The sequence below is a fragment of the Alitiscatomonas aceti genome (assembly GCF_025567195.1).
GTDB classification, from domain to species: Bacteria; Bacillota; Clostridia; order Lachnospirales; family Lachnospiraceae; genus Alitiscatomonas; species Alitiscatomonas aceti.
This window is the reverse complement of record NZ_JAOQJF010000024.1, coordinates 1-50,447: the sequence shown is the minus strand read 5'-3', so window position 1 is coordinate 50,447 and position 50,447 is coordinate 1. Positions and strand designations below refer to the sequence as shown.

Annotated in this window: 45 protein-coding genes and 1 pseudogene; 6 read left to right on the top strand and 40 right to left on the bottom strand. The window is 52.3% G+C overall.

Features of this window, described 5'->3' with window-relative positions; translation table 11 throughout:
• The first annotated feature begins 210 nt into the window (after positions 1-210).
• Positions 211-840, top strand: coding sequence for a hypothetical protein (locus tag OCV69_RS11685; RefSeq protein WP_158359255.1), 630 nt, complete (start codon positions 211-213; stop codon positions 838-840).
• A gap of 10 nt (positions 841-850) precedes the next feature.
• Here the strand turns inward: OCV69_RS11685 and OCV69_RS11680 are convergent, their stop codons facing one another.
• The 23 genes and pseudogenes from OCV69_RS11680 to recQ all read right to left on the bottom strand — a co-directional run bounded on the left by OCV69_RS11680 (position 851) and on the right by recQ (position 29,085).
• Complete coding sequence (locus tag OCV69_RS11680) at positions 851-1,561, bottom strand: ComF family protein (RefSeq protein WP_158359253.1); 711 nt, start codon at positions 1,559-1,561, stop codon at positions 851-853.
• Positions 1,562-1,577: 16 nt separating this feature from the next.
• Complete coding sequence (gene recD2 / locus OCV69_RS11675) at positions 1,578-3,848, bottom strand: SF1B family DNA helicase RecD2 (protein WP_158359251.1); 2,271 nt, start codon at positions 3,846-3,848, stop codon at positions 1,578-1,580.
• Positions 3,849-4,856, bottom strand: a complete 1,008-nt coding sequence (mreB, locus tag OCV69_RS11670; RefSeq protein ID WP_158359249.1) for a rod shape-determining protein — start codon at positions 4,854-4,856, stop codon at positions 3,849-3,851.
• Positions 4,857-5,062: 206 nt separating this feature from the next.
• Positions 5,063-6,079: a hypothetical protein gene (locus OCV69_RS11665; protein WP_022274704.1), complete on the bottom strand. Its 1,017-nt coding sequence runs from the start codon at positions 6,077-6,079 to the stop codon at positions 5,063-5,065.
• 179 nt (positions 6,080-6,258) lie between these two features.
• The gene (gene udk / locus OCV69_RS11660; RefSeq protein ID WP_158359247.1) at positions 6,259-6,882 is read right to left on the bottom strand and encodes a uridine kinase; all 624 of its coding nucleotides are present in this window, start codon (positions 6,880-6,882) and stop codon (positions 6,259-6,261) included.
• 361 nt (positions 6,883-7,243) lie between these two features.
• Positions 7,244-8,806, bottom strand: coding sequence for an aldehyde ferredoxin oxidoreductase N-terminal domain-containing protein (locus OCV69_RS11655; RefSeq protein ID WP_262563111.1), 1,563 nt, complete (start codon positions 8,804-8,806; stop codon positions 7,244-7,246).
• A gap of 18 nt (positions 8,807-8,824) precedes the next feature.
• Positions 8,825-9,574 carry an ABC transporter ATP-binding protein gene (locus tag OCV69_RS11650; RefSeq protein ID WP_158359244.1) on the bottom strand — a complete coding sequence of 250 codons (750 nt, stop codon included), beginning with the start codon at positions 9,572-9,574 and terminating at the stop codon, positions 8,825-8,827.
• The gene (locus tag OCV69_RS11645; RefSeq protein WP_158359242.1) at positions 9,553-10,206 is read right to left on the bottom strand and encodes an ATP-binding cassette domain-containing protein; all 654 of its coding nucleotides are present in this window, start codon (positions 10,204-10,206) and stop codon (positions 9,553-9,555) included. The genes OCV69_RS11650 and OCV69_RS11645 overlap by 22 nt, the downstream gene beginning before the upstream one ends.
• Positions 10,203-11,009 (bottom strand): ABC transporter permease, encoded by an 807-nt coding sequence (locus tag OCV69_RS11640; RefSeq protein ID WP_022274709.1) that lies wholly within the window; start codon positions 11,007-11,009, stop codon positions 10,203-10,205. Before OCV69_RS11640 ends, OCV69_RS11645 begins: the two co-directional genes overlap by 4 nt.
• A gap of 6 nt (positions 11,010-11,015) precedes the next feature.
• Positions 11,016-11,966, bottom strand: a complete 951-nt coding sequence (locus OCV69_RS11635; protein WP_158359241.1) for an ABC transporter permease — start codon at positions 11,964-11,966, stop codon at positions 11,016-11,018.
• A gap of 29 nt (positions 11,967-11,995) precedes the next feature.
• Entirely contained in the window at positions 11,996-13,720 is a 1,725-nt protein-coding gene (locus OCV69_RS11630; protein ID WP_262563110.1) for an ABC transporter substrate-binding protein, read from the bottom strand.
• Between the two features lie 214 nt (positions 13,721-13,934).
• Complete coding sequence (gene argH, locus OCV69_RS11625; protein ID WP_158359237.1) at positions 13,935-15,317, bottom strand: argininosuccinate lyase; 1,383 nt, start codon at positions 15,315-15,317, stop codon at positions 13,935-13,937.
• Positions 15,318-15,327: 10 nt separating this feature from the next.
• Positions 15,328-16,581 (bottom strand): annotated as a pseudogene (locus OCV69_RS11620) (argininosuccinate synthase).
• Positions 16,582-16,901: 320 nt separating this feature from the next.
• Entirely contained in the window at positions 16,902-18,206 is a 1,305-nt protein-coding gene (locus tag OCV69_RS11615) for a CapA family protein (protein WP_158359235.1), read from the bottom strand.
• 20 nt (positions 18,207-18,226) lie between these two features.
• Positions 18,227-19,171 carry an ABC transporter ATP-binding protein gene (locus OCV69_RS11610; protein ID WP_022274715.1) on the bottom strand — a complete coding sequence of 315 codons (945 nt, stop codon included), beginning with the start codon at positions 19,169-19,171 and terminating at the stop codon, positions 18,227-18,229.
• A 1-nt stretch (position 19,172) separates the two neighbouring features.
• Positions 19,173-20,210 (bottom strand): ABC transporter ATP-binding protein, encoded by a 1,038-nt coding sequence (locus OCV69_RS11605; RefSeq protein ID WP_022274716.1) that lies wholly within the window; start codon positions 20,208-20,210, stop codon positions 19,173-19,175.
• Between the two features lie 10 nt (positions 20,211-20,220).
• Positions 20,221-21,378, bottom strand: coding sequence for an ABC transporter permease (locus tag OCV69_RS11600; RefSeq protein ID WP_022274717.1), 1,158 nt, complete (start codon positions 21,376-21,378; stop codon positions 20,221-20,223).
• Positions 21,378-22,229 carry an ABC transporter permease gene (locus tag OCV69_RS11595; RefSeq protein WP_262563109.1) on the bottom strand — a complete coding sequence of 284 codons (852 nt, stop codon included), beginning with the start codon at positions 22,227-22,229 and terminating at the stop codon, positions 21,378-21,380. Before OCV69_RS11595 ends, OCV69_RS11600 begins: the two co-directional genes overlap by 1 nt.
• 291 nt (positions 22,230-22,520) lie before the next feature.
• Positions 22,521-24,365: a peptide ABC transporter substrate-binding protein gene (locus OCV69_RS11590; RefSeq protein ID WP_158359233.1), complete on the bottom strand. Its 1,845-nt coding sequence runs from the start codon at positions 24,363-24,365 to the stop codon at positions 22,521-22,523.
• Between the two features lie 18 nt (positions 24,366-24,383).
• Positions 24,384-24,752, bottom strand: coding sequence for a hypothetical protein (locus tag OCV69_RS11585; protein WP_022274720.1), 369 nt, complete (start codon positions 24,750-24,752; stop codon positions 24,384-24,386).
• Between the two features lie 4 nt (positions 24,753-24,756).
• Positions 24,757-26,193 (bottom strand): serine hydrolase domain-containing protein, encoded by a 1,437-nt coding sequence (locus OCV69_RS11580; protein WP_158359231.1) that lies wholly within the window; start codon positions 26,191-26,193, stop codon positions 24,757-24,759.
• A 193-nt stretch (positions 26,194-26,386) separates the two neighbouring features.
• On the bottom strand, positions 26,387-27,247 hold the full coding sequence (locus tag OCV69_RS11575) for a LysR family transcriptional regulator (protein WP_158359229.1): 861 nt from the start codon (positions 27,245-27,247) through the stop codon (positions 26,387-26,389).
• Positions 27,229-29,085, bottom strand: coding sequence for a DNA helicase RecQ (recQ, locus tag OCV69_RS11570; RefSeq protein WP_158359227.1), 1,857 nt, complete (start codon positions 29,083-29,085; stop codon positions 27,229-27,231). The genes OCV69_RS11575 and recQ overlap by 19 nt, the downstream gene beginning before the upstream one ends.
• 174 nt (positions 29,086-29,259) lie before the next feature.
• Here recQ and OCV69_RS11565 point away from each other — a divergent pair, with 174 nt between their 5' ends.
• A complete protein-coding gene (locus tag OCV69_RS11565; protein WP_158359225.1) occupies positions 29,260-30,177 on the top strand; it encodes a putative ABC transporter permease in 918 nt (305 codons plus the stop codon).
• Between the two features lie 57 nt (positions 30,178-30,234).
• On the opposite strand, the gene OCV69_RS11560 is transcribed toward OCV69_RS11565, so the two are convergent.
• The 3 genes from OCV69_RS11560 to OCV69_RS11550 form a co-directional block, all read right to left on the bottom strand.
• Positions 30,235-31,308 carry a PDDEXK nuclease domain-containing protein gene (locus OCV69_RS11560; protein WP_262426802.1) on the bottom strand — a complete coding sequence of 358 codons (1,074 nt, stop codon included), beginning with the start codon at positions 31,306-31,308 and terminating at the stop codon, positions 30,235-30,237.
• 88 nt (positions 31,309-31,396) lie between these two features.
• Complete coding sequence (locus OCV69_RS11555; protein ID WP_158359223.1) at positions 31,397-31,852, bottom strand: GyrI-like domain-containing protein; 456 nt, start codon at positions 31,850-31,852, stop codon at positions 31,397-31,399.
• A 62-nt stretch (positions 31,853-31,914) separates the two neighbouring features.
• Positions 31,915-32,463, bottom strand: coding sequence for a GrpB family protein (locus tag OCV69_RS11550; RefSeq protein WP_330599862.1), 549 nt, complete (start codon positions 32,461-32,463; stop codon positions 31,915-31,917).
• A gap of 235 nt (positions 32,464-32,698) precedes the next feature.
• Here OCV69_RS11550 and OCV69_RS11545 point away from each other — a divergent pair, with 235 nt between their 5' ends.
• Positions 32,699-33,814: a DUF5722 domain-containing protein gene (locus OCV69_RS11545; protein ID WP_262563108.1), complete on the top strand. Its 1,116-nt coding sequence runs from the start codon at positions 32,699-32,701 to the stop codon at positions 33,812-33,814.
• Positions 33,815-33,835: 21 nt separating this feature from the next.
• On the opposite strand, the gene OCV69_RS11540 is transcribed toward OCV69_RS11545, so the two are convergent.
• The 8 genes from OCV69_RS11540 to OCV69_RS11505 form a co-directional block, all read right to left on the bottom strand.
• Entirely contained in the window at positions 33,836-34,435 is a 600-nt protein-coding gene (locus OCV69_RS11540; RefSeq protein ID WP_158359219.1) for a GNAT family N-acetyltransferase, read from the bottom strand.
• The gene (locus OCV69_RS11535) at positions 34,410-35,789 is read right to left on the bottom strand and encodes an MATE family efflux transporter (protein ID WP_262563107.1); all 1,380 of its coding nucleotides are present in this window, start codon (positions 35,787-35,789) and stop codon (positions 34,410-34,412) included. The genes OCV69_RS11540 and OCV69_RS11535 overlap by 26 nt, the downstream gene beginning before the upstream one ends.
• A complete protein-coding gene (locus tag OCV69_RS11530) occupies positions 35,774-36,745 on the bottom strand; it encodes a glycerophosphodiester phosphodiesterase (RefSeq protein WP_262563106.1) in 972 nt (323 codons plus the stop codon). The genes OCV69_RS11535 and OCV69_RS11530 overlap by 16 nt, the downstream gene beginning before the upstream one ends.
• Positions 36,738-37,586: an ABC transporter permease gene (locus tag OCV69_RS11525; protein ID WP_158359213.1), complete on the bottom strand. Its 849-nt coding sequence runs from the start codon at positions 37,584-37,586 to the stop codon at positions 36,738-36,740. Before OCV69_RS11525 ends, OCV69_RS11530 begins: the two co-directional genes overlap by 8 nt.
• 19 nt (positions 37,587-37,605) lie before the next feature.
• A complete protein-coding gene (locus tag OCV69_RS11520) occupies positions 37,606-38,793 on the bottom strand; it encodes an extracellular solute-binding protein (protein WP_158359211.1) in 1,188 nt (395 codons plus the stop codon).
• Between the two features lie 68 nt (positions 38,794-38,861).
• Positions 38,862-39,839: an ABC transporter ATP-binding protein gene (locus OCV69_RS11515; RefSeq protein WP_158359209.1), complete on the bottom strand. Its 978-nt coding sequence runs from the start codon at positions 39,837-39,839 to the stop codon at positions 38,862-38,864.
• Between the two features lie 11 nt (positions 39,840-39,850).
• A complete protein-coding gene (locus tag OCV69_RS11510) occupies positions 39,851-40,690 on the bottom strand; it encodes an ABC transporter permease (RefSeq protein ID WP_022274734.1) in 840 nt (279 codons plus the stop codon).
• Positions 40,687-41,349, bottom strand: coding sequence for a glycerophosphodiester phosphodiesterase (locus OCV69_RS11505; RefSeq protein ID WP_158359207.1), 663 nt, complete (start codon positions 41,347-41,349; stop codon positions 40,687-40,689). Before OCV69_RS11505 ends, OCV69_RS11510 begins: the two co-directional genes overlap by 4 nt.
• A gap of 222 nt (positions 41,350-41,571) precedes the next feature.
• On the opposite strand from OCV69_RS11505, the gene OCV69_RS11500 reads away from it, so the two are divergent.
• A complete protein-coding gene (locus tag OCV69_RS11500; RefSeq protein WP_022274736.1) occupies positions 41,572-42,060 on the top strand; it encodes a DUF6669 family protein in 489 nt (162 codons plus the stop codon).
• A complete protein-coding gene (locus OCV69_RS11495; protein ID WP_158359205.1) occupies positions 42,035-42,994 on the top strand; it encodes a CehA/McbA family metallohydrolase in 960 nt (319 codons plus the stop codon). Before OCV69_RS11500 ends, OCV69_RS11495 begins: the two co-directional genes overlap by 26 nt.
• 53 nt (positions 42,995-43,047) lie before the next feature.
• On the opposite strand, the gene OCV69_RS11490 is transcribed toward OCV69_RS11495, so the two are convergent.
• From OCV69_RS11490 to scfA, 6 genes are all read right to left on the bottom strand, one after another.
• A complete protein-coding gene (locus tag OCV69_RS11490; RefSeq protein WP_158359203.1) occupies positions 43,048-44,058 on the bottom strand; it encodes a type II toxin-antitoxin system antitoxin SocA domain-containing protein in 1,011 nt (336 codons plus the stop codon).
• Positions 44,059-44,686: 628 nt separating this feature from the next.
• The gene (yajC, locus tag OCV69_RS11485) at positions 44,687-44,962 is read right to left on the bottom strand and encodes a preprotein translocase subunit YajC (RefSeq protein WP_022274740.1); all 276 of its coding nucleotides are present in this window, start codon (positions 44,960-44,962) and stop codon (positions 44,687-44,689) included.
• A 20-nt stretch (positions 44,963-44,982) separates the two neighbouring features.
• A complete protein-coding gene (tgt, locus tag OCV69_RS11480) occupies positions 44,983-46,131 on the bottom strand; it encodes a tRNA guanosine(34) transglycosylase Tgt (RefSeq protein WP_158359201.1) in 1,149 nt (382 codons plus the stop codon).
• Between the two features lie 14 nt (positions 46,132-46,145).
• Positions 46,146-48,335 carry a protein translocase subunit SecD gene (gene secD, locus OCV69_RS11475; protein WP_158359199.1) on the bottom strand — a complete coding sequence of 730 codons (2,190 nt, stop codon included), beginning with the start codon at positions 48,333-48,335 and terminating at the stop codon, positions 46,146-46,148.
• A 58-nt stretch (positions 48,336-48,393) separates the two neighbouring features.
• Positions 48,394-49,788, bottom strand: a complete 1,395-nt coding sequence (gene scfB, locus OCV69_RS11470) for a thioether cross-link-forming SCIFF peptide maturase (protein WP_158359197.1) — start codon at positions 49,786-49,788, stop codon at positions 48,394-48,396.
• Positions 49,789-49,907: 119 nt separating this feature from the next.
• Positions 49,908-50,054, bottom strand: coding sequence for a six-cysteine ranthipeptide SCIFF (gene scfA / locus OCV69_RS11465; RefSeq protein WP_015553081.1), 147 nt, complete (start codon positions 50,052-50,054; stop codon positions 49,908-49,910).
• A gap of 200 nt (positions 50,055-50,254) precedes the next feature.
• Here scfA and OCV69_RS11460 point away from each other — a divergent pair.
• Positions 50,255-50,447, top strand: a 193-nt coding sequence (locus OCV69_RS11460) for a hypothetical protein (RefSeq protein WP_262563105.1), incomplete at its 3' end; no start/stop codon positions are given.

The following is a 50,447-nucleotide window of genomic DNA, read 5'->3' as shown; positions in this document are numbered from 1 at the left end:
CATAGCAAAACCCCCTTTTTCTTTTTATCATACCAGAAAAAGGGGATTTGTTCACAATTTATTTACTCATGCGTTTGTCCTGTAAAAAAACGACCGCTCCGGCTCCAGGCAGCTTTTTATAAAAATTTAAGGACTGCAATGCCGGAAATATGATAAAATCAAGGGGTCAGACCAGCGCACACGCTGGAAACAGAAAGGAAAACCAGTACAATGATGAAAAATATGGAAACCATGAAAAACAGGAAACTCCGCCTCCGGGCTGCCTGCGGGCTCCTGGCGGTCCTTGCCGCCGCCGTGCTCACCGCCTGCGGCTCTTCCGGCACCGGCGGCCAGAACGGGACAGAGACTGCTTCTGAGTCCCTGGAGACCAGCGCGCCGGAAAGCGCAGCAGAAACGGAAAACGACGCTCCCGGCCCCAGGGAGACCCCCAGCCCTGAAGAGATCGCTTCCATGAAGTCCGAGGAGGCCGGGGACTTCTTTACGATCATGCAGAAATTTTCTGCCGGAGAGATCGAGGCCGTCCCCTTTGAAAAGTTCTCCGAAAATGACGGCCAGTACGGCGTGGTCTCCCTGGCTGAGGACCCGGAAAGCGGACTGAAGCTCTTTGGCTATATGGCTCCCGGGAACCGGTATGAAGGGATCTATCTCATGGATAAGGACAGCCGGGTCAATGCCTTCCCCACCGCCGTCTATGCCACAGACGCTTTGATATGCCCCACCATAAGCTGGGATAAGGAGACTTCCACCCTGACCGTCACCGTCTGGTCCTCCGAAGCTGAGTCCCAGGACTTTTCCTTCCAGCAGAAGGAAAGCGGGCTTTTCGTCTCCCTGGACGAGTAGGGTACAGCCCCTATCGTCCCCCGGTCATGCAGATCACCACAAAATACACACGGCTTACCCCCGCGCTCCGCAGCGCCCGGGCGCAGGCCTCCACGGTGCTCCCGGTAGTATAGATATCATCCACCAGGAGCACCGTTTTTATTCCCTCGGGGATCGTTCCGGCCCGGAACGCCCCGGACAGATTTTTCAGACGGTCCGCTGCAGAAAGCTCCTTCTGCGGCTTTGTTTTTTTATCCCGGATGAGCATTCCGGATCCCACCGGGATCCCCAGGCGCTTTCCCAGACAGACGGCCAGCACCTCCGCCTGGTTAAAGCCCCTGGCCCGCTTTCTGGACGGATGGACCGGCACCGGAACAAGGACATCCACCTGCATGCGCCGGATCTGATTTTCATACCTGGCCGCCAGGGCCGCTCCATAAAAGTCCAGATATTCCCTCTTATTTTTATATTTGATCCAGGCCATGGATCTCCTGGCCGTCTCATCATAATTCATAAGGGCCAGACCGGACTCGAAGGCATGGCGGCGCTTTGTGCAGTCCCCGCAGAATTCCTCCGCCGCATCCTGGATCTCTTTTCCACATTTTTTACATACAGGCTGTTTTACAAAAGAAAGCTTATGAAAGCAGGCCGGGCAGATCAGACCGCCCGGCGGCTCTACGATCTCCCCGCACACTGGACAGCGCCGGGGAAAAAGAATATTCAGAATTGTTTCTTTATTCATGGATTTATATATTTTTCTATTTGTCCAGGCCCGGCCCGATCTCCAGGATCCGGTCCTTCAGTCCGGAATACCGCTTCTGCTCCATTTCATTCTCCACCATAAACTGGAACATCTCCGGCAGTCCCACCAGGCACACACATTTTTTCGCCCTGGTCACGGCTGTATAGATCAGATTCCTGGTCATCAGCATCCGAGGCCCAGAATAAATGGGGATCACCACCGCCGGGTATTCGCTTCCCTGGGATTTATGTATGGTAATGGCATACGCCAGCTCCAGCTCCTCCAACTGCTTAAAGCTGTACTCCACCATCCGCCCCTCGTCAAATTCCACCTCCAGGGTCTCGGAAAAGGCGTTTACCTGGCGTATGACGCCCATATCGCCGTTGAAGACGCCCTCGCCCTTGTCCACCGGGATCCCATAGCGGTTCCGCACCTCCCAGGCCAGCTGGTAATTGTTTTTGATCTGCATTACCTTATCCCCGGTCCGGAATATGGTTCCTCCCGCCTCCTTTTCCGGCTTGTCTGCCGCCGGAGGATTGAAATTTTCCTGGAGGATCCGGTTCAGCTGCTCCACGCCCAGAGCGCCCTTGCGCATGGGCGTCATGATCTGGATCTCCTGGATCTCCGCGCCCACGTAGCCCGGCAGCTTATCCCTTAAAAGGACCATCATATCTTTAATAATAGCCGCAGGATTGTCCCGGCGGATAAAAAGGAAATCCCGGCTGCGCTTTCCCAGGGGCACCCGCTCTCCGGCGTTGATCTTATGGGCGTTTACGATAATGTCGCTCTGGGCCGCCTGGCGGAAGATCTTTGTGAGCATCACCACCGGAAATTTTCCCGACTGGATCATATCCCGCAGGACATTTCCCGGCCCCACGCTGGGAAGCTGGTTCACATCCCCCACCAGGATCAGCCTGGTCCCCACGTTGACAGCCTTTAAAAGGGAATGCATCAAGCTGATATCCACCATAGAGACCTCGTCGATGATGACCACGTCCGCATCCAGCGGATTGGCCTCGTTGCGCTCAAAATGCATCCCCTCCAGCCGGGTCTCCCCTCCGGTGCTGCCGTTCCCATTGCGTCCGCTGTCCATGGACGGGGCTCCCGTAAGCTCCAGGAGCCGGTGGATGGTCCGGGCCTCATAGCCTGTGGCCTCGGCCATCCGCTTGGCCGCCCGGCCTGTGGGGGCTGCCAGAAGGATCTCCATATCCTCCTGTTCAAAATACCGGATGATCGTGTTGATGGTGGTGGTCTTTCCGGTTCCCGGCCCTCCGGTGATGATAAGGAGCCCGTTGTTCACCGCTTCGATGACCGCCTCCTCCTGATGGACGTCCAGCTCGATCTGCTCTCCGGCCACGATGGACTCCAGCCGTTTCCTTATTTTCTCCGGCGGCACCGTATCCCGTATGTTCAGATCGTGCAGCATTCTGGCGGTATTGAGCTCCATATAGTAAAACTGGGCCGGATAGACGATCATCCCGCCGTCCTTTTCCTTCACCACCAGCTTTTTTTCCATCTGCAGGTCCATGAGATGCTTTTCCATATAGTCTGCATCCACCTTAAGGAGCTCCGCCGCGCTGGCAAACAGCTCCTCCCTGGGAAGGTAGGTGTGGCCGTTCCCAACAGCCTGTAAAAGAGCATAAAACATCCCGCTCCGGATCCTGTAATCGGAGTCCGTAAAGATCCCCACCTTTGCCGCGATCTCATCGGCGATCTTAAAGCCGACGCCATGGATGTCGTCCGCCAGCTGGTAGGGATTCTCCTGTATCACCGAATACATCCGCTGGCCATACTGCTGGTAGATCTTCACCGCCAGGTTCATATGGATCCCATACTGCTGGAGAAACAGCATGGCCTGGCGCAGCTCCCGTTTTTCCTCCACCTGGCTGCTGATCTCCATGGCCATCCGCTCGCTGATCCCCTTGACCTCAGAAAGCCGTTCCGGCTCCTCCTCGATGATACGGAAGGTATCGGCCTTGAATTTTTTTACGATCCTTTTAGCCAAAGCAGCTCCGATGCCTTTGATCGCACCGGAGCCGAGATACCGTTCTATTGCCAGCGTGTCCTCGGGAGGCTTGATCTCATAGCTCTCCACCGACAGCTGCTCGCCATAAATCGAATGCTCTACCATGCGCCCCGTTGCCTCGATGCGCTCCCCCTCTGCGATGTACGCAAAGGTGCCCACCAGGACATACTCCTCCTTGCCATCGGCAACGCTCAGCACCGAATAGCCATTCTCATCATTGCGGTATTTTATCTTTTCTACATAACCTGTTACAGTCGCCATTTATCTGTCTGAATGCTTTCCTCCATGGAAAAACTCAATGAATTTACCAGTTCCGATGGCCACCGCCGTCAGCGGCTCCTCCGCGATCATCGTCGTGATGCCCGTCTTTTCCTCGATCAGGGCGTCCAGACCGGAAAGCAGGGCTCCGCCTCCCGTAAGTACGATGCCCCGGTCAAAAATATCTGCGGCCAGCTCCGGAGGCGTCCGCTCTAAGACGTTGTGTACTGCGTCCACGATCTGCATCGCCGGCTCCTTAAGGGCCTCCAGGGTCTCGTCAGAGGTAACTACGATGGTCTTCGGGAGTCCCGTTACCAGGTTCCTTCCGCGCACCTCCATGGTCACCAGCTCCGGCCGGCGGTACGCCGCGCCGATATTGATCTTGATCTCCTCGGCGGTCCTCTCACCGATCAGAAGATTGTGCTTCTTTCTCATATAACGCACCAGAGACTCATCGAAATCGTCTCCGGCAGTCTTGATGGAGGTGCTTACTACGGTGCCTCCCAGGGAGATCACTGCAATATCCGCAGTACCGCCTCCGATATCGACGATCATGTTTCCGCAGGCCTTGGAAATATCGATGCCCGCTCCAATGGCTGCCGCCACCGGCTCCTCGATGATGCAGACCTCTCTGGCGCCGGCCTGGTAGGTGGCGTCCTCAACGGCCTTTCTCTCAACCTCTGTGGCTCCGCTGGGGATGCAGACCGCGATCCTGGGCTTTCTTAAGGTCCTTTTTCCCACAGCCTTGTCGATGAAGTATTTTAACATCTTCTCGGTCACGGTATAGTCGGAGATCACGCCCTTTCTGAGGGGACGGACCGCCACGATATTGCCGGGAGTACGCCCGATCATCAGACGGGCCTCCTCACCAAAGGTGATCACCTTATTGGTCTCCCTGTCCAGGGCAACCACCGACGGTTCCTTTAATACAACGCCTTTTCCTTTAATATATACAAGGATACTGGCCGTACCTAAATCAATTCCAATGTCGTTGGACATCATCATTGCCATTTTCCTCCTGTCTTTTCTGTCTTTTCACCCGGATACTCTCTATTTCTCGGAATACAGGAGCAGCCCAGTACCGGCTGCCGCTGTATTCCGTCTGATCTCTGTTTTTCAGAGCGCGAAATATCAATCTTATTATATACAAAAGAATCCGGTTTTTAAAGAGGTTTTTTCATTTTTCCCAAAAAACAGGAGACGGCCGCCGACGTGTGCTACTGCACCCACTCTCCATTGATATTGACGTAATACTGGCCGTTGATCATCTGGCTTGTGACCATGGCCCCGCTTTCGCCGCAGTAATACCATTTACCTCCGGTAGTTACCCAGTCGTTCATCACGCAGTAGCCCTGCTCATTGAAGTAATACCACTTTCCATCGATCATCGCCCATACGGAGTAGGGATAGCTGCGGTTGGGATTGCACCACCACCAGCCGGCTTCCGGCTGCCAGAGCCAGGTCCCCGCCGGATCCACGGCGGCATATCCATGGGAGGTGCTGGCCGCCTGGCTGCGGATCCTGGCCGCCTCCTCGTCAGATACTGTCCGCTCATCTGATTCCGCCCAGCTTCCCTCATCGTACTCGCCGCGGACCGCCCGCACCCGGAACTGGTACGTTCCCGCCCCGGAGAAGTGGCCGGAGAAATTGTAGGTCAGCTTTTCCGTTGTAACTGTCTGGCCCACCTCTTCGCCGTCCTTATAAAGACGGACCTCATATTTCCTTGCATAGTCGTTTCCTGCCCAGCCGGCCAGACCGCCCACAGCCGAATCCCACAGAGCCTCCTCCACATCCAGGGTATAGTCCTCGTCATATTCGTAATAATCGTCCTCGTCCAGCTCCGCCAGGGTCACAAGGATCGTAAGGCGGGAGGAGCTCCGGGATACGGAGGTCACGATCCCTGTCTCTTCGTCCAGAGCCACCTCGTCCTCTCCCAGGCCAGAGGCAAAAATATAGCCCTCGTCCGTCCGTAAAACGATCTTTAACCGGGGCTCATCCCCAGTCTCCCAGATATCCCCCGGCACGTTGGTCACCGTTACCGTATCCAGATAGCAGCCCTCATGATCCACGATCACATCCACATAATCGCCGTCTCCGTATTCTCCCGCATGGATCCCGGATTCGATCTCCAGGGTAATATCCTCGATCCGCTCCGAAGCCAGAGCCGGGAATCCCAGGGCAGCCGTCATAAGCGCCGTAGTCAGGGTCAGCCGTAATTTATTCTTCCGTATCATGGTATTCCTCCTTATGCCGCTGCCGCGGACCTTAATTTCTGTATAAAAAGAGTATACCACATTCTTCCTTTTTAATCTTAAGATTTCTCCCGCAAAACTCGGGCAAAATTGTGGCAAAATGCAGCCATTCTGAAGACTGGAGCCGCGCAGGCTTCCGATCCGGCCTTCCCCGGCCTCGGTCAGTCCTCCCCCCGCAGGTGGCTCCGCACCTGGCTTAAGAGCATCTGCATGGCCACCCGGTTGCAGCCGCCCTCGGGAACGATGATGCTGGCGTTCCTCTTACTGGGCTCCACAAACTGCTCGTGCATGGGCTTCACCGTGTTTATATACTGGCCGATCACAGATTCCAAGCTCCTGCCGCGCTCCACCACATCCCTCTGGATCCTGCGGATGATGCGGATATCTGCATCTGTATCCACGAATACGCGGATATCCATGAGATCACAGAGGCTGCGGTTTTCAAAGATCAGGATCCCCTCCACGATCACCACCCGCCGCGGCTGTATGGTCCGGGTCCTTCCGCTTCTATTATATACCGCATAATCATAAACGGGACATTCCACCGGCCGTCCCTGCTTCAGCTCCATCAGATGGCGGATCAGAAGCTCCGTATCAAAGGCATTGGGATGGTCGTAGTTTAAAAGCTTTCTTTCTTCCAGGGTCAGCTCCTCGTAGTGCTTATAATAATCGTCATGCCGGATCACCGTCACCTCTTCCGGGAACTGTTCCGCAAGCCGGGTGGTCAGCGTCGTCTTTCCGCTGCCGGAGCCACCTGCGATCCCGATCACCAGTATGTTTTCCATGGTATCTCTCCCTTCCTATATGCCATACATTGCAGCTCATTCCAGACGCGTATCCGGACGAACCTCCAGGCAATTCTTACGGATATTTTACCATATCTACCATATTCTGTTATATATATTTATAATTTTTTTATGTTCCAATCACACTTTGTACACATTTACCCCATATAATACAATTACGTTATCCGAAAGGATAACCTGCCTTTGTTTCAAGTGCTACACTTGAACACACAAAGCTTTTTCATACTCATACCTGCCAGAGTTGCGTCTGGCAGGTCCCCCTTAAAACGTTTCCCGCCCTGTGTGCCAGACAGGGCGGGATTTTTTCTGTTGACCAGTCTTTTGAAGAATGATCTGTTATTTATTCACTGAAATACCGGTACAAAACCTTGATAAACTCTGGAATGTTTTTCTGAACGCTCCCGGCCAGCCGCTCTCTCTGGTAGGCGGTCTCCTGTTCAATACAATCCCCGGCATAAGAGAGTAATTCCTGGGCTGTGACCCTGGCCCCGAACTTGTCAGAGGCCATCTGTGCCAGAAGCTCCAGGACCTCTCTGTTGTTCAGAAGCGCAAAGGAAGAGAAGATACAGAAGCCCAGGTTTTCCAGAACGAAGACCTGGCGGTACAGAAGCTCCATATCGTCCATATCCTGAAGCTCCGGATAAAGCTTGTCCAGATGCACCTTAAACTGCTCTTCCTGGACCACCGACGGTTTTGTAACAAGAGCTGCCACATCCGGCCTGTCTTTAAAAAGCTCTGCCACTCCGGCAGTCCCTCCGCCGATCAGGCGTCCCAGTACGCTTCCCTTTTCCACCTCTTCCATCATGGAGAGGACCTTTTCCCTGGTGGCCGTTTCGCCTGTCGCCTTCCAGTACATGGATACTGTATATACAAATTCTGTGGTATTTAAGCCGATCGAAAAGCCATGCCGGTTCAGCTCCTTTGCAAAGGCCGCTTCCTCAAATCCAAAGCACTGGGTCAGCGCTGCCCGTACTTCGGATTCCTCCGGCGCTGAAAATACCTCTCCCGTTCCTGCACTGTGCCGGTTTAAGCAGCCGATGACGCACATTGGCGCACAGCAGTAATTGGTCCTGCAGCCGCCCTGCTTCTCCGCTGCCTCTGCTCCTTCTCTGCTCTTTTTTTCCACCTTTGGAACGGCCTGGCGGCTCTTTAAAAGGTGGATCAAGGTAATGGAGCCCAGTCCCGGCAGAGCGCCGCCGCAGATCTCGTTGTCCATGATGATCTTTGCCAGACGCTTTCCTGTATCACGAAACACCTCTTTGTTCACACAGGGACTTCCAAAATATGTCTGCGCCTTTAAAACAACGGCACGCAGGCCCTTGCTTCCCGGGATATCGCCGACTCCGCTCCGGGGACAATAAAATCTTGGCTGTCCCTCTGGATAAGTCACGAAAATACTGGCCAGCGGCATCATACGGTCCGCAGCCTGACCGGTTCCGATGATGGCGCAGTCCTCGCCAAACTGCTTTCTGAGCATATCCACCATCTCTGCCGTCGTATGGCCCTCAAGCTCCGGCATACACATAAGCTCTGCCCCGTTCGGATCCACGAAGATGACTGCATTCCGTTTTTCATATTTTCCCGTTACTACAATGGACGCGATATCCAGGGACGCCAGCTTCTGGGGAAAGTCTCCGGTGATACTGGAAACACAGAGCCCCTTTTTTCCCTCTCCCTTTGACATGATAAGGCCCCTGGTGGCGCTGGGAGCCATGTTTCCTGTAAAAAGGCCCGGTGTGTAAATGACCGCATTTTCCGCGTCCAGCCGTCCGCAGGAGTCCGGCACATGCTCCTTCAAAAGGCGCATGGCCAGCCCCCGGCCATAATCCTTCCCTGGTCCAAAGGTATACTCGCTCTCCCCGATCTGCCCCTCTGACAGATCCACTGTGATGATCTTTGACATTTTTCTTTCCCCTTCCATTTATTTTTCACCGAAAAAAAAACTGCTCTCGATCAGGCGGCGGCTGTAAGGATGTGCCGCCTCTTCTAAGAACCGGCCAAACGGCAGGTCCTCAACGATCCTTCCCCCAAAAAGCACTGCGATCCGGTCCCAGCGGGCCACTGAAAAGTCAATATCGTGGACGACAGACAGGATGCTCACCTTTCTTTCCCTTTTCAGCCGGTGAAGGACGTCTAAGACCTCGTCCTCACCGTCCTTATCTAACATGGAGGTAGACTCGTCTGTGATCAGAAGCTTCGGCCTGGGGATCAGGGCTCTGGCAATGCAGATCCGCTGAAGCTGACCGCCGGAAAACTGCTCCATTTTTTTATCCATATCTCCCAGAAGCTCCGGCGCCGTCTGGATAAGCGCCTCCTCCATAGGAAGACAGCCGCGCCCATGCCGTTTCATGACCCGCTCCGTTTCGCCCAGAGTCTGGCGAAGCGTGCTGGTGAGCTCCACGGCGCTGTACGGATCCTGGAAGATGTACTGGATATCTGCCAGCTCCCCTGGGCTCCTTTTCCGATATGTGCCCAAAAGACGCCTTCCATCCAGAAGCACCTCTCCCGAATCCGGGCATTGGCTCCCACAGATGATCCGGGCCAGGGTGGTCTTTCCTCCTCCCGTTTCTCCTGCCAGCAAAAGGCTTTCCCCATCCAAAAGCGTGAAACAGACTGAAGACAGGACCGCTTTTTCATCGTAGCTTTTTGTCACATTTCTGATTTCCAGCATTTTTCTCCCTCCGAAAGCTCCACGATCCGGTCCACAGCCTTTTCCAGAAACGGCCGCTGATGGGCCGTCATCAGGATCGTTGTCGTTCCTTTAATGGACCATATGTACTTCAGGATCCGCCGCAGGGTGATAAAGTCGATGGCAGAGGACGGCTCATCCATAAAAAGGAGCTCCGGTTTCTTTAACATCGCAAGCGCGATCACGATCCTCTGCTTCTGCCCCCCGGACAGCGTACTGGGATATCTGGAAAAAAGCTCCTCTGAAAGAGCCAGTTTCTGGAACAGCTCCTCTGCCTCCCCGCTTCCCCGGCGTCCGCAGGCCGAAAGGACCGCGTCTATATGCTCCCGGACCTTCATCCTGGGGTTTAAGGCACTCTGGGCAAACTGCGGGATATAGCTGATCTTTTCAAACCGTTCCATCCCCCATAAAGACAGATCCCGTCCAAGAAGCTCTGCCCTCTCATAGGAAAAGGCACTGTCCGGAAGCTCTCCCAAAAGAAACGAAAACAGCGATGTTTTTCCGCATCCGCTTTTTCCCGCTATGCCCACTGCCTCCCCCTTTTTTACGGAAATGTCCGGATAGGCCAGCCTTCTTTTTCCATAAAAAATGGAAAGCCCCTGTATTTCTATCATACCTTCCCCTCATCAAATACCAGTACGGAGAGTACCGCCACATAAACGACCACACAGATCATTGCCGGGAGCAGATACCAGCACCAGGTATTGTCGTAAAAGAAATTTTCATAATTTAACGCGCTGCGGATCAGCCTTCCCCAGGTCTTTAAAAGCGGATCCCCCAAGCCAAAAAATGCCAGCGTAGTCTCATAGGTGACCGCCCGGCTGGCCTGCATCATAAAAAGCGTTCCGATCACCGGATATCCGTCATGCCACAGCTTCCGGATCACATCCCACATATTTCCTCCTATCAGCATGGTATATGCCACCTTATTGGAGGAAAAACAGGCGGAAAGCCTGGACCTTGCGATCCGGAAGACCCGCGGCCAGGAAAAAAATATCATGCTGAGGATGGTATTTGTACAGGTTGGCGCTGCAAAGGCCGCCACAAAAAGGATCAAGAGAATATCCGGAATGATCAGAAACACCGTTGCCAAATGATTGATCCCCCGCCCTGCCCTCGGAAAATAAAGAGAGGCAAACGCCAGCACCGTTCCAAGGGAGACGCTTCCCAGGGCCGCTGTCAGCGAAAACAGCAGGGTATACCGGAACCCGCTCAACACCATGGAAAAAATATCATGCCCCATTTCATCGGTTCCCAGAAGATGGACCCGTCCCGGCGGCAGAAGGGCCGGGGACGAAAAATCATCCGGAGGAAAAGGAGAAAATATGGGGCCGAAAGCTGCTGCAAGAAAATAAAAAATGCAGATCCCTGCACAGATCCGCTGGACAGCAGAAAGCCTGGACCATATTTTTTTCATATTCACCTACCTCCTGGAGATCTGCTGGATCAGGAATTCAAAAATGGCGTTGATCACCAGCGCCAGCGTACAGACAGTCAGCAGGATCCCCTGCATCAACGGGTAATCCCGGTTGGCCGTCGCAGTGCGGAGAAGCATTCCGATCCCCGGATATGCAAAAACCGCCTCCACAAACATCGTTCCCGCCACACAGGAAATACTCTGGATGCTGAGTTTTCCGAGGATCTCCGGAAGAATATTCCGGAAAATATATTTTTTTTCAATTATATTCTGCGTAAGATTTAAGTAAACGGCCATCCGTACAAACTGCTGCTTTTTGATCCGCACCGTACTGTTATAGGTAAAGACAGCAATACCGGGGATCTCTGAAAGGATCATGACCGTCAGCGGAAGCACCATATGATAAAGCACATCCAGAAGAAAGCCCTCAGAAGACGGGTACATCCCAACGCTGTACGCTCCCCTTGGCGGAAACCAGGAAAGCCGGTAGGAGAACAAAAGCCGCAGGCTCTCCGCAAGAAGAAAGACAGGTACTGCCTGCAGCAGGATCAGGGGAAAAAGACGTACCGGACTGCTCCCTTCCTTAAGCCCTGCCCGCATCCCATACCAGACGCCGATGCATGTGCTGACTGTCATCGCAAGTCCCGCCAAAAGGAGGCTGTATCCAAGACTTTCCCCGATCATGTCCGCAACCTTCCGTTTTCCGGTCAGGGAATAACCCAGATCCCCGCAAAGAAGATGCTTTAAATAAAGAAGGAACTGTACCGCTTCCGGTTTTTCCGGAGCATAATACTCCCGGAATGTATCCGGAAAGGCCTCCATATTCTGGGAAGCCGTCGCCTCATCCAGCACAGACAGGGGGCTTCCCGGCAAAAAACGCGGAAGGAAAAAACTGATGCACAGGATCAGCACCAGATAAAGTCCGTATGTCCGAACCATTTTCCCCCCACGTTTCATAAAAGTCCTCTTTCGTCTGTACTGCTCCGCTACTGTGCCTTCCACTGGCCGGAAACAAAGACAAGCTTATTCATAATAAACGGAACTGCGATGGAAATTCCATCCGGCGTATAATAAAAGCCGTCAAAAATCGTATTGTTATAAGCGGCGACCGCCTTCTTGTAGTATAAGGTCAGACAGGGAAGCTCTTCTGCGATGATCTCCTGAAGTTCCTTCACCTGTTGGTGACGTTTTACATCATCCTGCTCCACTGCGGATTCATTATAGATCCTGTTATATTCCTCGCTTTCCCAGGTCGTTCCGCCCTGTCCGGTTACGGAAGGAGTTCCGTCTGCGCCGACTGTTGCAAAACGGGACAGGAACACCGGATCGCCGCCGAAGGAGCCGTTGGTATTAAAGGCAAGCTCAAAGTTTCCTTCGCTGATGGCTGCCTTTACCGTTGCATCATCGGCGCTCTGCGGAACCAGCTCGATCCCCACGGCTTTCATATAAGATACTAAAAGCTCCGCCAGCTTTTCATCATTCTCCGTGAAGGTCAGCGTATAGGACATCTCTTCTCCGTTGTATTCCAGGATCCCGTCCCCGTTGCTGTCTGCTGCCCCTGCCTCGGAAAGCATTTTCTTCGCCGTCTCCACATCATACGCATACTGACGGACGTCCGGGTTGTACCAGGGCGTTCCGGGCTGTACATGGCCGGCAGATCCCGGATAGCCGGCTCCGCCGTAAGCCTTCTCTACGATCTCATCCAGATTGACTGCATGATACATGGCCTGACGGATCTCCTTTACAGCCATTGCCTCTTCGTCAAAATTAAAATAAAGTCTTGTTACGGAAAGGCCCGGGCCCTCTAATACTGTGTATTCCGGAGAATCCTTTAAGGACATTGCCGCCTTATAGCTGATATTGGGAGCCGCAGCAATCTCCCCGCTTAACAGTGCTTCCTTGGAATCGCCTCCGGAAACATTGGCGATCACCAGCTTGTCGATCTGGACATCCCCATAGAAGTAATCTTCATTTGCCTTAAACGTATACGTTCCTGCTGCCGCATCATAATTTTCCAGGATGAACGGGCCTGTGGAAATTGCCGCCTCCGGCTCTGTGAACGTCTCCGGCTCCGTCACATTCTCCCATATATGCTTGGGAAGGATCGGAAGGCTTCCTGCCACATCACTCAAAAACGGATTATACGTCTTATTCAGCTTAATTTCCACCGTATGCTCGTCCACAACGGACGCTTCCTCCACCATGGACACGGATACCCATTTATAGGGATGTTCCTTCATATAATCAAAGGTAAACTTTACATCCTCTGCCGTAAAAGGAGTGCCGTCTGTAAAGGATACGCCCTTTCTCAGCTGGAATGTATAGGTCAGTCCATCCTCAGACACAGAATAGTCCTCTGCCAGATAGGGGATCAGACCGGACTCATCCTTCCACATCAGCGTGTCAAAAATATAACTGAGCGTCATATAACCCTGGCCCTTGGGGGAGATCGTATAAACGGATGGGAAACCAAAATCCCCGTTTCCGCTGACCGTAAGGATCCGCTCTTTCCTCTTTTCCGTATCCTGTACCGTCTCTGCCGCCGTTGTCTCCTTCTCTTCGGCCGCCGTTGTCTCCTTCTCTTCGGCCGCCGTTGTCTCTGCTTCTGTGCTTACCGCTGTCTCTGTTTTCGCACCAGCCCCACAGCCAGTTATCATACTGGCTGCGATCGCAGCCGCAGTAAATCCTGCCAGTACCTTCTTCGTTTTCACTTTTTCTTCCTCCCGAATATTCTCAATGTTTTTCATTATATCAGACAGCTAATAGAAATCAAGTGTTTGCATATGGTATAGCTTTTTCCTTTACATCTCATACATCGTATAGAAATTTTCATTCCTGTCTTCCAGAGCTGCATCGGACAGGTCCCCAAAAAAACATTTCCCGCCCTGTGTGCCAGACAGGGCGGGATCTTTGTTTTATTTCTTATTATTTTCTTTGCTCCAGGAACCGGCGGATCACGCCGATCTGCCGCTCCACCTCACTGGGAGCCGGGCCTCCGGTGACACATCTTCCGGCCACACATGTTCCCAGGTCGATGGCCCTATAAATATCCGCATCAAAATGCTCCGAATACTCTTTATACTCTTCCAGGGTCAGATCTGCCAGGGACTTGTCTTCCTTTACGCACTGGGCCACCAGCTGGCCAACGGTCCTGTATGCGTCCCGGAAGGGCATCCCCTTTTTCGTGAGATAATCTGCACAGTCGGTGGCGTTGATAAAGCCCTTTAATGCCGCTTTTTTCATATTATCCTTCAGGATCTCCATGGTGGAAAACATGGGCGTCAGTACCTTCAGACACTGCTTTGCCGTATCAATGGCATCGAAAACAGCTTCCTTATCCTCCTGCAGATCCTTATTATAGGCAAGAGGGATCCCCTTTAGCATGGCCAAAAGCGTCATCAGATCTCCGTATACCCGCCCAGTCTTACCACGGATCAGCTCACAGACATCGGGATTTTTCTTCTGGGGCATGATGGAGGAGCCGGTGGAAAAGGCATCGTCCAGCTCCACAAACTTAAATTCCCAGGAGCACCAGGCAATGATCTCCTCCGACAGCCGGGAAATATGCATCATTAAGATCGACAGCGCACTGGTCAGCTCAATGCAGTAATCCCGGTCCGAGACTCCGTCCAGGGAATTGTCCGTCACCCGGGAAAAGCCCAGCTGCTGCCTCACAAAATCCCGGTCAATGGGATAGGTCGTGGATGCCAGTGCGCCGGATCCCAGGGGCATATCGTCCATCCCCTCCAGGCAGTTTTCCAGACGGACCACGTCCCGCTTCATCATATTGGCATAGGCCATCATATAATGGCCGAAGGTCACCGGCTGGGCTCTCTGTAAATGGGTGTAGCCAGGCATGACCGTCTCCAGGTTTTCTTCCGCACTTGCACACAGAGCCTCCATAAACTCCAGGACCAGAGCCTTGATGGCCAGGATCTCTTTTTTCACATAAAGCCGCAGATCCAGAGCCACCTGGTCATTCCTTGACCTGGCCGTATGAAGCCGTTTCCCCGCGTCCCCGATCCGCTCCGTGAGGATCTGCTCGATATTCATATGGACATCCTCGTATTCCTCCGAAAACTGGAGTGTCCCGCTCTCAAGATCCGAAAGGATCCCCTTCAGACCTTCTATGATCTTTTCAGTCTCTCCGTTTTCAATGATCCCCTGTTTCCCCAGCATGGCCGCATGGGCCATGGACCCGGTGATATCTTCCTTATATAAACGGCTGTCAAATGAAATAGACGAATTGAAATCATTGACAGTGCTGTCTGTTTCTTTTCCAAACCGTGCTGCCCATAACTTTGCCATAGGTTCTCCTTTATTCTACCGATGGGAAATGCGTTCCCGTTTTCTCTGCCAGCACCTCATCGTTCATGGCGCGCACCTTGATGGGAAGTCCAAAAAGACTGATAAATCCGGCGGAATCGCCCTGGTCGTAGCAGTCGTCCTCGTCAAAGGTTGCCATTTCCGAAGAATAGAGGCTGTACGGGGATGTCACAGACGCCGGGATGATATTTCCTTTATAGAGCTTCAGCTTCACGTCTCCGGTGACCGTCTCCTGGGTGGAATCCACAAAAGCGCTCATGGCCTTCCGCAGAGGCGTATACCACTGTCCATTGTATACAAGCTCCGCGAACTTCAGCGCCAGCTGCTGTTTATAGTGCTGGGTCTCCTTATCCAGAGTGATCTCCTCCAGCTTTTCATGGGCCTTATAAAGGATGGTCCCCCCCGGAGTCTCATAAACTCCGCGGCTCTTCATTCCCACAAGGCGGTTTTCCACCACGTCCAGCAGTCCGCAGCCGTTTTCCCCACCGAGCTTGTTGAGGGTCTGGATGACAGTCTCACAGTCCATGTCCTCACCATTTACGCTGGTGGGAACTCCCTTTTCAAAATGGATGGTCACATATGCGGGCTGATCCGGCGCCTGCTCCGGAGATACGCCCAGCTCCAGAAAACCAGGCTTATTCACAGGCGCTTCGTTGGCCGGATCCTCCAGATCCAGGCCCTCGTGGGACAGATGCCACAAATTCTTATCCTTAGAATAATTGGTCTCTTTCGTGATCTTCAGCGGGATATTGTGGGCCTCTGCATAGGCGATCTCTTTCTCTCTGGAGTTCAGCTCCCAGAAACGCCAGGGAGCGATCACATCCATCTGAGGGGCAAATGCCTTGATGGCCAGCTCAAATCGTACCTAATCGTTTCCCTTTCCTGTACAGCCATGACAGATGGCGTCGGCTCCCTCCTTCTTTGCAATCTCAACAATGCGCTTGGCGATCAGCGGACGGGCAAAGGAGGTCCCCAGCAGGTAATTCTCATAGGAGGCTCCGGCCTTTACTGTGGGAATGATATACTCCTCCACGAATTCCTTCTTCAGATCCTCGATATACAGCTTGGAAGCGCCTGTTTTTAAGGCCTTTTCCTCCAGGCCGTCCAGCTCCGTTCCCTGTCCCACATCCCCGGAAACAGCAATGACCTCACATCCATATGTTTCCTTCAGCCACGGGATCAGCACGGAAGTATCCAGTCCGCCGGAATATGCAAGTACGATCTTGTTATATTTTTTCTCTGCCATCTTCTTTCCCTCCATAATTATTCATAGCATGTTTCATTGGATGCCGGCGGCATACGTCTTCCTCCGCCGCCAATGACCTTGGTTTTCTCTACATGTAAATTAACATGATTATATCCTACATGGAATCGGATTGCAAGAGTTTTTTGTATATTTATTAGTTGTAAATGCATAATATTCCGTTATATGCATCAGCCTGCGGAACTGCGGAGGTATTTTTCCATGCAAAAAGGAACTGCCGCAAAAGAGTCGCTTCTAAGCTTCTCTTTTGCAGCAGTCCCTCTTATGTACATAAATTTTTCCGTTTTCAGCCAGCGCCGTCCTTACAGGTCGATATAACCGACGCCGTTCTCGATGCGGATCTTTGTCCCGTAGGGCTCACTGAGCTGCTGGAGATATCTTAAGGTCTCCTCGCTTCCGGACATTCTGGGAAGTCCTTTGTGGGGACGCTTATCGTGGAGCCCCAGGGTGATGGGATACAGCTGGACCTGGGTGATCTTTCCGTCCTCCATATCCCAGGCAGCCATGACAGCTCTCCAGATGTTCTCCAGAACGCCGTAGCCCACGGTCCCGTTTTTGCTGCGGTTATCCATGTAGCTTCCCACCTTTGTATCCAGTGGCATCTTCCGGTTGATGTAGGCGTCATAGGGCTGGAGGCTCACAGTCTCCGTCTCAAACAGGAAATTTCCCAGGCTGTACAGGATCAGACCGCCCTTGTAGATCTCAATGCCGCGCAGCTCGTGGGGGCCGTGGCCGATCACCGCATGGGCCCCGGCGTCGATGCAGGCCCTGGAGAAGGTCTCCAGGAACATGGCCGGAACGGTGGTGTCCTCGCCGTCGGTCTCATGGCCGTGGAAGCTGACAAATACCACGTCCGCCTGTTTTCTGGCTTCTGCGATCTCATCGGTGATCCGCTTCATGTCCTCCTGGTTGGGAATGCTCTCGATCCAGTTCTTCTCGTCCAGAATGAACATTCCGGCGTTTCCAAAGGGAAGGACCCCCGGCTCCAGCGGGTTAAAATATCCGTTGCGGATCTCAAATTCCATTTCTGCATTGACCTTCGTTACCTTCACCAGCTCCTGGGCCATCTCATAATGGGCCGGATCCACATGGTATCTGGTGGAGGAACGTAAGGGATTCAGTCCCGGACGTCCGATCATCTGATGGGACTGGCCGCCGGCCCTGGAAGCCGCGCTGAAGGTGGAGGATACGCTGATCAGCGCCACCCTTCCCTTTCTGGTCTCCAGATAGCAGGCCTTGGAGGCATCTCCCAGATTTTTTCCCGTGCCTGAAAACACCATATCCCTCTCGTTCAGATGGCGGATGGTGGCCATGACGCCCTCCTGGCCGTAATCACCGGAATGGTTGTTGGCCGTGTTGTAGAGGTTGAAGCCGAATCTCTGGATATCGTCCAAAGCGCCCGGCTCCATCATGGCCCAGGTGCCTCCGCTTTCTGCCGCCGGATATCCTTCCTGGTCATGGAAGGTCATTTCCAGGTTGGAAAATTTCACATCATGCTCCATGATGCAGTCCCGGACCTCCTCGAACCCCTCGTAACCGTCTTTTGCGATCCGGCGGGTGATGAACATGTCGCCGGTGGCAATGGTCTTCAATACATTTTTTCCCATTTTCTTTCTGCTCCTGTCTCTTATAATTCCTTCCTGTACTGTTCCATCTCGGAATCAGAAGCATACACAAAGTGACCCGGCCGGATCTCCTGGAAACTGGGCTGTTCCTTTGAGTAATCATGCATGGAAGGATCATAGTAAAGCCTCTGCTTGTCCTTCTCCCGGTCGGGATCCGGCTGGGGGATGGCTGACAGCAGGGATTTGGTGTAGGGATGCACCGGATGGGCATACAGCTCATCCGCGTCCGCCAGCTCCACCATGGTCCCAAAATGCATCACCCCAATCCGGTCAGAGAAATACTTTACTACTGCAAGATTATGGGCAATGAACAGAATTGTCAAGTCCATTTCTTTTTTTATGTCCATTAACAGGTTGATGACCTGGGCCTGGATGGACACGTCCAAAGCTGAAACCGGCTCATCGGCGATGATCACCGACGGCTTTACCACCAGGGAACGGGCAATGCCGATCCTCTGCCTCTGGCCGCCGGAGAACTCATGGGGGTAACGGGAGCCGTGCTCAGGAAGCAGTCCCACCTTATTTAATATAGAAGAAACACTTTTCCGGATCAGCTCCTTATCCTTTTCTCCTCTGGTCTTTAGGCCCTCGGCAATGATCTCCTCCACCGTCATACGGGGATTCAGGGAGGAGACCGGATCCTGGAAGATCATGGACAGGTTTCTTGTGACATAGTCCCGGTCTGCCTTTGAAAGCTTTCCGGAAATATTTTTCCCATTGAACAGGATCTCACCGGAGGTGGGATTGTAAAGGCGGATCAGAGTACGGCCCAGGGTGGTCTTTCCGCAGCCGCTCTCGCCCACCAGGCCGAAGTTTTCGCCCTTATAAATATCGAAGGTCACATTGTTTAAGGCCTTTACGGTCTTTTTCTTTCCGGCGGGGAATTCCATACAGAGATTTTTGATCTCCAGGATCTTCTCCCGTTCCTTCTGTGCGTTCTGTTCCATCCTATACGCCCTCCTTCCTGTTCATACGTGCGATCCGGTGCTGAAGCGCTTCCGGCATTTCCACCTTGGGTGCATTGGGATGCAGAAGCCAGGTGGCGGCGTAATGGGTGTCGCTCAGCTTGAAGAACGGCGGCTCCTCCTCAAAATCCACCTGCATAGCATACTGGTTCCGCTCGGCAAAGGCGTCGCCCTTGGGCGGGAAGATCATGTTGGGCGGCGTTCCCGGAATGGAGAACAGCCGCTCCTTTGTCTCCAGATCCGGCATAGAAGAAAGCAGGGCCCAGGTGTAGGGGTGGGCCGGGCTGTAAAAGATCTCCCTGGCTGTTCCCACCTCTACGATCTTTCCGGCATACATCACGCAGATCCGGTCCGCCATATTGGCTACAACGCCCAGATCATGGGTAATGAAGATCACGGAGAGCTTCTGTTTTCTTTTGATCTCCTTGATCTCGTCCAGGATCTTCGCCTGGATGGTCACGTCCAGAGCCGTGGTGGGCTCGTCACAGATCATGATCCTGGCATTGCTGGCCAGGGCAATGGCGATGACGATACGCTGGCGCATACCGCCGGAGAACTGGAAGGGATACTGCTCAAACCGCTCCTCCGGCCTGGGGATCCCCACCATTTCCATCAGCTCGATGGCGCGCTTTTTAGCCTGCTCCTTTGTCATGTGCTCTCTTAAGACCAGGGCCTCGGTGATCTGCTTTCCGATCTTCATGATAGGATTCAGCGCAGAAAGCGGATCCTGGAAGATCAGGGAGATCTCCTTTCCGCGGATCTTATAAAAGTCTTTTTCCTTATATTTTGTCAGATCGTCTCCCTTATAAAGGATCTCCCCCTCCTCAATGATGGAGTTTTTGGGAAGGATCCCTAAGATCGCCTTGGTGGTCACGGATTTTCCGGAACCCGACTCGCCTACGATGGCCAGAGTCTCGCCCTCAAACAGCTTAAAGTCAATGCCGCGGACGGCCTGGACCTTTCCGTTATAGGTACGGAAGGAGACTCTCAAATTATTTACCTCTAAGATTGGATCTTTCATCTTCTTCCTCCTATTCTGCTCCTCTTAATGTGGGGTCAAAGGCATCCCGCAGGCCGTTTCCGAACAGGTTGAAGGAGATCATCAGAAGAGAAATGATGATCGCCGGGAAAACCACCTGGCTGGGATACTGTAAAAGCACCTTCTGCCCTCTGGATAACATAACGCCGATGGACGGCTCCGGAGCCTGGAGGCCCAGTCCGATGTACGCCAGGAAGGACTCGGAGAAGATGGCAGTTGGAATGGCGATCATGGAGCTGGTGATGATGGGGCCGATGGAGTTGGGAAGAATATGACGGAAGATCAGCGCCATATCCTTAACGCCCAGGGTCCTGGCCGCCAGTACGTACTCACGCCCCTTGAACCGGTAGAACTGGGAGCGGACCATACGGGCCGTGCTCACCCAGTCCTTGATGACTAAGGACATGATGATGGAGAACATTCCCGTTCCAAACACCATGATGAACAGGGTCACCACAACGATCCTGGGGAAGGCGTTGATGATCTCTGTGATACGCATCATCACCATGTCCACCTTTCCGCCGTAATAGCCGGAAATGGAGCCGTAAACCACGCCGATGAACACGTTGCAGCATACCGACACCACTGCGATGATCAGGGATACCCGGGCGCCTCTCCACATACGGGTCCAGATATCGCGGCCCAGGTAGTCGCTTCCGAACCAGAAGCACTGCTCGTCGCTGAGCCCTTTATACTTATAATAGTCCACGACCACGTCCACGATCCGCTCCCCGTTGACCAGTCTGGGGTTGATGACCTCCAGGATACAGCCCTCCGGATACTTTTCCGGATCGTTTAAGTTGTCGTATTTCCGGTTTTCCATGGTATAGCCGCCGTCAAAGAAGCCCAGGTTCATTTTTGCGATAAAGGGCACCTTGGGAGGCATGTTGGTCAGCTCTGTGTGCTGCTCATCGTAGGTGTACTCATTCATGCCCGGACCGAACACGGCAAAAAACGAAATGATCAGAATGATGACCGCCGCGATCACAGACGCCTTATTTTTTACAAACCGCAGCCATACGTCCATGAAGAATCCAATGGGCTTTGTCTTAAATTCCACATCATGGATCTTCTCATCTCTCTGTACCAGACGGAACAAGTCTTTGGATACTGCGTCATACTTTGCTTTGTTATCTTCATACAATACCATTACTTCTTCCCTCCCATTCTGACTCTCGGGTCAATGATGCCGTAGGAAATATCTACGATAAGAACTGTGATCAGCGAGATCATGGAGTAGAACACCAGAATCGCCACGGTCAGCATGTGGTCGCTGGCGTTGATGGAGTCTACCATCATACCTCCCATTCCAGGAACAGAGAAAATATTTTCTACGACCAGTGAGCCGCCTAAAACATTGGCAAACATCGGAATGATAATATTGGCCAGCGGCACCATGGAGTTTCTGAGGCCATGGCGGATTGTGCTCTGTGCATACGTTAAGCCCTTTGTTTTGGCAAGAAGCATAAACTCAGAGTTCATGGTTTCTGCCAGCTCCGCTCTTAAATAACGGGCAACACGGGCGATGGGGCTGAACATCAGCGCTAAAATAGGAAGGAACATGGAATGGAGTGCTGCCATTCCAGTGGCTGACGCATCGTATATGATCGGAAAAGCTCCTGCCTTATATCCCACAAAATACTGGAGGCATGTGGCAAATACGAATGAAGGCACTGAAATGAAGATAACCACCATAAATGATACAAAGTGGTCGATGATCGTATTTTTCTTTATTGCCGCCACGATTCCGGCTGCAAGTCCGATCGGTATGGCTGCAAACAGCGATATCAGATTGATCTGCAAGGTTACCGGGATCCGGTCCTTCATGACCTCAAATACTGGTACATTGGGACGCATTTTCATGGATGTGCCCCAGTCTCCATGGAGGAATACATTCTTCAGGAAATAGCCGTACTGCTTGATTATGGGCTCATCAAAATGATATTTTTCATTCAAAGTATCAATAACGGTCTGTGACAGATCTCCATCCTGATCGTACACGCTTCCCGGCATCAGGCGGACAACACAAAAGGCAATGGATACAATAATAAACAATGTGATAAATAACGCGATCACTCGGTCAATAATATATCAAAACACTGCCGATCCTCACTCCTTTCATCTATTTAATTTCTTCTTTTTCAGATGCTATATTTTTTCAATATCCGGCTTCTCGCACAGCTTAAGCGCAAAAATCCTCAGAAGAATGACAAGCTGCTCCTTTTATGAAGCAGCCTGTCTGTGGTCTCGTCACTCTACTTCTGTCTTTTTCTATCATTGATCCATCCTGGATCATTCAATGATCTTGGAATAGTCCCAGGCAAAGCCGATCCGGTTTACATAACCGTTTGTGGAAAGCTGTAAGCGATCAGCCTTTAAATACTTATAAATGTCCTGTGTTACCGGAATAACATTGGCCGGCTCGATCAGTAAGCGTTCCATTTCCGCAACCTCTTTCAGACGAACACCTTCGTCAAAACGATCATCTGCGAAGTTCGCTGCGTTGAATACTTTATCAAACTCTTCATTGATAAACGGCTCGTTTTTGTTGGAGTAGAAGGACGTCCAATACTTAAACGCGTTCCACGGTGCCAGATCATTGCCTACCCAGCCGCCCCAGCTTAACTCGTAAGAGGCCGGGTTGGTCTGCCATCCCCTCTTCACCTGGCTCAGCTGATTGGCCGGCATCGCCTGGAGCTTCAGTTCAAACCGGTCTGCGCCAAACAGCTTCGGCCAGCTCTGCTGGAGGAATTCTGACATCTGGGCCATTAACTCTGTGTCAGAGTAATGCATGGTCAGCGTCAGCTTGTCCAGGCCTTCCTCGGACATTGCCTCGTCAAACAGCTGTTTTGCCTTTTCAGGATCATATCCGTAGTTTTCTTTTCTGTTTGCTTTTCCTTCTTCGGTATCACGGAAGGTGATATTTTTGTTCAGATCCATCATATGGGTGGTGGGAACAATATACTCTGCCGGATCCTGTTTAGTCAGGCTCGCAAGATTTTCTCTGTCTACTCCGTAATAAAGGGCCTGTCTGAACTTTTCATTGGCTAAGATCGGTTTCTCCGGGTTGATGGTATTGATCACCACGTGGCGCACGGAGTTATACGGAGCCATAAGAACCCGCGGATCCTCTTCATACTTTAAGTAATTGGATGTGGACAGCTGAACGTAATCGATCTCGCCGTTTTCGAACAGCTGCATCTGTGTACTGCTGTCCTCGACAACCTTAATATTGATCCCTGCCAGCCAGATGCGGTCTGCAAATGGATAATTGGGGTTCTTCTTAAAGGTGATCTCTGCGTCGTTGACCCAGTTTTCCACCAGGAACGGTCCGCAGGAAATATAATGTTCCTGGGATGTCCCGTACATGGTCTCCGTTCTATCTGCGTTCATCCCTTTTTCATAATATTCTTCATTGATCATACAGTTAGCCGGATGTGCCAGATGGATCATGACCTCGGTTGGATTGTGCATGCTGACGGTATGTATTTCCAGCGTATGATCGTCGATCAGCTTCAGACCCACCTCATCCCAGGAGGCATTGCCCTGGAAATAGTCCATCGCCTTTACGATCTCAATGGAGTCATTGGCAAAGTTACTTGCCCTCAGGTTCGCAAGCTTCGGATCCAGGATCATCTTCCAGGTATAATACACATCGTTGGCATCCAGGGTATCTCCGTTTTCCCACACGCAGCCTTCCCGGACCTTAATCTGCCATACCTTTCCTTCCTCATCCATCTGGATCGGCTCCTCCGCTGCCAGCTCTCCCGCAATTTCACATGCAGTGTAATCCGCACTGGGGAAATATCCGTATAAAGTCATAGAGGAGCGCTTGATCTGGGTAGACGCATAGGACTGGGTATACGTCAGTGGGTTCAAAGAACCGATCTTCGCAGTGGACGCCTCCCGCAGGATCCCATAGCCTTCTGGTGAAGGCTTTTCACCATTGGGATCTGTCTTCGCCTCGCTGGATTCAGACGCCCCTGCCTCTGTCGTCCCATTATTGCCATCTGCCGATGCCGCTTCCGTAAACTCCAGGCTTCCGTCGGTCTTGTTCCCACCGGAACAGCCCGAGAGCGCCGCCGCCAGAGTGCTCACTGCCAGCATGGCTGCCAGCATTTTTTTCGTCTTTTTCATCGCTTTCTTCCTCCTTGATTATATGCCCAATATTGCGAGCGAGCAGATAAACATGCTGGCCGCCGCAATAAAAGATTCTGTATAGTTTCTTTCATACCGTCTTTTTTCTACAAATTCGCCATAGCTTCCGAATGTCTTATCTGAAACTCCCGGATTGGTCCTTAAGCTTTTAAACCGCATGGCTCCATAAATGCAAAGATCGTAAAACCTCATATATCTTGCCCGGCGGAACAAACCCACGATCAGGAACACGATTCCAGAGAGAGCGCAGGCATCGGAGATCCCGATGAGATTCCACTGCCTGCGTATAACAAAAACAACTGCTGCCGCGACTGCAGCATAGACTAGATTTCTAATACAGCACTGGATCTGGTATTGCTTTCCCATTCCGTTATTCTCCTTCTTCCCGTTTCTCCTGCCGGCTTTTGGGGATCAGCCTGCTGCCATAAGCAATGGCGTAGATGCCCCGGCTCTCGTTCTGGATCAGGCGGATAAAAAGGTCCGAATATTGATTCCGGACGATGGCGGTTTTGGGACCTACCGGGATAATGGGGATCTCTTTTCCATTCTCTCTTGCCCCCAAACTCCCGTCCTTCTTCCTGTAAAGCTCCGCCTTTGTCCCTTCTCCGGAAATATACATTCCCTGGGCTTCCAGGATCGTCTCCTCATCCCAGGATGTTTCCTGCCATACGTCCCGGCGGTCCACCGGATTCCTCCCATTGTACATCCGCATCAGGGCGTCGGAGATCAGCCGTACCGGTACTCCTGAGGTATTGCAGAGAACGATGACTGCCGCCTCCGCCTCATTGGACCAGGCGATATTGGAGGATACTCCCGGAAGGCTCCCTCCATGTTCCACCACCTTCAGATCGTCCAGACGTTTCATGGAAAGACCGTAGCCGTAATATCCAAACGCTCCATAATCCTGGCGGGGCCTGCACATCTCACGGATCCCTGTACTGCCCAGGATCCGGATCCCCTCCGGCGTTTTCCCTTCGTTCAGATACATTGCCAGATATTTTTTCAGATCGTTCAGAGTGGATTTCATGGCTCCGCCTCCGTTTAGTACAAAGGCATGATCATGGTAATCCCTGGAGGCTGTCATAACGCCGTTTACCTTTTTATATAGAGTGGCGGCATTGACATCCAGACTGGGCCGGACAAAATCACAGAAACTCCGCTTCATACCCAGAGGCTCAATGATATTCTTTAAAAGATATTCCGCATAAGAGGGTTCACCGCCGTGCCTGCGGATGATATCCGAAAGCAGGCCATAACCGTCATTGCAGTAGCTCAAGTATTCGCCCGGCTCTCCGTTCAGGCCGCTTTCTTCTGTCTGGGCATCCAGCCGTTCTGCCACCCGGCGGACCCCTTCATCCGCCAGAGCGTCATTGTAGGCCAGATCTCCCACCTCCTTCTCATCCAGCCCCATCTCCGCAGCCACCTGATCCACCAGGATCCTGGGAAGAGGGAAAAAGCCGCCGCTGTGGGTTAAAAGATGTCGGATCGTCACGGTTTTCTGGTTTTTATTGGTAAATTCCGGAACATACCGGCTTACCGGGTCGTCCAGCTTAAGGATCCCCCGCTCCTCCATCTGCATAATAGCTAAAGCAGTGAAGGATTTGGTCACTGAAGCCAGTCCAAAGATCGTTTCCCCATCCAGCTCTTTCTGGGATTCCAGATCTCTCACTCCCCAGAATTTCTCGTACTGGGTCACACCATTTTTGTCGATTATGGCTGCTGCGATCCCGCAGGCCTCATAATCCTTCATAATGGATCTCACTAGATTTTCCGCCAGCAGGCGGTTGGTCTCCTTGATCCGTTTCAATTCCTCTCACCTCCATTATTGTGTTAATTTTCACAATTTTTATCGTTTTACCATCAATTATTTAAGCATATTATACATATTCCACTTATTATTGTCCAATATACAATTCGCATGCTCTATATGTGTAAAATGAATAAGGAAAAAGAAATAAAATAAAAACAGCCCTGTTTCCAGGGCCGCTTCCTAATGTGCATTATTTTTCATGCTCCAGTGTTCTCATATAGTCCTCTACAAACTGGGCAAACCGCTCTGCCACCGGCGGTATTTCTCCACTTTTCTGCCGCAGAAGAAATACGGAACGGTTAAAGCCTGGTTCGGTAATCCTCACCATATGTACATCCGGCCGTTTTCCCCAGGAATATTCCGGCCACAGGGTGATTCCCACCTGATCACTGACCAGACTCCTCACCAGATGGGTATTATTGCACTCCATGGAAAACTGTGGAATAAAATGATGCTCCCGAAACCGTGTGTCCGCCAGGTTCCTTAAAACTCTCCCCCGGGGCAACAGGATAAAATTCTCATTATTCACATCCCTCAAAGAAATCTCATCCTTTTCACCCAGCCAGGTTCCAGACGATGCTCCAAGAAAGACCTCCTCTGACAAAAGTTCATGGCCATCCTGGTAGGACATGCCGGGACCAACGCTTAAAATACACAGATGCCAGTCTGTGCTCTCCTTCTGGTCTATCACCACAAAGGCCGCATCCGGCTCCTCCTCCCGGAACTTTTTTATGATACCGGAAAGGAGCGGCACCACCGACATAGCATTAAGACGTATCGTATCCCCGCCCTTCTGCACCTTTTTCATCTCGTCTCCCAGCCCCTCCAGCTTCCACAAAATGGGGGAGATCTGCTCCCGGAAGGTCAGTCCTGCCCGGGTCAGGAGGATCCGCTTCCCCTGGCGCTCGAACAGCTCCACCTGCAGCTCCTTTTCCAGGGACGCCACCGCCCGGCTGATGGAGGGCTGGGAGACCCGGAGTGCCTGGGCCGCCTTGGAGATATTTTCATATTTTGCCGCATACAGAAAGTATTTTAACTGGTAGAGTTCCATTTTCCCGCCTCCCTTACACACTCCAGGAACCTCTCTCCGTACTTCTGGTACTTAAACTCACCTACGCCAGTGACTGTCAGCATTTCCGCCTTATCCGATGGACGGACAATACACATGTGGACCAGAGTCTTGTCAGAAAAGACAATGTACGGAGGTACCTTTTCTTCTCTGGCAATGGCCGCCCGCAGGGAACGGAGCTTTTCAAACATGGGCTCGTCCCCCTCCCGCAGGCCGGAGGCCAGGACTGGCTTTTTCTTTTTCGCCTCCCGGGCCTTCCCAGGCCGCCGCTCCGGCTCTTTTGCCATCTTCATGGTCACGGTCTCTGCGCCGCAGAGCACGTCCTCTGATCTTTCTGTGAGCTTTACCACAGAATAGCTGCCGTCTGTGGTCTCCAGATATCCGTTCAGCAGAAGATGGTTCATGATCTGGCGCAGCCGGTATGCCGGCACTCTGGAAAGACTTCCAAAACAGGGATTTTCCGTCATCCGGTACTGGCGCAGTTTTTCTGTCTCCGCTCCCCGGACCGTATCCAGGATCACGTTGATCCCGTATCTCTGCCCGCAGGCCTTTACACAGCCGATCATGATCCTGGCTGCCTCCGTCACCTCCGCCGTTTCAAACTCCTTCCGGCAGTTGGCGCAGTTTCCGCAGTAATTGGACCCGTATTCCCCGAAATACCGCAGGATATAATCCCGGAGACATTCGTTGGTACAGCAGTAGAAGGTCATTTTCTTTAACCGGTCCAGGTCCCTTCCCCGGACAAGCTCCGCCGTTTCCGGGTCCAGCTCCAGATTGTCCCGGTTGTTCTCAATGAACAGCCGGTTGGTGATCACATCCTGGCCGCTGTAATACAGGATGCATTCCGCCGGTTCCCCGTCCCGGCCGGCCCGGCCTGCCTCCTGGTAATAGCTTTCTATGTTCTTTGGCATTCCGTAATGGAGCACAAACCGGACATTAGATTTATCGATGCCCATTCCAAAGGCGTTGGTGGCCACCATGAGAGGTGCGCGGTCGTAAATAAAATCCTCCTGGTTTTTCCTCCGCTCCTCGTCAGACAGGCCCGCGTGGTAGCGGGTGGCAGGAAAGCCGTCCCGGATCAGATGGCCGCACACTTCGTCCACCTGTTTTCTGGTCAGGCAATAGACGATGCCGCTTTCACCAGAATGCTCTTCTATATAGCCTTTCACCGCTCCGTACCGGTCTCTGGGCGTCTCCACTGCAAAATACAGATTTCCCCGGTCAAATCCAGTGGACGTGACCGCAGGATCCCGAAGGTCCAGAAGCTCCAGGATATCGTCCCGCACCTCCCTGGTGGCCGTGGCCGTAAAGGCGCTGACCACAGGCCGCGCCGGAAGCTCCCGGATAAAGTCCGCGATCCGTAAATAGCCGGGTCGGAAGTCCTGTCCCCACTGGGAAACGCAGTGGGCCTCATCCACCGCCACCATGGAGATCCGCGCATTTCTGGCAAAATCCAGGAACTCCGGCGTTAAAAGCCGTTCCGGGGCCACATAGATGATGGGATATCTTCCCTGTCTGGCATAGGACAGGGCCTTCCGGTACTGGCCCGGAGTAAGAGAACTGTTCAGGTACGCTGCATGGATCCCGGCCTGGTTCAGGCTCCCCACCTGGTCCTTCATTAAGGAGATCAGGGGCGATATCACCAGGGTGATCCCATCCAGCATCAGAGCCGGGATCTGATAGCAGAGAGACTTGCCCGCTCCCGTGGGCATGATCCCCAGCACGTCCCTTCCGGACAGGATCTGGTCGATCAGGATCTCCTGCGCTCCCCGGAAGGAATCGTAGCCAAAATATGTTTTCAAAATTTCGTATTTATTCATGAATGTTCCTTATATATATGTTTTCTGTCCTTCTTTTTCTTGATCTTAATTTCCATTATACCCGCTGCCAGCCGCAAAAACAAGCCGCTGCGGCCGGGAAACGATTTTCCTTGCAAAAGTCCCTGTTCTGCCGTATCATTATCTTACTTTTCACACATCTCAAGGAGGGACATCATGCACGTTTATACCTGGTATCAATGGCTTACCTTTTTTTATCTATACTGCTTTTTTGGCTGGATCTTTGAATCCTCTTACGTCTCCATTTTAAAACGCCGGTTTGTGAACCGGGGCTTTCTACGGATCCCCATGCTTCCCCTGTACGGCAGCGGGGCGGTGATGATGCTGGTGGTGTCGGAGCCGTTCCAGGACAGCCTGCTCCTCACCTGGGTTTCCGGCGTTATCGGAGCGACTATCCTGGAATATGTCACTGGCTGGGCCATGGAGCAGCTCTTTAAGGTCCGTTACTGGGATTACAGCAATCAGAAATTCAATCTCCATGGCTATATCTGCCTGAGCTCGTCCATTGCCTGGGGCTTTCTGACTATTTTTATGACCCATGTGATCCACAAGCCCATTGAACGGGCCGTCCTTTCCCTGCCCGTCATGTGGGATATTCTTTTTGTAGCCGTAGTGACCGTTGTCTTCACCGCTGATGCCATTGTCTGCACCAGAGAGGCTCTGGCCTTCGGCAGATCCCTGGAGGCCGCCCGGAAGCTGCGCCAGGATCTGGATATCCTCCGGGTCCAGACGGCACTTTTACGGATGGATGCAGAGGACCGTCTCCATGAGACCCGGACAGACCTGGAGACGCGGCTGGCTGGAAGACGGGCGGACCTGGAGGCGCGGCTGGAGGAGCTTCGTTCCAGGACCGGAAACCGGCTGGAAGGGCTCCGGGGAAAATCCGAATCCCAGCTTCTGGAGCTTTTAAAGGAAAAGGAGGCCTCCCTGGCAGCCATCCGGGAACACCGGAGGAAATTCCTGCGCTCCGTCCTCCGCTCCAATCCCACCGCCTCCTCCCGCAGGTACAAGGACGAATTCCAGGACATGATCCATTACCTGGAGGACAGCGGGAAGGACCAGTCCCCGTTTTAAGGATGGGGGACTGGCCGGCTGGATCTGTCATTCGTGGCCGCTTGTTTTTCGTGCTTTTTATATTCCCATCTCTCTCATTTCTTTTCTCATAAATTCTTCTAACGTTTTCTTGTCCGGTAAGTGCAGCATATAGGTAGATACAAATAGCTGGTTATCCATTCCCGATAAGGCATACTCAACCATCTGCGCTCCCTTATCTGTACAAAGCAAAATCCCCACTGGCGGATTATCGCCTTCTGACATTTCATTCTTTTTATAATAACCAACATAGGCATTTAGCTGCCCTAAATCCTCATGCTTAAATTCATCATTTTTAAGTTCAATGATCACATTACAATGCAGTAGCCGGTTATAAAAAACAAGATCCACAAAGTAATATTTATCATCAATAATAATACGTTTTTGTCTCGCCTCGAAACAAAATCCCTGCCCAAGTTCCAGCATGAATTCCTGTAAATGATCCATAAGCGCCTGTTCCAGATCCGATTCGCTTACAGCGTCTCTGGCATTTAGACCAAGAAATTCAAAGGTAAATGGATCTTTAATCGTAAGCATGGTACTATCCGGGTGTCCCATCGTTTCCTGTAATAACAATTCAGGCTTTTTACTGATTCCAGCTCTTATATACAGATTAGTCTTTATCTGCCTGCGAAGTTCTCTCACAGTCCAGTTACACTTTATACACTCTGTTTCATAAAAGAATCTCTCAAAATCATCTGCAATTACCAGCAGCTCTCTTATATGCGAAAAGGACAGGTTATTAAGCAGTAATTCAGGCTTTGTCTCGAATTGGTGCGACGCTGTCGCACTTTTTTCAAAATATGGCAGTCCAAATTGATGTGACACTGCTGCACCAATTTGGGGATACAAAAGATAAAACTGGCGGCACCACTTAAACAATGTAGAATTCATCCCTTTTTCAGAAATCTGTTCTTCTAAATTTTTAAGTAGCCGTGTGCCATACGATGCCCTGTCACTTCCCCCTTGTTCATATTCAACAATATAATATCCAATCGCCCAGTTTCTAAGCGTCATCAACTGATTCACCGCACATTTCGCAATATTACCGGCTTTTACATTTATTTCTTTTATACTGTCTGCTAACATTTCAAATTTCATAAATTCACCCACACTCTACCCCTTCTTTTTATAATTCCCTGCCGCCAACTCTTCAAAGATCCAAAGCCATCTTGCGCTAAAGGCAGCTTTCCTGGATCTATTAAACTTCTCTTATGGGAAAATACAGATAGCTCTTTCCCGTTGCAGGGTCAGTGTAATCATGAACAGCTCCAGCCAGAGAAATCCCATCCTCGCTCATCTGTCTGATGATTTTTTCAAACGCTCCCTTATGATTTTCCGCGACCATATATTCATAACCAGGTACTATCCATTTCGTCCAGCCATCAGGTGCTTCCGCATGATCGTCACACTCCACTCCCGCCAGATACAGGCCTTTACGGAAGCCGTCCTCCCACGGTTTAAATGAACGGGAACTATCCGACATGGCACCCCATATCCCCACAATACTTCCTTTTGCGTCTCTCTTTGCCAGATGCGCGATTTCACTAAAATGGCTGTCTGCGTCATACCACAGTTTCTGGATAAAGCCGTCGCCGTCTGATGTTGATCCCTCTTTTCCAATGACAACAAATTTTTCCTTTATCACCTTAACCATTCCTTATCTCCCCCCCCCCGGGGCATCCTTCATTCCGAAACCAGCGCTTCAGAGTCTGGCTGTTATGATACTGGGGCTCCAGATTTCCATCTATCTGCTTCCCTTAATAAACACTCAATCAGTCCCTGCTTGCCCTCAGTATAACTTTTCCGGTCATCTGGGAACTGTGCCGCTAATTTTTTCTTACATTCGTCATATATCATTGCTTTTTCCGGATAAGTGTTCAGATAGTCCCTAAAGCTGATGTAATGATTCCATTCCATTTCACGCCACTTAACTACATGGATATGGTGGGTTCGCGTATCATTTTGAAAATCCCCCATCACAAACAGCATCTGCCCTTTAACATCCTCTCCCCGGTAAATAATACCGTGCTGTTTTAATAATTCAATATACGGCAAAATATCATTCAATTCTCCAACGCCGACTGCGATATCAATAATGGGTTTTGCATGTATGCTCTGAATGGCGGTACTTCCAACATGCTGGATATCAATGGCCGCATCGTTTAAAAGTTCAAATAAGATCCCGATCATTTCTTTTGCATTCTGATCCCATTCTTCCTGATGAGGTATTAATTTCACCGTCCCCCGCTTCAACCCTGTCATCATACCTTAACCTCCATGAATTCCAGTCTGGCTTTCTTCTATTTCCCGATCTGCTGTGATTTCGGTTTTATTATAGCACAACTCCAGAAGCGGCAAAATGTTTTTCCTGGCACAGATATCTATAAACTAATGAAAAAATGAGAGCTGGAGCTTTCCATACAGCGGCTTCCTCATCCCCAGTTGACACAAATGGGGATCCGGGGTATATTGTAAGTATAAATAAGAAAGGGGATTCCATATGAGACTTATGAAAAAACTAACCGCCTTTATGACGGCGGCCGTTCTCTGCCTGGGCTCTGTGATGCCGGCCTACGCGGATTTTTACCGTCAGCCGTCTAATATAAAGGGCGTGCTCATCAACAGCGAAAGCGAGGTAGCTGATGTAGTGGAGGTGGGAGCCTCCCAGGTGGTCTGCAACTTTCCCATGTCCTGGGCCTTCCAGCCTAATATGATGAACGCTTACGGAAGCTTCCTGCGGGCCATGGACAATGCCGGGATCACCGTTACCATGATCGTTTTAAACGACTGGAACGCAGCGGCCTATAAGCCGGAGCTGCTGCCTGTATCCGCACCTGTGGCCGGAGTCAGCTATTATGGCTTCAATACCTTAAATGAGCAGGGCGTCCAGGCCATCCGGGACACCGCTGGGATCCTGACCAGCAATTTCGGGAACCTGGTATCCAACTGGGTCATCGGCAACGAGGTCAACGACGGTCAGGTATGGAACTACTTAGGCTCCATGGACATTAACACCTACTGCTCCAACTATGCCACCTCCTTCCGTACCTGGTATGACACCATCAAGGCCTCCAATTCCCTGGCCCGGGTGTATATGCCCTTTGATTTCCGCTGGAACTGCGGCCAGTTGGAGGGTTTTAAGTACGGCGTCATGGACATGCTCCCCAGGCTCAACGCCCTGTTAAAGGATACGGACTACGGAATCGCATGGCACGCATATCCGGAGACCTTCACCGATCCTGTATTTTCCGATGATATCCACGTACTTGATACCCCAGATACGTATATTATCAATCTGAAAAACCTTCATGTGCTCACGGATTATATGCAGCAGCCGGATATGCTCTCTCCCGAGGGGAAGGTCCGCCATCTGATCCTCTCCGAGCAGGGCTTCACCTCCGACTCTCCGGAGCGGGGCGGCCAGGTCCTGGAGCTCCAGGCCCAGTCCATCGCCGAGGCCTACCAGGCGGCCAAGGCCAACCCTTATGTGGAAGGCTTTTTCTTAAACCGCATGCACGACGAGCCTTCTCTTCTGGGAGCCCACTACGCCTTCGGTCTCATCGGCACTGACGGGACAAAGAAGCCAGCCTGGCAGACGTATAAGGATCTCCAGTAAAACGAAAAAAAGGGATCCGGCCTACCGGCACAGCCTGGGGTCCACCTCCAGGTACTGCTCCAGGATCCGGATCCCCTCCTGAAACTGATTTTTATGGGTTCCAAAGGTCTCGCTCCTGCACAGGAAAAAACCAGCCTTTAAATACAGGCCAACAGCCTCGTAGCTCCAGGGCTGGGTGTGCAGAAAGACCGGGACCTCTCCCCGGCCCGCGAATACCCGCAGGGCCTCTCGGACCAGGGCAGTTCCAATGCCCTGGCCTTTTTTTGCATCCCGCACTGCCAGCCAGTGAAGGGAGGGAATAAGGCTCCCATCCGTTCCCGCCTCTGTCCATGCCATGCAGACTCCGTCCGTTTCTCCGTCCATGCTTTCTGCAAACAGGCATCGGAAGGAAAGTTCTTCTTTCCTGTCTCCATATTCCTGTAAAAACCATGCCTCTGTCTGCTCCAGTGTCATGTCCCCAAACTCCCCGGCCTCCTTCTGGATCCTGGCCCAGTTTTTCTGGTCTCCTTCCCGCCAGGTACGCAGACGGTATCCTGGAGGCACACAGACCGGCAGCAGACACTGCCGGTTCCCGTCCCACTTCATGATCAGGTCCTTATACGGAATACTCTTGTCTAACATTCAGCTTTCCTCCCTGGATTTTTTTATAATAGAGACAAAGGAGCGTCAGCGCCAGAAGCCAGGCCAGGGGCGTGGAAAAGCAGATTCCCGCGTAGCCGAAGGGCAGCAGGAGCGCACAGCCGCCCCACCGGGCCGCCAGCTCCAGGACGCCTCCTGCCATGGGCACCAGAGCCTCTCCCATGCCCTGAAGAGAGCTGCGGACGATCTGGAGAGCGCACAGAGCCATGGAGAATACGCCGATGATCACCAGATATGTATATCCGTACTCCACGATTACCGGATCATAGGGCTCCAGAAACAGCCGGATCATCTGGCGTCCGAAACACACATTGAGGACCAGCATTCCCAAAGCCGCAGCCCCTCCCATTTTCAGACTGGAGACGATGCCCTGGCGGATCCGGTCCGGCCGTCCGGCTCCATAATTCTGACCGCAGTACACCTCCATGGCCGCAGCCAGGGTCGTAAAGGGCTGGGTCACCAGGTTTTCCACCTTCCCGGCTGCCGTGTATCCGGCGATCACCGCCGAGCCGAAGCCGTTTAAGTAGGCCTGGAGGATCATGATCCCCACTGCTGTCACGGAAAACTGGAGTGCCATGGGAAGGCCGATCCTTAAGTGCTTCCAGCCCTGGGAAAGACTTTGAGACCAGTGCCTCCGTTCCGGCCAGATGTCCGGATATTTCCTCCATGCGTACCAATGGCAGAGGACCGCGGAAGCCAGCTGGGCCAGAACCGTGGCTGCGGCCGCCCCCTCCACGCCTCCGTGAAATACCAGGACTGCCGCCAGATCCAGGACCACGTTGAGGACAGAAGAAAAAATAAGGAAATACAGAGGTGTGCGGCTGTCCCCCACGGCCCTCAGGATCCCTGCGATCATATTGTAGTAGATGGCGGCTCCCAGACCGCCGAAAATAATGCCGATATAGCCGGAGGCGTACTGGAAAATATCCTCCGGCGTATTCATGAGCCGAAGAAGGGGATCTGCCCCGACCGTACTTAAAAGGGTCATGACTGCCGTCACCGCCGCACACAGCCAGCCACAGGCCGCAGCCGAGGTACGGATCTGCTCTTTGTCCCCGGCTCCGGCCCGTTGGGCGATGACCACGGAAAAGCCGCTGGTGATCCCGGTGGCAAAGCCGATGACCAGAAAGCTCATGGCCCCCGTGGCTCCCACTCCCGCCAGCTCCTTTACTCCCACCAGACGGCCCACGATCACTGCGTCAGCCATGCTGTATATCTGCTGGAACAGGCTTCCTATAAAAAGAGGGATAGAAAACCGTAAAATGGCTTTCCAGGGCACCTGGACCGTCATGGTTTCTATCCCCCGCATTTCTTTCTTTTCTACTTCCGCTCCCATTTCTGCCTCCATTTCCTGTACTGCCCGAGACAGTTGGTCTTAAAGCCGTCCACCTCCAGATGGTCCAGGGCTTCCCACCAGTCCGGCGTGTCTCCCAGGTTGGAAAAGACCTGGATCCCTTTCTGGTGCAGATACTCCACCTCTTCGCTGCCAAAGCTCCCTGCATTCAGTCCCACCTCATAAAAATCCCCCCTGTCCAGCATCTCCTTCTGCTCATCCTTCAAGAAGCGGATGTTGGCTCCCAGCCGGAGACCCTCTGGCTTTTTATGGCTCCGGCACCAGTCCTGGATCTCCCAGACCACCTCCTCCATTCCGGAGAAGATAATGCACCGGTCTGCTGCATGGCACTTTTCCGCCATCTGGATCACTGCCCCTGCGATCCCTCTTTCCTTCAGCTCCACCTCAGCAAAAAAGCCCTCCGGCTGCGTCCGGAGCCATTGGAAGAACTCCCGGAGACTTAAGATCCGCTCCAGCCTTCCGTCCTCCAGGCACCGCCGTTCATACTCCTCCTTATACCGCCGGTACACGGCTGACAGGACCTGTTCCTCGTTCTCCGCCCGGCTTTCAAACCGTTCCGTCTGGTAAAGGACCTCCTGCTCCGGCGCCACAGCCCAGGGATAATAATACTGCTTCTCGTTGGAGTATCCGCCCTCCGGGAACCGCTTCAGCAGATGGCCGCCAAAGGGAAGGCGCACCTGGCTCAGCTTTTCCCAGGTCATATCCTTTACCTTGCCGCTGCTATACGGCCCCTGCCAGCCCATGGTAAGCCGCCTGACATCTGCATCGTGGAATACCACCAGCTTTCCGTCCCTGGTCCTGCGGACGTCCATTTCCACGCCTCCGGCCCCCAGGGCCGCCGCCTCCTCAAAGGCTGTGAGAGAATTTTCCGGCCCGGCCTCCATACATCCTCTGTGGGCGATGGGGCAGGGCCGTCCGTCCTTCCTAAAATCAGCCATTTCCTTTCTCCCATTCATTTTCTTTCATATTGGTGTACACATAGACCGCCGCCGACAGCACGGAGAACAGGAACATGATCACCGACAGGGCCGCTGCCTTTTCATAGTGGCCGTTGTTGAACTGGGTGTACAGGGAAATTCCCATCATCTGGGGATTATTCCCGTCCATGAGATACGGTGTTGTGAAGGAGCTGATATTGCTCATGAACACGAAGGTGGCCGCCACGAAAAGATCCCGGTAGGTCAAAGGCAGAATCATCTGCCTCAGGATCCGGAACCGCTCCGCTCCTGCGTCCCTGGCCGCCTCAATGGTGGAATCCGGGATTTTGGAGAGGGCAGCCGCCATCAGCATGGTGGCAAAGGGAATGTTAAACCACAGATTCATCAGCACGATCCCCTTTCCATTGTACATAAGTCCCAGCTGCAGGTTCATTCCCAGAAGCCGGGAGATCCGGTTGATCAGCCCGGAATCACGGATCACGGTGATCATGCCGTTGACTGCCACCAGACCCGGAATAAACCGTGGCAGCAGATACAGCCGCCCGATCATCCGGCTGGCCCAGCTGTTGGAAAACCTCAGATAAATAGCCAGGAAATACGAGATCCCGATGGCCAGGACCACAGTTACGATCACGATCTGGAGCGTATACAGGATATTCCTCCTCTGGATCGGGTCGGTAAAGAAGTAAATGTAATTATCCAGGCCCCAGCCGCCCTCCTCCAGCTGGAAGCTGCGGAGGAGGCTGGCCGCAATGGGATAGAATACGACTCCCGCCAGGATGATCAGGGAAGGAAGGATCAGCAGATAGGGAAACAGCTTTCCCAGGGTCTTTTGTCTCATGTTCTGTCTCTCCTTACGCTTATTCAAGAGTTCCGATCTGGCTGTCCCATTCCTCGTAAAGCTCGGTTCCCAGATTTCCCAGGCTTCCGATGCGGAATTCCTCGATCTTCAGATCCTCGATGGTCTTTGTCAGCTCCTGATCCAGAAGGCCAAAGTCGATGACCGGGATCGCTGCCATGGAATCCAGGGCAATGTTCTGGGCCTCGGGAGTCAGCATGTAGTTGAGGAAGGCATAGGCTCCGTCCTGATCGGATCCGATGGACGGGATCCCCAGCACCACCGGGCTTCCGGTGAAGGACGGATCGATCTGGGTGATCTTAATGGATTCCGGGAGCGTTCCCTGCTTCATCTGGGTGATGGCCATATCGGCCCAGGCCGGGATCATGTCCACCTCCTTATTGGCCAGAAGATCCAGGGTCCCCTGGTTCTTATTGGGGTATACCACCTTGCCGGAGGATTTATACATATAGGGATGGAGCTCCTTTAAAAGCTCAAAGCCCTGGCCCCACTGCTCCTTGTTGGCCGGATCGGAGGAGGTGAGCGCCGACTCGTCCATGAAATTATAAATGCTGGTGGTCACAAAGGAGCCGCCTGCACCGCCGGAGGACGGGGTATTGTAGGCGAAACGGCCCGGATGTTCCTTGATCCACTGGTAAAGCTCCTCCGCTGTCTCAGGCGGATTTTCCACCGTTTCCGAATTATAGGCCAGGACCACTGTGGTCCCTCTGTACGGCATCACCAGGTCGTTCCGGAAAGTGGATTCCACCTGGAGAGTGTCTATATTGGGGATCTTGCTCTTATCCAGGGGAACAAAGAAATCCTCTCCGCCTTCGTCCACGTATTTCGTCACCTCGTCGCCGCCCAGCTCGATCACATCGTAATCCGTATCCGTCTGGCCCGCCTTTTTCGCGGCTACCACACGCTCAAACAGCCCCTGGGCTCCGGTTCCCGAGGTGATAAACTGAAGCTCTGCCGTATACTGATCCTGGGATGCGTTAAACTGCTGGATCTGCTTTTCAAACTGTACCCGCACATTATCAGAGCCTCCAGCCCAAACGGTCACCACCGGCTTTCCGGCAGACGCAGTGCTCCCCGACGCACTGGCGCTGGTGGAGCAGCCGGTCATCAGCATGGCTCCCACAGACACAGCCAGGGCCATCACAGCAGTTTTCTTTCCGCAGCTTACGATCTTACAATTTTTCATCATCTTTCTCCTCTTTTTTGATTTCTCATTCATGGTTCATGATTTTATATAAAACTCCCGTCTGCTTCCCATCAGGCGCAGTACTGGAAGGTTTTCGCGAAGGAAAGGGATACCCGGTCCTTCATATGGAGCTGGTCGGCCACATTTCTGGCCACATAGGTCTTGATCACCTGGCGGTTTTCCACCTCCACATTGACCTCCACAAAATGGCCCAGGACCATGATGGTCCTCACGTCTCCGGAGAGCTGCCCCTGGACCTCTCCTCTGGTGATGGTCACGTCCTCCGGACGCACAGCCACAGAGCTTCCGTCCTGCTTTGTCAGGAAATTCATTTCTCCAATGAAGGAAGCCACAAACCGGGTGGCCGGATGATCGTAGATCTCCGTGGGGGTTCCGATCTGCTCGATAAAGCCCTTGTTCATGACAACGATCCGGTGGGACAAAGCCATGGCCTCCTCCTGGTCATGGGTCACAAACACCACCGTGATATTCAATTCCTCCTGGATCCGCTTCAGCTCCTCCCGCATCTGGGCCCGGATCTTGGCGTCCAGGGCAGAAAAGGGCTCGTCCAGGAGAAGGACTGACGGCTTTAACAGCAGGGCTCTGGCAATGGCGATCCTCTGCTGCTGTCCGCCGGAAAGCTGGCCCGGATACTTCTTCTCATAGCCGGTCATGTTCACCAGCTTAAGCCCCCGCTCTACCTCGCTCTTGATCTCGTTTTTTGGGACCTTCTTGATCTCCAGACCGAAGGCAAGATTTTCATATACAGTCATATGAGGCCAGAGGTTGTAGCTCTGGAACACCATGGCGGTGGGACGCTTTTCCGGCGGAAGGTCCTTTACGGATTCCCCGTCGATGAGAATGTCTCCCTTATCGATGTCCAGAAATCCTCCCAGTGTCCGCAGGATCGTGGATTTTCCGCAGCCGGAGGGCCCTAACATGGTCACAAACTCTCCCTCGTACACATCGATGTTGATATTTTCCACGCCGTCCCCGTTTTTATATTTCTTCTCCATACCAGTGATCTGGAGCTTTACTTTTCTTTCCATTTCAATTCCTCCTATTTCATCCCATAGCCCTGGGAAAGATTATCTGCATTGATGTATTTCCGCATAAGGAACAGGATCAGCACGGTGGGTATGATCAGGATCAGTGACAGCACCGGTCCCGCCGTCAGCGGATATTCCATGATGACTCCGTAGAGCTCCACCGGCATGGTCTTCACCTGGGGGAAGCCCACCAGCAGCGTTCCCTGGGCCTCCTCCAGGGATCCCAGGAAGGTGAACACACTGGCAACGGCAATGCCCGGCATGGCCAGCGGAAGCGTGATCCGGAAAAATGTCCGGAAGGGGCCGGCCCCGGCGTCCCTGGCAGATTCCTCCTGCTGCCTGTACACGCCCCGGAAGGCTCCCGACGGGATCCATGTCATAAACATCATGGAGTTCAGCACATGGATGATGATCACGCCCACAAAGGTCCCCATGAGGTTCAGCCGGTAGAACAGGATACCGATGGAGATGTACAGCCCCATCCTGGGATACGCGTTGCTTAAGAGAAACGATAGCAGGAACACCCGCTTTCCTTTGAAATTATACCGGGCCAGGGCGTAAGCCGCAGGAATGCAGATCAGCAGGGACACTGCTGTCACAATGGCCGCCAGCACAAAGGAGGTGGCAATGGAACTCAGAAGACTTCCCTGTCCCAGAACGAACTCCCACCAGCGGAAGCCGAATTTCTGGGGAATGATGGCCGGGACCTCGTACTTATCCGCAAAGGCCAGCATGCACAGGTTCATTAACGGCAGATAGAAGAACAGGACAAAGATCCCAAACAGGATGTACTGGAAAAAATTCTTTTTTCCTACGGTATAGTAAAAGGCCTTGGGAGACATGAGCTTCATCCTTCCATCTCCTTCCGCACTGCCACTGCCGTCTTAAGGCTCCGTGTGGTGATATTGGCGATCCCCTTTTCCATCAGGCTCCGGATGATCTCCGGATCGTTGACCGTCCAGGCAGAGCCTCCCAGGCCCATGGTTTTTAAAAGCTCCATCACCCTGTCTGTGAACAGACGGTATTCCATATTGATGCACTGGGCTGAATAACGCACTGCCGTACGGAACACCTGTTCCATCTGCTTCATGCAGATATTCCTTCCCAGATCCGGCTCCGGGATCAGATTTTCAATGTTCCAGTATACGCGGACCTCCGGATATTTTTCCGGTCTGGCCTTCATGAAAAAGGAACTCACCGTACCGGAATAGATCAGCTGTCCCTCCACGCCATACTCCTTTGCCAGCTGGTATACGGGGATCTCCAGCCCCGGCGTTTTCAGATCGCAGTTGATCCTTTTTTCCGGCTTTTCCTTTAAAAGCTCAAACACCTGGCCCAGCCTGACCGCCTCCTCCGCGGTCTCGTCATGGGACAGGATCAGCTCCCCGTCCCGGTTTCTCCTGATATCTGCCTCCAGGCAGTTTCCCTCGGAGGCCAGGGCATATCTTACAAATTCCATGGAATTATCCGGCGTTCCATCGCAGCCGGAATGTGCTGTGATCTCACACATCTCTCATTCTCCTTCCTTTTCTCTCTCTGGCACGGCTTTAATATACCAGGAGTCCTGTAAACAAAAAAGACAGGTTGGCTAAATTTTATGTAAATTGTATCTGTTGTTCGTATATTCATACAATCATCTTAAATATTACCTGTTTTTTACATTTCTGTTCTTTCTCTTTTTACATTCTTTCCGTTATCCTCATATGGTTAGAACCAATGAAAGGAGCGATCCATGGAAACACTTCAGACCTTTCACGGAGTTCTCGACCGTGGGTTCACTGGAAATATGAGCTTCCAGTTCCATATTCCCCACGGGATCCATGAGCTTTCCGTGATCCTTACCTATGAAAAAGAACGCATACAGGACCCGGCTTCCTATATCGAACGCTTCCGGCATCCACTGATCCGGCAGGCTGTTCCCTACCTGGGCCGGATCCCCACTGACCGGCAGCTTCAAGAGATGGTGCAGGCTATGAAGACCGAGATCCAGCTCTGTGCCATGATCGGAGGCGTCTTTGCCGGAAATGTCCATATGCCGGGGACGAGAAAGGAGATCCTGTTAAAGGAAGGCGTCCGCTCCAGAGGCTGCCTTCCCTATGACGGAAGAAACGGCATGGTGAAGATCATTGTCAACGTATACCAGGTGGTGGAGGAGAATACCCCCTGGAACCTGGAGATCAAAGGAGGTCCCGTTCATGTGGAAACGGATCGAACTGCATAATCATACCATGGAGTCTGACGGCTCCATGACCGTAAAGGAGCTGGCTGCATTTATGGAAGCCCAGGGGATCCCCTGGTTTTCCCTCACGGACCACAACACAGTCTCCGGCTTCCCAGATCTGCCCGCGGCCTGCAAAAACCGGCTCCAGTACGTCTACGGCTACGAGCTCACGTCCTACTACGGGCATCTGCTCTGCCAGAACGTAACCTCTTATATTCCCTGGGATGACATCGACCGGGATAACGCCGACCCTCTGTTTCAGCGGGTCCACGAGGCCGGCGGACTGGCAGGGCCTGCCCATCCCTTTTCCCTGCCCTCTCCCTTTGCCAATGGTATGCGCTGGGATATGACCATTCACGATCCCGGGCTCATGGATTTCATTGAGATCGTAAACAACGCCCATCCCATGGTCCCCGATAACTGCCAGGCCATCCAGTGGTGGATCCGGCTGGCCTGCTCCGGCTTTCCCATCGCCCCGGTCAGCGGCCTGGATCTCCACCGCCCCATGGACCTGGACGGAGTTTTTTCCACATTTATTGAGACAGACGGGGACAACGCTCCAGAATCCCCTCCGGAGGCCTCCCAGGCCCTGGCACAGGCCGTCCGCCGCTGCCGGACCTGTGTGACCCGCGGGCCGGTCCTCCACTGGGTCCTGAATGGAGACAGCCTTAAGCTTTCCCTGCGTCCCGGGCTCACTCCCATTCCAGAACATGAACCGGATGCTCCCCCGCTCTTTTTCTGTCTTATAAAAACAGAAAAAGACAGCCTCCGTATCCCTCTGGGAAATGAAGACTGTCTTGTACCCCTGCCCGATACCATCCGCTCCTCCAGGGGAGCCGTGCTGCTGCTCTTTCCGGCAGAGTCCTGCCCTTCCGGTGAGCCGGAGCTCTCTTCCTTAACGGCAGCCGCCGGGCCTGTTTTTTTCTCAATGTGAACGCAAAAGAGCGCTGCAAAGACTTCAATACCGTCTTTTTGCAGCGCCCTTATTCAGGCTTCTTTTTTAAGCATATCACAGATATAAGCCCGCAGACCATCCTCTGAATCTACGCCATATTTCCGGTTCACGGCAGTAAAATACTCCATGATCCTCTCCTTCGGCAGAAGCTCGCTGGAAGGAATGCCGTCACCATAGCCTTTTCTCGCATCCATCCACGGTGCTTCATTATGCGTGATCCTCTCCAGCACTTTTCCTCCATACATGCCAAATGTATTTACAACAATATCGATCACCCGCTTCTCGTCATCCGTCAGTGCTTCTTCTGTCCCTTTCAGCAATGCAAAACGCGCATCATCAATGGGATTGTATTTAAAATCCCTGAACAGATCGTATACTTCCGGATAAACTGGTCCATGTACCCATGCCCTGCAGTCCTCCGTAAAAATCGGCCTTCCATACAAGGCAGAATAAATACCCTGAATGAAGTACAGCAGCTTCTGAAGCATAAGCGGGGTTACTTCTTCCAGCCTCTCAAATACATATGCGATCACTCTGAGCATCTTATCTGACACATTAAAAAGCCTCTCTATGCTGTCTGCGGCGGCCATAGATTTTTTATACGCCGCATCCGTCAGCTTACTCCGGTTTTCCATAAGCCTCTGCTTCATATAAGCCGGTGAAGCCAGCGCTGCTTTTATAATATCTGAATACTCTCTGGAAGGTACCTGTCCTTCCAGATATCGCGGGATCGTCACCTCACCAAATCCGAGAGCCAGAGACAGCGGCGCTTTGCCAATTTTATAGATCTTCATGAGCTTTTCAATGTCTTCCATCGAAACAAGGCCTTCCATCGCCCTATATTGCTCGTCGATCTCCTGGACATTCTTATCAATAAGTCCAGGAATACTCATTTCCCTGCCGCACTCCATACATACAGCCATGGTGATTTCAAATTTATAGCTCTTATCTTTTATGGTCTTAACCATGTCCCTCTTCTGCAAAAGGTACTCCGTCTCTTTTCTGCACTCAATGCAGAAATCCCTTCTCATCTTTTCTGTCATAACGGCTCCCTCCCATCGTCTCCTGGTCATCTGAAATAATATGTAAGCGGATACTTCTGTTCGTGGAACGAAATAACGATCACAAAGCAGCCATCCAGTTTATTAAATTTAATATACAGGGAAACTGTTTTTTCCTTTGTTCCATTTCTCTCCAAAAGAATGACATCCTTGCCAAATACATAAAGTCGCTCATGTTCAAAGCCCTTATGCTCATTCCTCAGTATCCCTGAAAAGTCCATCTCAGTAAGGCTCAGTATAATTTCCCTTACCTTTGCTTCATTAATAACATAATCTAAAAAAAGTTAATATTGTCCTGCCGTCTGGCGTTCCGGTCAAGCCGGTATCTGCCGTTCTCCACTGCCTCTTTCACCTCGGAAAGATACAGTTCTATATCCTTTTTATCTATATCCAATCCTTTATCCTCCGAAGATCAAATGATATTATTTTTATTTTTTTCTATCATTATTATAACTATATGATCGCTTTTTGTCAATATCCTATCTTTTTATGAGGCAATGGTTTTCGCCAGCATACTTTTTATACCATGCAGGCACGGACCCTGGCTCGTTGTCCGCACCAAACTAAAAAGAGCCGGACCACCTTCTCGGTGTCCGGCTCCCTTTCGGCCTTACGCCTCCGGCTTCTCAACCTGGACGATGGCCTGCTTCTGCATGGGAATGCGGCAGTTCTTATTGCTTCCAAACTCAACGATTACCGTGTCGTCTGTCATATCAATGATCACTCCGTAAAAGCCGCTGGATGTCAGAACACTGTCACCAACTGCGATACTTGCCATCAATTCCTGCATTTTTTTCTTTTCCTTCTGCTGCGGTCTGATCGCGATAAAATACATAAACGCAAAGATCAGGATCACGTAGCCGATCCAGAATGCGGGACTGTTCATGCTGTCTTGCACCTCCGTTTCTAATTCTGCTTATCTTTGTAATTACCAGTTACGCCTTCCAGCTTTCTTGCTTTGTATTCGGCGTAGCTGTGGTTCTCAATGGCTTCCCGGATCTCCGTCATCATAGTATTGTAGAAATAAAGGTTGTGGAGCACGCACAGGCGCATGCCCAACATCTCCTTGGCCTTTAACAGATGACGGATATAGGCTCTGCTGTAAGAGCGGCAGGCCGGACACTGGCAGCCCTCTTCAATGGGGCGCATATCCTTTGCGAACTGCTCGTTGAACAGGTTGAGCTTTCCGTGATTGGTGTATACATGGCCATGACGGCCATTTCTGGTGGGGTAGACGCAGTCAAAAAAGTCCACGCCCCGGTCCACACTCTCTAAAATATTGGCCGGCGTTCCAACCCCCATTAAATAGGTGGGCTTGTTTTCCGGAAGATGGGGAACGGTCACATCCAGGATGCGGTACATCTCCTCATGGCTCTCCCCCACTGCCAGGCCGCCGATGGCATAGCCGTCGCAGTCCATGGCCGATATGGTATCGGCATGGGCGATGCGGATGTCCTCAAAGGTTCCTCCCTGGTTGATTCCAAACAGGAGCTGATGGGGATTCACCGTATCGGGAAGGGAGTTGAGCCTGGCCATTTCCGCCTTGCACCGCTCCAGCCACCGCACCGTCCGGGCCACGGAATTTTCCATATATTCCCGGGTACAGGGATGGGGAGCACACTCGTCGAAGGCCATGGCGATGGTGGAGCCCAGATTGGACTGGATCTGCATACTCTCCTCCGGCCCCATGAAGATCTTGTGGCCGTCGATGTGGGAGTTGAAGTAAACGCCCTCCTCCTTGATCTTGCGGAGGCCTGCCAGGGAAAAAACCTGGAAGCCGCCAGAATCCGTAAGGATCGGGCGGTCCCAGTTCATGAACTTATGGAGTCCGCCCAGCTCTTTGATCAGTTTATCTCCGGTCCGCACATGAAGGTGGTACGTGTTGGAAAGCTCCACCTGGGTGCCGATCCCCCGGAGATCGTCGGTGGATACGGCTCCCTTGATGGCTCCCACAGTGCCCACGTTCATAAAGACCGGCGTCTGGATCGTGCCATGGACCGTCTCCACAACGGCCCTTTTGGCACGTCCGTCCTTTGCCAGAATTTGATATTTCATATTTTTTCCTGTTTTTACTTACCGGACTTCTCCGCCGCCTTTTTGCCCTTTCTTGTGGTCAGAACGTACCATAAGGCTCCCGTTAAGCATACGGAAGAGTAGGTGCCGCAGATGATGCCCGCCATCAGCGGCAGGGCAAATTCACGGATGGAGGAAACACCCATGACAAACAGCACCAGGACCATAACAAAGGTGGTCAGGGAAGTGTTGATGCTTCTCGTAAAGGTCTGTGTGATACTCTCGTTTACGACCTCCTTAAGATCCGCTCTCGGTCCCTGGAGCTTTAAGTTCTCGCGGATACGGTCGAAGATAACGATGGTGGCGTTGATGGAATATCCGACAATGGTAAGGAGGCAGGCAATGGCTGTGGAGCCCACGGACCATTTTGCCAGGGCGTAGCAGGCAACCACCACCAGTACGTCATGTACCAGGGCGATGACTGCGCTGGCCGCAAAACGGATATTCTTGAAGCGCACCCAGATATAAAGCAGCATAAAGATCGTTGCGATCACAGTCGCCACAATGGCGTCGCTCTTCATCTCTGCACTGATGGCTCCGGAAATGCTCTCTGCGACAATCTTGGATTCATCCACGCCGAAGTTCTCCACCAGGGCTGCATCCAGAGCCTGGCGTTCCTCCACGCTTAAGGTTCTGGTCTTGATGATGACCTCTGTGGTACCGGCCACCTTCTGAGTCTGGGTATCGGCGCTCTTTGTAACGCCTTCCACCACCGGGACCACCTCGCTGGAGATCCTCTCTAAGGACATATCCTCATTGAAGGTCACGCTGGTGGATGTACCGCCCTTGAAGTCCAGGCCATAGTTGAAGGCTCCGCCGATGGAGGACTTGTTCATCACCATTCCGGCCACACCTGCGCCGATCATCACTAAGGAGATGATAAAGCACACGTTCCTCTTTCCAAGGAAGTTGATGGCCTTTTTCTCCTTTTTAGTTCCGTAGAACTTCTTATCAGTAAAGCCCAGATCATAAAGGGCATTCAGCACAAACTTTGTCACGAACAGGGCTGTGAACATGGACAGCACGATACCGATGGCCAGGGTCGTCGCAAAGCCCTTGACCGTACCGGAGCCTCTCCAGTAAAGGACAGCCGCTGCGATCAGCGTCGTAACGTTTCCGTCGATGATGGCGGATAATGCCTTTGCAAAACCGGTCTTAATAGCCGATTTTACAGTCTTGCCCAGGCCGATCTCCTCCTTGATACGGGTGAAGATGATGACGTTGGCGTCCACGGCCATACCGATGGACAGGATGATACCGGCGATTCCCGGCAGGGTCAGTGTCACCTCGAAGGCCGCCAAGAGGATGATGATCAGTGCCACATACAGGCACAGGGCCAGGGATGCGGCCAGGCCAGGGATCAGGTATACGATGATCATGAATACGCACACGATCCCAAAGCCGATGACTCCGGCCTTTAAGCTGGTGGAAATGGCTTCCTGTCCCAGCTTCGCGCCCACCACATTGGAGCGCAGCTCCTCTAACTCCAGGGAAAGGGAGCCGATCCGGATGGTGGAGGCCAGCTTGTCTGCCTCCTCATAGGAGCTCATGCCGGAAATAGAGGCCTTGCCGCCGGTGATGGCAGCCTGGACCACAGGGTTGGAATAGATCATCCCATCATACACGATGGCAATGTGCTTTCCTACATTTGCAGCCGTCACATCTGCAAACTTCTTTGTGCCTTCCTCTGTAAAGGTAAGGGATACCTCGTATTTGTTGGCACCGGTCTCGTCCTTATAGATCACAGGACTGGCTGTGGCCACATCCGTTCCCTCTAAGACCACCTGCATGTTCTCATCCAGGAACTGTAAGGAGCCTGGCTTTCCCAGCTCCTCCAGGATCTTATTGGCGTCGGTAACGCCCGGGATATCCACGTTGATACGGTTGCTGCCTTCCTGGTATACCTCCGCCTCAGAGCTGTACGTCTGTACTCTCTGCTGGAGCTTATACTGGGTATCGGCCATGTCCTCTGGACTGGGATCTGCTTCCTTTGCCTGATAGGTGATGCTGACACCGCCGGCCAGATCCAGGCCCAGCTTAATGCCGCCCTCCTGGGACGTTACTCCGTTCTCATCGGTCACCAGCTTGCTGCGCATAAGCGTATCATACCCAAAATAGCCGAAAACCCCGAGAACGAGCACCAATGCCAGGAGGCTCAGAAGCCCCTTTCCTTTGCTGCTCTTCATGATACATTGTCTCCTTAATCTAAAAAATTTCCCGGCCGGTCCCTGCCGGCCCCCGCGCCTATTCCTCTGCCAGCGCGGCCCTTATCATAATCGCGCACTCGATGCGTTTTTTCTGCATCTCGCAGCCAATATCATAAGCGTCTGTGATCTTTCCATGGAAATTGTAGGAGTTGGCCGCACAGCCGCCGCTGCAGTAGAATCTGGCAAAGCATTCCTTACATTTGTCTTTGGCGTATACATTGCACAGCTTGAACTCGTCGCGGACCTTTGTATTGGTGATCCCCTCGTCCACATTTCCTAACAGGAAATCCTCCATACCAACGAACTGATGGCAGGGATAAAAATCGCCCCAGGGCGTCACAGCCAGATACTCCGTTCCGGAGCCGCAGCCCGAAAGCCTCTTGGCCACGCACGGTCCCTGGCTCAGATCCAGCATAAAGTGGAAGAATTTAAAGCCGCGGCCTTCCTTTTCCCGCTTTACAAATTCCTTTGCCAGACGGTCGTACTCCTCCATGATCTGGGGAAGGTCCTCTTCACGGATGGAATAAGGAGCCTCCGGCGGCGCTACAACTGGCTCCACCGACAGCTTTTTAAAGCCCAGGTCTGCAAAGTGCAGTACGTCATTGGAAAAGTCCAGGTTGTTTCTCGTAAAGGTCCCTCTTACGAAATAATCCTTATCTCCTCTGGATTCCGCGAATTTCTGGAATTTCGGAACGATCAGGTCATAGCTTCCCGTTCCGTTGCGGAAGGGGCGCATCTTATCGTTGACTTCCTTCCGTCCGTCCAGGCTTAAGACCACGTTGCTCATTTCCTTATTGCAGAACTCCATGATCTCATCATTTAAAAGAACGCCGTTGGTGGTCAGAGTGAAGCGGAACTTCTTATTGTGGGCCTTCTCCTGGGAGCGGCCGTACTCCACCAGCTGCTTTACCACATTCCAGTTCATTAAGGGCTCTCCGCCAAAAAAGTCCACTTCCAGGTTTACCCGGTTTCCGGAATTGGCGATCAGGAAATCCAGGGCCTTTTTCCCCACCTCAAAACTCATTAAGGCTCTGCGGCCATGGTACTCGCCTTCCTCTGCAAAACAATACTGACAGGCCAGATTGCAGTCGTGGGCAATATGAAGGCACAAGGCCTTTACCACGGTCTGGCGTTTCTTAAAGTCTACCACATAATCCTTATAGATATCCGCAGTAAACAGCTCCTCGGCATCGATCAGCTCCTGGGCGTCGGAAAGGGCGTCCTCCAGATCCTCCTTCGGGTATTTTCCCTCCAGGGCAGAAACAACTGCGTTCCTCTGATCCTCTGTGAGCTTCTCCGGCTTTTCCATATCGGCCACAACGTCCGACAGGGCCTTTACCACATCATAAAAAAGGGCGTCCACCGAATGGACCGAGCCGCTGTTGACATCCAGGACGATATGATATCCGTTGTTGATATACTGATGAATCAAAATAATTCTCCTATCTGTGTCGTAAACTAAACGTCTTCCTTTGAGACAATAAATACCCCTACAATCATAGGACCGTAGGGGTCATCTTTAAGCGTTCCTGATTGTACAGGCCCCCGCCATTAGCGGTTGCTGTTTTCGCAGCTCTGGTTTCCTACTGTGCAGGATGTCTTGCATGCGGACTGGCAGGATGTCTGGCACTCGCCGCAGCCGCCCTTCTTCATGCTGTTCTTTAAAGTATTGGAGCTTAATGTCTTAACGTGCTTCATAGGTAGATCCTCCTGTTATTCTTTTATTCATGCGGGCATAAACGCCCACAGCATCTCACTTTGTTATGAGATTATACCATACGATTTTCCATTATGCAATAGGGATAATTCCCTGGAAACGGGAATATCCATGTAGAAACAGGGGCGGCTGTCCCTTACGGCCCCAGGCCCCCGTATTTTATGAAAAAGGAGGTCGTTTTATGCTGGCACAGAAAGCCTGGCGTATGATCCGTACCCTTATCTTCACCTACCTGGTCTCCGGAGTCCCGTTTTCCGTCGTAGTACTAGGAAAGTTCCGTCGTTTTCTTCTCGTCATTTTTTTATCTCTTTTCCTGCATCTCGATTTTTCCTTTATTTACAGCAAATTTTCAATGCCCTTTTGGGGCTTTTTTT

What these genes read in the sequence shown, in the direction of transcription:
- OCV69_RS11665 (WP_022274704.1), bottom strand. Translation starts at nt 6,079, where the DNA reads ATGATACGGAAGAATAAATTACGGCTGACCCTGACTACGGCGCTTATG.
- OCV69_RS11515 (WP_158359209.1), bottom strand. Translation starts at nt 39,839, where the DNA reads ATGGAAAGAAAAGTAAAGCTCCAGATCACTGGTATGGAGAAGAAATAT.
- OCV69_RS11590 (WP_158359233.1), bottom strand. Translation starts at nt 24,365, where the DNA reads ATGAAAAAGACGAAAAAAATGCTGGCAGCCATGCTGGCAGTGAGCACT.
- OCV69_RS11530 (WP_262563106.1), bottom strand. Translation starts at nt 36,745, where the DNA reads ATGGCTGATTTTAGGAAGGACGGACGGCCCTGCCCCATCGCCCACAGA.
- OCV69_RS11645 (WP_158359242.1), bottom strand. Translation starts at nt 10,206, where the DNA reads ATGATAGAAATACAGGGGCTTTCCATTTTTTATGGAAAAAGAAGGCTG.
- OCV69_RS11680 (WP_158359253.1), bottom strand. Translation starts at nt 1,561, where the DNA reads ATGAATAAAGAAACAATTCTGAATATTCTTTTTCCCCGGCGCTGTCCA.
- OCV69_RS11650 (WP_158359244.1), bottom strand. Translation starts at nt 9,574, where the DNA reads ATGCTGGAAATCAGAAATGTGACAAAAAGCTACGATGAAAAAGCGGTC.
- tgt (WP_158359201.1), bottom strand. Translation starts at nt 46,131, where the DNA reads ATGAAATATCAAATTCTGGCAAAGGACGGACGTGCCAAAAGGGCCGTT.
- yajC (WP_022274740.1), bottom strand. Translation starts at nt 44,962, where the DNA reads ATGAACAGTCCCGCATTCTGGATCGGCTACGTGATCCTGATCTTTGCG.
- OCV69_RS11575 (WP_158359229.1), bottom strand. Translation starts at nt 27,247, where the DNA reads ATGGAACTCTACCAGTTAAAATACTTTCTGTATGCGGCAAAATATGAA.
- mreB (WP_158359249.1), bottom strand. Translation starts at nt 4,856, where the DNA reads ATGGCAATGATGATGTCCAACGACATTGGAATTGATTTAGGTACGGCC.
- OCV69_RS11565 (WP_158359225.1), top strand. Translation starts at nt 29,260, where the DNA reads ATGCACGTTTATACCTGGTATCAATGGCTTACCTTTTTTTATCTATAC.
- OCV69_RS11545 (WP_262563108.1), top strand. Translation starts at nt 32,699, where the DNA reads ATGAGACTTATGAAAAAACTAACCGCCTTTATGACGGCGGCCGTTCTC.
- OCV69_RS11605 (WP_022274716.1), bottom strand. Translation starts at nt 20,210, where the DNA reads ATGAAAGATCCAATCTTAGAGGTAAATAATTTGAGAGTCTCCTTCCGT.
- OCV69_RS11525 (WP_158359213.1), bottom strand. Translation starts at nt 37,586, where the DNA reads ATGAGACAAAAGACCCTGGGAAAGCTGTTTCCCTATCTGCTGATCCTT.
- OCV69_RS11495 (WP_158359205.1), top strand. Translation starts at nt 42,035, where the DNA reads ATGTGGAAACGGATCGAACTGCATAATCATACCATGGAGTCTGACGGC.
- scfA (WP_015553081.1), bottom strand. Translation starts at nt 50,054, where the DNA reads ATGAAGCACGTTAAGACATTAAGCTCCAATACTTTAAAGAACAGCATG.
- OCV69_RS11585 (WP_022274720.1), bottom strand. Translation starts at nt 24,752, where the DNA reads ATGGGAAAGCAATACCAGATCCAGTGCTGTATTAGAAATCTAGTCTAT.
- OCV69_RS11635 (WP_158359241.1), bottom strand. Translation starts at nt 11,966, where the DNA reads ATGAAACGTGGGGGGAAAATGGTTCGGACATACGGACTTTATCTGGTG.
- recD2 (WP_158359251.1), bottom strand. Translation starts at nt 3,848, where the DNA reads ATGGCGACTGTAACAGGTTATGTAGAAAAGATAAAATACCGCAATGAT.
- OCV69_RS11550 (WP_330599862.1), bottom strand. Translation starts at nt 32,463, where the DNA reads ATGATGACAGGGTTGAAGCGGGGGACGGTGAAATTAATACCTCATCAG.
- OCV69_RS11655 (WP_262563111.1), bottom strand. Translation starts at nt 8,806, where the DNA reads ATGTCAAAGATCATCACAGTGGATCTGTCAGAGGGGCAGATCGGGGAG.
- OCV69_RS11610 (WP_022274715.1), bottom strand. Translation starts at nt 19,171, where the DNA reads ATGGAACAGAACGCACAGAAGGAACGGGAGAAGATCCTGGAGATCAAA.
- OCV69_RS11510 (WP_022274734.1), bottom strand. Translation starts at nt 40,690, where the DNA reads ATGAAGCTCATGTCTCCCAAGGCCTTTTACTATACCGTAGGAAAAAAG.
- OCV69_RS11520 (WP_158359211.1), bottom strand. Translation starts at nt 38,793, where the DNA reads ATGATGAAAAATTGTAAGATCGTAAGCTGCGGAAAGAAAACTGCTGTG.
- secD (WP_158359199.1), bottom strand. Translation starts at nt 48,335, where the DNA reads ATGAAGAGCAGCAAAGGAAAGGGGCTTCTGAGCCTCCTGGCATTGGTG.
- OCV69_RS11540 (WP_158359219.1), bottom strand. Translation starts at nt 34,435, where the DNA reads ATGTTAGACAAGAGTATTCCGTATAAGGACCTGATCATGAAGTGGGAC.
- OCV69_RS11640 (WP_022274709.1), bottom strand. Translation starts at nt 11,009, where the DNA reads ATGAAAAAAATATGGTCCAGGCTTTCTGCTGTCCAGCGGATCTGTGCA.
- OCV69_RS11555 (WP_158359223.1), bottom strand. Translation starts at nt 31,852, where the DNA reads ATGGTTAAGGTGATAAAGGAAAAATTTGTTGTCATTGGAAAAGAGGGA.
- OCV69_RS11600 (WP_022274717.1), bottom strand. Translation starts at nt 21,378, where the DNA reads ATGGTATTGTATGAAGATAACAAAGCAAAGTATGACGCAGTATCCAAA.
- OCV69_RS11685 (WP_158359255.1), top strand. Translation starts at nt 211, where the DNA reads ATGATGAAAAATATGGAAACCATGAAAAACAGGAAACTCCGCCTCCGG.
- argH (WP_158359237.1), bottom strand. Translation starts at nt 15,317, where the DNA reads ATGGCAAAGTTATGGGCAGCACGGTTTGGAAAAGAAACAGACAGCACT.
- OCV69_RS11505 (WP_158359207.1), bottom strand. Translation starts at nt 41,349, where the DNA reads ATGTGTGAGATCACAGCACATTCCGGCTGCGATGGAACGCCGGATAAT.
- OCV69_RS11490 (WP_158359203.1), bottom strand. Translation starts at nt 44,058, where the DNA reads ATGACAGAAAAGATGAGAAGGGATTTCTGCATTGAGTGCAGAAAAGAG.
- udk (WP_158359247.1), bottom strand. Translation starts at nt 6,882, where the DNA reads ATGGAAAACATACTGGTGATCGGGATCGCAGGTGGCTCCGGCAGCGGA.
- OCV69_RS11615 (WP_158359235.1), bottom strand. Translation starts at nt 18,206, where the DNA reads ATGGGAAAAAATGTATTGAAGACCATTGCCACCGGCGACATGTTCATC.
- OCV69_RS11500 (WP_022274736.1), top strand. Translation starts at nt 41,572, where the DNA reads ATGGAAACACTTCAGACCTTTCACGGAGTTCTCGACCGTGGGTTCACT.
- recQ (WP_158359227.1), bottom strand. Translation starts at nt 29,085, where the DNA reads ATGAATAAATACGAAATTTTGAAAACATATTTTGGCTACGATTCCTTC.
- OCV69_RS11535 (WP_262563107.1), bottom strand. Translation starts at nt 35,789, where the DNA reads ATGGGAGCGGAAGTAGAAAAGAAAGAAATGCGGGGGATAGAAACCATG.